This window comes from Synechococcus sp. W60.1 (assembly GCF_047461575.1).
Taxonomy (GTDB): domain Bacteria; phylum Cyanobacteriota; class Cyanobacteriia; order Thermostichales; family Thermostichaceae; genus Thermostichus.
The window spans coordinates 1-57,076 of the sequence record NZ_JANSHL010000003.1; the positions used below are offsets into that span (position 1 = coordinate 1).

Below are 57,076 nucleotides of genomic sequence, written 5' to 3' on the forward strand. Positions count from 1 at the left end.
GGATCCCGCCCAGCAACACGCCTCGCCCCCCCTGTTGTCGGGTGAGGTAATGGGCGCCAAACTGCACCGAGAGCCGCCCGGCAATCATGCTCATGGGCATCAACAAGGGCAGGGATCCATCCGCCCATTCCACCGTTTCATAGGCGAGGCAGGTGGCTCCCGACTGCAGCAGCGCCTGGGTCAGCTCGCGGCTGGCGGCCAAGTGCAAATAGGTGAACAGAATAAGGTCGGGATGGAGCAGAGGATACTCGGCAGGCAAGGGCTCCTTTACCTTCACCACCAGCTCCTGCCGGTAGATCTCCTCAGGAGTGACAGCCAGCTTGGCCCCCGCTTTTTGGTAGTCCTCATCCGTGAAGCCCGCCCCCTGGCCTGCTTGGGTTTCCACCCACACCTGATGCCCCTGTTCGGTTAAGGCCCGCACCGCCGCCGGTGTCAGCCCGACACGGAACTCTTGCTCTTTGATCTCTTTGGGCACGCCAATTCGCATAGGGATCCCCGTAGGGCTGCTTTCCAGTCTAGACAGACTCTCTCCCCGATGGGATCCCTGGCCTGAGCAGGAGAGCGAAAATTGTAAAGTTTTGTGCGCGATCTGTCGGGGCAAGCAATCGCCAGGCTAATTTTGTTAGCTCAAGATTTCAAGGGCAAACCTAGATCTCTTGCCATGATTGGCACGAAAACAAGACATAACAGCCTCAGAAAGCCCAATTTTCTTGCTTGCGCTTATCCCCAAGAGCAATGTTAATATCTATGTCACGAAGTCTCCGTACTCCCTCGCGAACGCACCTTGAAAACTGCATGGATTCAAGCTTTTCCGGGGGTAGGGTTGATCCCTACCTTTTCCCCGCAAGGGGACGGAAACATCCTGAGGGCTTCTCGTTGCGAGTATATTCGCAACGTTGCGTTGATCCCTACCTTTTCCCCGCAAGGGGACGGAAACTTTGTGAACATGATTTACCTCCCTTATCGGGGAATGAAGAAGTTGATCCCTACCTTTTCCCCGCAAGGGGACGGAAACGAAGGAGGACGGATTCCATTAAGATCAAAGAGAAACCCTGGTTGATCCCTACCTTTTCCCCGCAAGGGGACGGAAACAGCACCCTACTACAACGGTTGGGTCATACTGGAGGAGAAACGTTGATCCCTACCTTTTCCCCGCAAGGGGACGGAAACTTCGTTGGTCTCACGGAGTGAGTTGGTAACCAGCCGGGCTGTTGATCCCTACCTTTTCCCCGCAAGGGGACGGAAACGCGCTACACTTCATACGCGACTGTATGACCTACAGCAGTTGATCCCTACCTTTTCCCCGCAAGGGGACGGAAACCCCTCCCCCACCCAAGACACCCAGGTTTTCATACCTGGTTGATCCCTACCTTTTCCCCGCAAGGGGACGGAAACAGCAATTAGGAGAACCCATTTGCTCTGTACAATGGGTGTTGATCCCTACCTTTTCCCCGCAAGGGGACGGAAACTCAAATAAACCTGTTGGTTCTAATAATTTCCACAGAGCTGTTGATCCCTACCTTTTCCCCGCAAGGGGACGGAAACTCCTGGGTGTGTTGAGGGGGAGGTTAGCTTAACTCACACGCGTTGATCCCTACCTTTTCCCCGCAAGGGGACGGAAACCCACCTTAATCAAGCCCTTACAAACACACACCTAGTTAGTTGATCCCTACCTTTTCCCCGCAAGGGGACGGAAACCGACCCTGATCGTCCAACCCCGGTAGAACGGGGTTGCGCCAAGTTGATCCCTACCTTTTCCCCGCAAGGGGACGGAAACAAATATTCATCTCCGTACGGAGACTGACCCAGAAGTGATGCGTTGATCCCTACCTTTTCCCCGCAAGGGGACGGAAACCGTATAGGTAGAGGCGCCGGTCACCATGCTGGTAGGACTGCGTTGATCCCTACCTTTTCCCCGCAAGGGGACGGAAACTAGCAGCGAACTTTTTCAGTGAAGTTCGGGACGTATTGGGTTGATCCCTACCTTTTCCCCGCAAGGGGACGGAAACTAGTGGTGGTCTGCACCGAAGAATTTGAAGACGTTCATGTTGATCCCTACCTTTTCCCCGCAAGGGGACGGAAACGCCGCCAGGGATCCCCAGACCTCCCCTTGCTGCAAGACATCGTTGATCCCTACCTTTTCCCCGCAAGGGGACGGAAACAGAATAACTAACCTCCCCTCAAGCACCCAGGTATTTCACGTTGATCCCTACCTTTTCCCCGCAAGGGGACGGAAACTGCAATCCGCTCGCCAGTCTCCAGAGTAATCGCTCCACTGCGGAGTTGATCCCTACCTTTTCCCCGCAAGGGGACGGAAACCTTAACTGTCATCCGTACCTCCAATTAGGCAGTACTAAGTTGATCCCTACCTTTTCCCCGCAAGGGGACGGAAACGGTAGCCTGTGAGTTGTTAAACGACGACTAGTCCTCCCCCGTTGATCCCTACCTTTTCCCCGCAAGGGGACGGAAACGTTGCTTTTGGATTTTACGTCCAATTTGTTGTATTCAATCCCAGTTGATCCCTACCTTTTCCCCGCAAGGGGACGGAAACCCAGCTACGTGGGAACCGGAGTCGAAGGCACTGGCGACAACGTTGATCCCTACCTTTTCCCCGCAAGGGGACGGAAACCCTACTGGGTTGTCTACTTCTTCTCAGTTGGGAGGTACGTTGATCCCTACCTTTTCCCCGCAAGGGGACGGAAACAACTAACTGCCTAAAAATAAAAGGAGTGCCTGATGAAGGGTTGATCCCTACCTTTTCCCCGCAAGGGGACGGAAACTGTTCAAGCATAATCCAGTACGGATCGAACGTGCAGACGTTGATCCCTACCTTTTCCCCGCAAGGGGACGGAAACTTTCGGCTTTGTACTCGGCATCTAGCCGAGCTCGCCTTTCAGGTTGATCCCTACCTTTTCCCCGCAAGGGGACGGAAACTGTGGTAAGAACAGCTTCAACATATTCTCTATTGTTGTGTTGATCCCTACCTTTTCCCCGCAAGGGGACGGAAACTCCCGGATCCGCGGGTTCATCCGGGTCTGAATGCTGTCAAGTTGATCCCTACCTTTTCCCCGCAAGGGGACGGAAACCTGAGCTACGCGAGGCGAGAGGAGAGAGAAAGGAAAGTTGATCCCTGCCTTCTTCGAGACATCCTTGAGAACTGAGACTGGCGGATTCTAGGGTGGATCCCTAGCGCAGGAAACGGGCCAGCAGCACCAGTCCGATGCCGCCGAACAAGATGTTGAAGCTCCAGGCTGCCGCCCAAGGGGGAAGGGCTCCCACTTCTCCCAAGCTGCGAGACACGCTGAGCACCACGTAGTAGGCAAACACCAACAGGATCCCGAAGACGACGCCCCCGTAGCGTCCCACCCGCCGGGCAGTGCTGGATCCCAGGGGGAGCGAAATCAGCACGGCAAAAAAGCTGGCCAGGGGCAGGGAAAAGCGCATGTGGAACTCGGTGCGCAGAGCCTGAGTATTGAGATTGGAGCGGGCCAAACGGGAAATCCGCTCCGCCAGCTCCGGTAAGCTCAACTCGCTGGGGGGAACCGGCGGCTGCATTAGGGTAGCCAGATCCTGGGAAACTTGCAGCGGCTTGCGATGAAACGTTTGCTCGGCAATGCTGAGGCCGGTGGGGCCGTAAAGGTGGGTCGCTCCTTCGCTGAGGCTCCACTCCAGTCCGTTCCACACTGCCTGAGCGGCCAAGGTCACTTCCGCCAACTGGTATTTGCCCCCCGGCAAGGGATCCACCCGCAAAATCGTAACATCTTGCATCGTATTTAACCGGGGATCCACTTGGCGGATGAAGAACCAGAGGTTGTCTTCGGTTTTGAAAAAGACATCGTATTGCACCGGGGTGGTGGCCTGGGCCAGCAAAGCTTGCTGATCGATCTGGCGGATTTGCTGTTTACTGGCTGGCAGCAGCACGTTGCTAATGAAAAAAGCGCTCAAGCTCATGGCCAACCCCACCAGCAGCAGGGGTCGGAAAATCCGGCTAAACGGGATCCCGGCTGCCCGCATAGCGGTGATCTCACTGTTGCCGCTCAGCTTGCCCAAGGTGAGCATGGTGGCAAAGAAGGCGGCAATGGGCATACCCAGCACCACCATCTCCGGCAGATCCAAAACCAAAAGACGCAACACCGTTAGAGGCGGGACGGATCCCTCGACCAGCCGCTCGGCCAGGGTAAACAACCGGCCCACCAGCAGCAGCAGGGTTCCCCCGGCAATACCGGCCAGCACCGGGGTGAGCATCTGCCCAAATAGATAGCGCTCCAGCAGCCAGAACTTGGTGAGCAACCGTGCCATGTTTGAGAATCGAAGGGGATCGCCCTTCTCCCCAAGGGAGAGGCGAGTTGCAATAGCCGAAGAATCGGCGGCAAAAGCCCTGAACCAGGCTTATCGATTTATTCTCGCTCAAGGGCTTGGGGCAGGTGGGGGAAACGACTCCGTTTTGTCGGCAGGATCCGAACGCGGCAGAGGAGAGTTGAGGGGAGGTTCGGACTCGGGATCCAGCTCGGCCCCCCAGGCGGCCAGGTAGGCCCGTTGTTCGGGGGAAAGGCGGCGAGCCTGGCGGAAATCTGCCCCTGCCACGATAGCTCCGGTGTAGGCTCCGGTCTTAAAATCCGGCTTTTGCCCCGGCTGAGCGGGGGAAGCCGTCTGAGGGGATCCCACAAACAGCAAAGCGCGGTAAAGGTCTGCTCCCCGCAAATCGGCATCCCGCAAGTTGGCTCCGCACAGATTGGTGTGGCTGAGATCGCAGCCGCTCAGGTTGGCCCGCTCCAGGCTGGCTTCGCTGAAATCCACCGCCCGCAACAGGGTGCCATGCAGGTCGGCTCCCTCCAGCATCGTGCCCAGGTTGACCACTCGGATGCCGTTCACGCGATCCCGCTGGTAACCCCCTTTGCCGTCCAGAATGGGTCGGCCCAGGTGTTGATCCCGCCGCAGAGGGCTGAGCAGATTGGCAGTGGAGAGAAAGCGCAGGATCTTGGCTTTGCCGAAGCGATCCACCCCGTTCAACAAAGCAGCCGTGCGCCCGGCAGCAATGGCCCGCTCCAGGGGCCAATCGTCCAACTGCCCATCGGGAGACAAGACCAGGTTGGAAATGCCTTCAAAGTAGGCGTCGATGGTCTGCTGCTGGGTAATGATGTTCTGCTGAATGGTGAGATCGCGGGAGATAATGTACTGCCGCCAGGCGATGTAGGCGGCCAGGATGGCGATCAAGATCTGGCCTGTGGCCCCGAACACTTCTCCCAAAGCCCCAATTGCTTCCCAACTCAGGGATCCCAAGGCAGAAAACAGCCCGCTCCCGGCAATCCCTCCCATCAGGGCCAAGCTGAGGGCCACTCCCGCCCAGGCCAATTGAGGCCAAGTGGTCAGCCACTGCCAAAGACGGCGTCCGATCTGAGCCCAAAGCGATCGCCCCCACCAACCCGCCAGGCTCAGCCAAGCCAGCACCGCCCCCCAGCTCAAGACCGGCTGAGCCATCAGCTTTCCCAAGAGCAGCAAGAAGGCCGGGATCCCCAACAGCAGCAGATGAATCAGGGGTTGCCACGGTGAGACCGGAGACAGCAGGATCCCGGATTCAAGCAGCGACGGCTCTTGGGGCAGATGTTCGGGGACAAGGGTTTTGTAGGTCATGGCGCAAGAAAGGATGATACTCTAGGGCTAGTGTCAGATTTGCAAAAAAAGCCTGCGTTAGTCCGTATTTAGAGTTGGAGAATAGGGCAGGCCCCTGCCTGCTCAGTTTGGTAAGATGACCTCGGCTTTCCTTCTCTAGCCCAGCCTGGTGTGGGGATAACCACCATGATCTCTTCCTTATTGTCCTTACTGCCTATTGGTCTGCAGAAATCCGGCGAACACCAATCTACAGCAGTCCTGCCCGGCCTGCGGGCGCAGCGCCATCGTTCTGCAATGCTGACGCGGCTGGCAACCTCTCTGATGCTTGGCACCACCCTACTGCTGACAGCAAAGTTGGATCCTGGCTGGGCGCAAACTTCCCTGGACACCGGCATTACCGGTGAGCAGACCCTGCCTCAAGCTCCCCCGCTCCCGGACAATCGCCCGGCCATTTTCGTGGATGCAGCCAACGGCAGCGATACCCGTGGGGATGGATCCCGCAATAACCCCTTCAAGACGATTACTTATGCCATTCAGCGGGCTGAGGCTGGCAGCGTTATTCAGCTTTTTCCCGGGGTATATAGCGAGGAGAGCGGCGAAACCTTCCCTATCCGCCTGAAAGCCGGCCTCACCTTGCGTGGGGACGAGTCCACCTTGGGAGAGGGCTATCTCATCACCGGCGGCGGTACCTACATGAGCCCGACCCTAGGCCGACAAAATGTTGCTCTGCTGGCAGAAACCGGCGCAGAAGTGCGAGGAGTTACCCTGCGCAACCAAGGGCGGCGCGGCTATGCCCTCTGGGTCGAATCGGCCTCCCCGCGCATTCTCAACAACAGCTTTGTGGGCAGCATCCACGATGGGATCTTCATTGCCGGCGCTTCCAATCCCTGGGTGGAGGGCAACCGCTTCTATAAAAACGGGGCCAACGGCATTTCCGTCTTGGGCACCTCCCAGCCCACCATCATCAATAACCTGTTCCAAGAAACCGGCTTTGGCCTCACCATCGACCAGCGCTCGGCGCCTGTTGTGCGCAACAACCGCATTCTGCAGAACCGTACCGGCGTGATCGTCGGGGGCAGCTCCAGGCCCATCCTGCGCAACAATCTCATCGCCCAGAACTTGGAGACCGGCCTCACTGCCATCACCAACGCCCAGCCGGATCTGGGCACGGCCACGGATCCCGGCAACAACATCTTTGAGGGCAACGGCCAATACGACATCCACAACGCCACCCGCGGCCTGCGCATCAATGCCAACGGCAACCAACTGCGGGGCAAAGCCAAAGGGGATCTGGATCTATCCGGTCAAACCACCGTCGCCGCTCTCCCCGATAGCGCTCCCCGCCCCATTGCTCCTGGCACTTTGGCTCTGCCCAGTGCCCCGTCCCAGCCGGCTACTCCCAGGGATCCCCGGCCAGCGGCTGAGACCCCCTCCACCTTACCCGGTTGTGACGGTGCCCATCTACTGCCCCGGTTCCCCCCTCTCCGCCCCAAGGATCCGGAGGGCGCATCTTGCAAGATCCCTCCAGCCCTCAGGCAACTCCCCAGCCCCAACCTCCGGGGGAGCAGTTTGTGGCTGTCCCCTTCACGCCAGATGGCTCTACCGCACCTGCTCAGCCGGTTGGCCCTGCCCCCGCAGCTCCTGTTCCCAGGTCACCCTCGGCTCCCCTCACAGATATCACCACCCTTCTGCCCCCGCCGGCCCGTCGCCCGTCCACGGGGATCCCAACTACTCCCTCTGCTCCCACTACAACTCCAGTTGCCCCCCCTGTGGTTGCTGTGGGTAACGACTCCGTTTCGCCAACGCGAACGGCAACTCAATTTCGCGTGTTGGTGACCCCCAAAAGCAGCGATGACTTGAACCGATTGCGGCAGCTCATCCCCGAGGCGGTGGAAACGGTTTTCAACGGCAGAACAGTGTTGCAGGCTGGCCTCTACGACAGTCGCAGCCAGGCCCAGTCGGTGTTGGATCAGCTGTTGGATGCCGGCTTTGAGGCGGTTGCCGAGATGATTTTCCGCTAGCGACCCTCCACCCTACCGGCTTGCTTCTCCATGACGGTTAGGAGGAGGTTTTGGCCCCGGTTCTTTTGGCGGGAGAATCGACCGGCAAGTGTTTGCCAAGGGCGATGACAGCTCAGACACTCTCTAGTCCAACGGATCCAGTCGGTAGCGGCTGAGCCAGTGATCCAAATGCACTTCCTCCTCGTCCAGCAGTTGGGCGTTGATCAACCCCCGTTTGAAAGCAAGGCGGATGGCTCTGGCCCGCAAGCTGAAAGTGGTTCCCCACTCGTCGCTCTCAATTTGGTCGTTGCTCACCTCTAGTTTGTCGTAGAGGTTGCGCAGACGGTTGGTTACCCCTCGGCGAGACAAAAAGCGCCGTGCAGCAATGGCTTGGTCGGTGAGGCCGAGGGCAATGTCGATCAACACTTCGTACTCGGCGTCGCTGAGACCGGTAATTTTGTTTTGTGAACGGGAATCGACTCCGCGCACCTCTCGGTCGATCACACATTGCTCATCCTGCACCACTGCTTGGATAGCGCTGACCAATTTTTCATCGGTGCAATTTTTCAAAAGGTAGCCATAGACGGTTTGCGGAGGCACGATCTTGTGCAGTTCCTGCACATAGACTTCATCGGAAAATGCGACCAAAAAATGATGCGCGTGCTGGGGCACTCTGACCAAACCTGTCGTGCTACCTCGATCCCGGCCATCTCGGGCATGCGGATATCCATCAACACAAAGTTGGGGTGGTGCTGACGGTAGAGTTCCAACGCCTCTCTACCATTCGAGGCCATGTATACCGGGCCGAACTCAGGCAAATGTTGTGTTAGCAGGCTATGAACATGCTGACGGTAGAGAGCGTCATCTTCAGCAAGGAGGGTACTCACGGGCCTTTATCAGAATTACCGAATACTTTCTTTTCACTACCTAACTCTAAAGACACCCACAAGGGAAGACAAGGCACTATTGAGCAGTACTCAATGGAGCAAGGGATCCCCTCCACCGGCTATGAGTAGCAGCTCGGAAAAAGGATTTGGCCCCGCTCTGTCCTGTGGAGGTTGCGGTTTCCCCATAGCGCTCACGCAAACGGCCAATGAACTTCTCCACCGCAGACGTCGAAAACTTTTGATAAGCAGCAGTCTATGCTGTTTCTACGGCAGAGGCCAAAAATGCCTCAATCTCAGAGCGCTGGGGCAAGCTAGGTTGGGCTCCCGCACGGGTTACGGCCAAAGCAGCGGCGGCATTGGCAAAACGCAGGGCTTCCCTCAGGGATCTGCCGGCAGCCAAACAGGCAGCTAAGGCCCCACAAAACCCATCTCCGGCAGCGGTGGTATCCACCACTTCCACAGGATGAGCTGGCCAATGGCCACTTTCTTCCCCATCTGCCCAGACCAGCCCTGCCCCTCCCAAGGTAAGGATAACGGTTGGGATCCCGTGTTTCTGCAGTTCTTGAGCCACCTTTTGGGCTTGTTCCGGCGTCTCCACAGGGGATTGGGCAAGGGCAGCCGCTTCGGTTTCGTTGAGCACCAAGTAGCGAACCTGGCGCAACAGGGATCCCGGCAATGGCACGATGGGCGCAGGGTTGAGCAAAATCGGGATCCCTTGGGCAGAGGCTTGTTCTGCTGCAGCCTGCACAGTGGGCAGGGGGATTTCCAGCTGCAGCAGGAGCAGGGCCGCTGGGGTAAAGGGAGGCAAATGCTCCGGCAGATAGCGACCATTGGCTCCAGGGCTGACCACGATTCTGTTTTGCCCGCCGGGATCCACTGTGATCAAAGCTAGGCCGCTGGGCCCCTCCAACTGCCTCAGGTGGCGGGTATCCACGCCGTTGTGCTCCAGGTTCTCTTGGAGCAGACGCCCAAACTCATCGGATCCCACTGCTCCCCACATCTCTACTTGGGCTCCCGCCCGCGCCGCTGCCACCGCTTGATTGGCTCCCTTACCGCCAGGGTAGGTGGCGTAGTCGGATCCCAGCACCGTTTCCCCAGGGCCGGGATGATGGGGCACCTGCACCACCAAATCCATGTTCAAGCTACCCACCACTCGGATCGGGCCTGCCATCGGGCTTGTGGGGAAATCCTGTTGGAAAAGCAGAGATCTAGGTTGTGTTGATCTTTCATTTGAGCCAAAAGAGAGCACTGACGAGATAGAGAAAACTCAAGAAGTTCCTGGCCAATTTGTCAAAACGAGAAAATAGATGCCGGTACTGCTTTAACTTATGAAAAAAGCATTCGATTAAATGCCTCTCTTGATACAGATGCTTGTCATAATGCCGCTGCGTCTTTCTATTCCTTTTAGGCGGAATAACCGCTTGAGCTTCCCCTATCTTCTCAATCAACTTATCCGCATCATATCCTTTATCCCCAATTACTTTGGTATCCTTTCTCTGCCAGCCCTCTATCAATTCTTCCCCTTGAGTAATATCGCTCTTTTCTCCGCCAGTTATTCTCAATTCCAGCGGATTTCCCAACCCATCTACACTCACATGAATCTTGGTGCTGTATCCCCCTCGGCTTCTCCCCAAAGCTTGCTCCCCTTCGGCTTCTCCCCAAAGCTTGCTCCCCTTTTTTCCGGCAGCACAGGAGTGCGCTCGAACCATGGTTGAATCAATAATGAGATGCTCTAAATTAGGGTCGTCAATAAAATACTTGAACATCCGTTCCCACACTCCAAAACGACTCCACCGGTGAAATCTTTGATAGATGGTGTACCATTTGCCATATCCTTCTGGGAGGTAGCGCCAAGGAGCACCGGAACGGGCTATCCAAAGAACTGCTTCAATAAACTGTTTGCAGTTTGCTTCTTTCCCAATGTTAACTCTCTCTTCTGTCTGTAAAAAAGCCAATATCTTCTGCCATTTGTTTTCATCTAAAAAAACCAACTTCATCCTCTTTCCTCTATCTCTATAAATTATTCTCTCTATCCTAACATAAGATCAACACGACCTAGAGATCTTTGGTTTGGATCCCTGGGCAGCTATTGTATCAGCCGACGGTCTTGGCCAGGGATCCCCTTGAGCGCCCTACCACGCGGCAAGGGCTGATAGCAGTCGTGGTTTTTATTACCATCTATTTCAACTGACCGCGCTAGCGGGCCGGAGGCCTTAGCAGGAAGCAACCGGTCGTTTGTTTCACCTCAACGGTGAGATGAATGACTATGCGTTGTGGAACGGTTATCTGTAGGGATTGGTCGCCCTTCGACATATCGCCACTCTGCTGAAAACACAGGGCAAGAACCCGATTCCAAAGGTTGAGGATCCCGACTATCTTGGTGGGTGTTGACCCAGGAAGCAAGCTGATGTTGCTGACCACTACAGACGTGCTCCAAGGTAGAGAGGTTGAGCGTTACTTGGGCATTGTTACCGCCGAGGTAGTTTATGGCACCAATGTTCTACGGGACTTCCTTGCTACCCTCCGCAACATCATCGGGGGACGCACAAGAACCTATGAAGAAGTTTTCGAGAATGCCCAGAAAAAGGTTTTGGAAGAGTTGGAGCAGCGAGCCAAACGTTTGGGAGCAAATGGCATCCTAGGCGTTAGCATTCATACCAACATGAGCACGACGATGATCCTCGTTACCGCCGCCGGCACCGCCGTCAAGCTGCGCTAGAACCTTTAGGCCAGGCTTTCCATCAATGCCTCGTCGATCTCAAAGTTGGCGTAGACATTTTGCACATCATCCAAGTGGTCCAGCCGCTCCATGAGGGTCAGTACCAGCTTGGCTGTCTCGGGGTTCTCCACATGCACCTCCGTAGAGGGGATCCAGCGGATGGCCGCATCTTGCACTGGGTAGCCTTCTTTTTTGAGGTAGGTGGCCACCTGCTCCAGCAGGGTGTAATCGCAGTAGACTTCTGCGTCGGTTCCCTCTACCTTGAGATCCTCCCCGCCTGCTTCCGCCACCGCCAGCAACAGGGCTTCGGGATCCAACACCTCCTCCAGGCTGATCACCCCTTTTTGCCGGAACAGCCAGCTCACGCAGCCGGCTTCTCCCAAGCTACCGCCGGTTTTGCTGAAGGCTTCTCGCACCTCGGCAGCCGTGCGGTTGCGGTTGTCGGTCATGGCCTCGATCAACACAGCCACCCCACCGGGGCCGTAGCCCTCGTAGCGAACTTCTTCCAGGGGGCTGTCGTCGCTCCAGTTGCCGGCTCCCTTGGCAATGGCTCGTTCAATGTTTTCGCTGGGCATCCCCGCTGCTTTGGCTTTCTCCACTGCCGCCCGCAACTGAAAATTCCCATCCGGATCTGGCAAGCCGTTGCGAGCTGCCACGATGATGGCCCGCGAGAGTTTGGTAAAGAGGCTGCCCTTTTTGGCATCTACACGGGCCTTTTGCCGTTTAATGTTGGCCCACTTGCTGTGTCCTGCCATGCCGCCACACACCAGTCAAGCAATGAATTGGAGGGATCCCTCCATTTTTGAAGCCTAGATCACCTCAGCTCAGGACTCAACCCCACGGCAACTGGGAGGGTACCGGCCTGGTCACAAATTATAGTTAGTTATTTCAAACAGCAGTGAAACGGTTCGTTATGTCGATTCCTAACTCCCTCTCCCAGAGAGAAACTGGGGGTAAGGGCAGCGGCGCGGAGCGCTTGGGGAGTATCTCAATCTGGTTTGAAATGACTATAACGAGGGATCCTTCACAACCCAGACTCAGCTACCCAACAAACCCATCAGGGCTGAATCGGCTGCCGCTGGATCACATCCCCTTGGGGCGGAGGCGGAGGGGCTGGGGTTTCTTGAGGGGTAGGCGTTGCCTCTATGGGAGGAGTTTCCCCAGGAGGCGGGGGCAGAGGGGGCGCAGCTTCTCCAGGCACAGGCCCAGGTGTAGGCGTGGGGGTTGGGGATGGAGTTAGAAAGGGCGTCACCTGTCCCAACAGCTCGGCATAGAAAATCGCATCTTGCTCTGGCCCAAAGCGCCCCACTTCCCAACGGTGACGGGGCACAAACATTGTTTGCAGCAGCACTTCCCGGCTGACAAAAGCGGGAGTACCCGAGAAGACGTAGCCATCGACAATGACTCGATTCAAATCGGGCCGAGTTTGAAACACCCGATCCACCTCCCGCAGCATCTCCGTATCCAGCCGCCCCAGCAGAGTTTCCAGGGTGTCTTCAGGGCTGATCGGTACCCGCACCGAAAAGCGGTAATCTTCGCAACGATAGTCCCCACAGATCTTGACCAGCTCGTTACGCACCCGGATTTGTGCCCCAGGATCCAAATTGCGCCCTGGCACTAAGACTTCCTCCTGAGGTTGCTGTTCGACCGGCTGGGCCCATAGCTGGAGTTGACTTGCCCATCCTGCCCAAACTAGGGATCCGAAAAACAAGCCAAATCCCAAGCCTTTCAGGGGAAGGCTCCAACCCAGACTGCCCTGCTTAGAGCGGGGTGAAAAGGGGAAATCGCGATCCTGGATCGGGCTGTTCATAAGGCGTTGACCGATTCCTCAGCGATGGCTACCGCCAAATCTACCCGACATCGGCTAGGGAGGCACTAGGCAGGGAGAAAAATAGGGTATCGGCTCCGAATGGTTTCAAAATAGGGGCAGATAAATAGGGAAGCTTTGACAAACTCCCTGTCCTGGGCAGCAACGGATGTGCTGTGGCAGCGCATGGGTGTAGGATCTTAGGCTCTGGGTTCCCGCTCTGCAGGCAGGCCAGTGCTCTGCTGTGTGGGCAATGGATCCATGGATTGTTATTACCGTTGAGATCGCAAACCCAATTCTCTTCTTCTCACGTCTTCTCATGACCGCGGTTGTTCCTTCACCTTTGCGCTACGCCTACTACCCCGGCTGTGTGGCCCAGGGGGCCTGTCGTGAGCTGTATGACTCCACCGACCAGATTGCGCGGCATCTGGGCATTGAACTGGTGGAGCTGGAAGCCGCTTCCTGCTGTGGTTCGGGCACCTTCAAAGAAGAATCGGAGCTGCTGGAAGATACGGTGAATGCCCGCAACCTGGCTTTGGCAGAAGCGCTGGGGCTGCCGATGCTTACCCACTGCAGCACCTGTCAGGGAGTGCTGGGCCGCGTGAATGAAAAGTTGAAGGCTGCGAAAACCGCGAGTCCAGAGTACTTTCACCAGGTGCAGGCCCTGTGCCAGAAAGGAGGCTGCGAGAGCTGCTACCAGGGCACAGGCGATGTGCGCCATTTGCTGTGGGTGCTGGCTCATGACTACGGCCTGGAGCGATTGGCCCAACAGGTCAAACGGCCTCTCCTGGGACTGCGCTGCGCTGCCTTCTATGGGTGTTATCTGTTGCGGGCCTACGACATCTCCCGCTTTGATGTGGCGCGGGATCCCCATTTGATGGAGGATCTCTTCGAGCGTTTGGGGGCCACCCCCGTTTGGTATCGCGGGCGCACCCAGTGTTGCGGTTGGCCCATTTCCAGCTACGCCCCGCAGCAGTCTTTCTCGATGGCAGGCCGGCATCTTCTGGAGGCCATAGAGGCGGGAGCCGATTGTTTGGTTACCCCCTGTCCTCTATGTCACCTCAACTTGGACTCTCGGCAGCCGGAGGTGGAACAGGTGATCGGGCGCAAGCTGGGGATCCCGATCCTGCATTTGCCACAATTGGTGGGCCTGGCCCTGGGGATCCCAGCGGAAAACTTGGGACTGAACCGCCATGTAGTACAGGTGGAAAGAGCCCTGCAAAAAATAGGCCGCTAAATCCCACTTGATGGCTGGGGGATCCCTGGGCAAACATCAGGTGGGTTCTGCCTGGGAAGGATATGCTATTCTGCCCAGCAAGGTACCCGTCCTTGTTCAAAAACCGCAAAGATCCTCGTAAGCTTAGATCCACCTACTCCTGCTTAGCAGCTCCCTATGGTTGTCTCGGATCCCTTTGGCCTTGTTGTGCAAGAAGTGCAGCAGGGCGGGTACGCAGACCGAGTGAAAAAGCTGGTTTACTTTGCCTGCACCAGCACATGGGAAGGCGATGTCAGCAAGTTGAGCCAGATAGATCTGAAAGCCCTGCTGGAGCAGCTCTGCCGTGAGCACGCTACCCTTGATGCTTTGGGCCAACGCTTTCGAGAGGCCATCAGCCGCATCAACAAAAAAGCCGAGTATGCTCGCATCGCCAAGATGCTGCTAAGCAAGCTACAGCCCCTGTATCAACAGCCCCAAGCGGATCCCTCTAGCCCACTCATGCCCTCGCCCAAGGAGCCATCAGCTTGGGCCGCACCCTCGCCTATCTTGTCCTTGGAGTATGGAAGCCCACGACTGCAAAAGCAAGACTACGATCCCTTCGAGCTGCGGGCAGGGGTGATGCGGCAAACCAGCCCTTTGCGGGCCAAGCTGGTTCTGTTCACGGCTTTATACCACAAAGTAGAGCCTACTCTGCAGGGGTTGGCGGCCCTGCGGCGCTACAGCCTGGACGAGCTGCTCAGAGCCCTCTACGATGCCTGCGCCTCCCCCCAAGAACTGGAAGCCCAGCTGAAGGAGGCGGTGCAGCAGTTGCAGGAGCCGGATCAGGATGGCCAAGCCGCCAATGCTGTGCTGCAGATGCTGAAGCCTCTTTACGTTGACGTGCCCCCAGCGACCCTCCCCGGCGGAGGATTGGCTGCTGAGCCTCTCTCCGCCAATCTGGATTGGCTGAATACCGAAGATGCCGCTCGCGCGGGCGAGGCAGAGTCCCTGGCCAGCCCCATGACTTGGATTGACGCTGGGATCCCAGAAGATGAGGAAGAACCTGCAGATCCTCTGGCTTTTGCAACCTGGACAACACCACCCGGCCCCTCTTCTGACCTGCGACAGGAGATCCCAGAGTCCTGCCGCCAACTGCTCCATCACAGCGCCGGATCCTTGATGGTTGCCATCGAGAACACCCTAAGCGAGTTGGGCAACGCCCTGGACGAAGGTCTGCAGGATGAGGATCCCGCCCAATATCTGACGCTCAAACACCAGGTGCTGCGCGGCTTCTTGAGGGATGTCGAGGGATCCGCCGCAATGTTCATGGGGATCTTGAAAAAGCTAGAACAATCGGAGTGGCGCCTGGTGCAGCCCCTGCGCGTCAGCAATGCAAAACAGGCTCTGCCGGAGGCGGTTACCGAAATGCCCGCTGAGCTGGCGGATCCCTATGCTTCCCTAAGACAGGTGTTGGCCAGCAGCGAGCTGGCCCAGCAAAAGCCGCAGTTGGAGCAGGAGGTGATGCGTTTGGTGCGGCGCAGCGTCGGCTCTGTCAAAACTGCTATCGAACAGGCCCTGAGCGAGTTGGGCAAGGCGTTGGATGAGCAGTTCCAAACCTGCACCCTAGAGGAAGCCTTGGTTCTCAAGTACCAAACACTACGCGCCTTTTTGCAGGAAGTGGGGGAGATCTCCACCAAATTTGCTGCTTTCTTGGATCGCATGGAGGAGGCAGAGCGCCGTCTGTTCGGGCTGGTTTGAAGCTCAAACCCGCTGTTTGGGGATCCCGTTCAACACTCACGATCAGCCGCGCCGAGTGTTGGGGAAACGCCTTGATTTTCTTCTAGAATGGCCGCTAGTTTGGATCCCCTCTCACTTCTCTGAGCTCTCCCCTCTCTTCTATGGATGCCAAGGATCTGCTTCGGCTTTACCGGGCAGGACGGATCAACTTTGCCGGCGAGAACCTGGCCGCCCTTGACCTGAGCCGGGCCGATTTGATCGGGGTGGATCTCTCCCAAGCAGACCTGCACAGCGCCAACTTGATCTTCGCCTTCTTGGGGCGGGCCAAGCTGCAGAAGGCCAACCTCGTCGGGGCTAACCTTGGTGGGGCCAACCTCAGCCAGGCGGACTTGAGCGAGGCGGATCTCAGAGATGCCCAGTTGCACGGCGCCACCCTACAAGGAGCAGATTTGCATGGGGCCAACCTGACGCTGGCTCTGTTGATCGATGCCAACCTGCTGGATGCGGATCTGCGCTGGGCCAACCTCACCAGTGCCAACTTGGGAGGGGCTTGCCTGCGGGGGGCTAATCTCCGTTTCGATAGCCGCCGGGGAGCGGTATTGCGCAACGCCAATCTTAGCCGCGCCGATCTCAGCGGAGCCAACCTGTCGGGAGCGGATTTGACGCGGGCCGACCTGAGCGGGGCCAACCTAAAAGAGGCCAGTTTGATCAAGGCCAACTTGCAAGGGGCCAGCCTGCAGCAAGCCCGTTTGCAGGGAGCCATCCTGAGCGAGACCGACCTGAGGGGGGTTTCTTTTTTGGGGGCAGACCTGCAAGGGGTGCAGATGGCGCGGGCCAACTTGAAGGAGGCGATACTTCGCCAGGTGAATCTGACAGAGGCCAACTTGAGCGAGGCGGATCTGGCCGCAGCCGATCTTTCCGCCAGTTGTCTGTGCTCGGCCAAACTGGCGCGGGCAGATCTGAGTCGGGCCAATCTGGCCGGGGCCGATTTGCGGTGTGCCAACCTGGTGGATGCCTATTTGGGCCGCACCAACCTGGAAAATGCCGATCTCGGCGAGGCAATCCTAACCCGAGCCGATCTGAGCACAGCCAACCTCAGCGGGGCCAATTTGCGCGGGGCAACTCTGCCGGATGGACGGGTAGGCTGATTGGACAGACTCGCTACCGTATGAGGACGAGGATTCTTGTCCCTGAGTGAGACGGGGATCCGCCCCGGAAAAGGTGAGGTTTTCCCCTGCCCCAGAGGGGCCACAACCGCTACCCTACAAGGGAAGGATGGGTCAAAGAGATCCGTGAACAGCCGCCGATTTCTGTCCTTGATGGAAGCTTTGTGGGCCGATCTGCCCTTGCCGGAATGGTTGCCGGGGGCAGGAGAGCGCTCCTGGCAGCAGACGGTGGCAGCCCTGCTCCAGCTATGGCAAGAAGTTGGACAGTTTGGGGTGGTGATCGGTGGGCCGGTGTCTTGGTGGCCCCCCTGGGTGGTTCGGGATCCGCTGCCTCAACTGCCGTCGCCCATTGACGCTCCAGAACCGAACCTGAAGCTGCGGGAGCTGGCCCGTGAAGATCCCTGGCTGTTTACCCCCGACTTGTCCCCTGAGTCGATTCTGACCCCTGGCCAGACGGTGATCCCTCTCCTGCCGCGGGATCCCCTGGTGGAGGAGCCTTTTTTGCTGGTGCTCACCCCTGTTTTTTCGGCGGTGGCCGCCCAAGGGCATCACCCCCACACGCGGCAGAGGGGGATGATGGTGTCTTTTGAGCCGGAAGTGGTGCATCGGGCTTGGCAGATCCTAGAGCAGCGGGTTCAACAGGGTAGGCCGGATCGCTTGCCCTTCTGGCAGGAGCTGATCAAGCACCATCCCCTCATGGAGCCTCATGTGCGAGTGCTGGCCCGCTTCAGCAGCCTTCTTCTGCTGGGAAACCTGGCCGAGTCGGGATCCCCGCCCGCTCGCTTACCCCCCGCCAGAGCCGAGAACTCCCCTGCGCCCACAACCCGGCCAGAAGATTGGCAGAAGCGGCGGTCTCCTCCTTCCCATGGCCAGCCTGCCGGTCAAGGCCAACAGAACAGCCTTTCGGAGGCAGAACTGTTGCGGGCTCTCATCCACGAGATCCAGACGCCCCTCAGCACCATCCGCACCTTGGTTAGTCTCATCCTGAAGCGGCACGATCTGCCGTCGCGGGTACGGGAATACGTGGAGAAAATTGACCGCGAATGTACCGAGCAAATCAACCGCTTCGGGCTGTTTTTCCAGGCTACAGAAACGGTGATGCCCGCTGCTACCCCACAGGAGGGGCGTCGGCTTCAGCTAGAGCCCATTGCGCTGGTGGACTTGGTGCGGCAAAACCTGCCTCGCTGGCAGGAGCAGGTGGAACGGCGGGGATCCCAACTGGAGTTGGAGATTCCCGATGAGCTGCCGGATGTGGTCAGCGATCCCAAGGCGCTGGAAGCGGTGCTGTTTGGCATGGTCGACCGCATTGCCCGCAGCACGCCGGCTGGCAGCCACATTCGCGCCCAGTTGGTCAGCGCAGGGGAGCTGGTCAAACTTCAGTTTCAGGTCAACACACCTGAGGGCAGCGACGCCACTGTTGCCGCAGAGCCCAAATCCCCTCAGGCGATTGGGCAGTTGTTGGTCGTGCAGCCGGATACCGGTGCAGTGAGCCTCAGCCTTCCCGTCACCCAAACTCTGTTCCGCGCCTTGGGGGGCTACCTCACCGTGCGCCACCGCGCCCATCGGGGGGAAGTTCTCAACATCTACCTGCCCCGCCAGCTATAAGCCACCCAGTTGGGATCCCGATAGCGTCTCAGGATTGATATGGCGGATTGCAGGGGAGGTAGGGCTAGGATCGATCTGCCAGCGCCGGGAGAGTCTAGAGATTGGATCCATGCCGAGAGCCAGAAAAGTTGCTGAACACCATCCAGAGCCTGAACCCGTCTGCGGAGCCGGAGAACCCAAGGTTAAGGGGGTCACTCTTTCTGCCCAGCAGCTTTCCACTTTGCTTCACGAAATGCGCAATCCTCTCACCGCCCTGAGCACGCTGGCCAAGTTATTGCAAAAACGCTTGCCCCCCGAGGATCGCAACCACTGGATTGGCCTGAGCATTGAACAGGAGTGCAAGCATTTGCAGGAGCTGCTGGCGGAGTTCGAGCGTTTGGACGGGATCCCGGCCCCCCTCCAGCTTCAGCCCCTCTCCTTGGCCGACCTGCTGCGGGAGTGGATTCCCATCTATCAAGCCTTGGCCGAAACCCAGGGACACCACTTTCAAGCCGTTCTGCCCCCTTCCCTACCCCCTGTACAAGCCGATCCGCGTGCCCTGCGGCAGGTGCTTGATAACTTGATCGACAACGCTTGCAAGTACACCCCGCCCCCAGGTGAGATCCGGCTGAAGGTGGAGCTGGGTGAAGATCCCTCAACTGCTTCGCAATGGGAAGTGTTCGTTGCCGTCTGCGACAACGGCCCCGGCATCCACCCTGAGAACCTGGAGCGGATCTTCGATCCCTTTTTTCGGGCAGATCTTTCTAAGCCAGGGCAGGGGCTGGGGTTGGCCATTAGCCGCGACCTGGCCACCCGGATGGGCGGAGATCTCCAGGTGGAAAGCTCCCCCCAAGGCTCCTGTTTTCGCCTGAGATTGCCCACAGGTTAGTAGGAAGATTGTAGAGATATGGGATGGCAGGTGCCGCCAAACGCTTGAACGCTACCCAGGAGCTGCAGATGGCCTCTTCTCCCCCAGCCAAACCCGAACCCCCTGCTGCCAGTCCAGCAGCCCGCATTCTGCTAGTAGATGATGAACCCGGCTTACGGGAAGCGGTGCAAGCCTACCTCGAGGACAGCGGCTTTGAGGTGATCCCGGCGGCCAACGCCCAGCAGGCTCTGCAACTGCTCAGCACGGCCCAGCCTCAGTTGATCATCTCCGACATCATGATGCCGGGCATGGATGGCTATCAATTTTTGGCCCAACTGCGAAAACTCGAGCCCTACAGCCATCTGCCGGTGGTGTTCCTCACCGCCAAGGGGATGACCGCCGACCGCATCCAGGGTTACCGGGCCGGTGTCGATGCCTATTTGCCCAAGCCCTTCGATCCGGAGGAGCTGGTGGCCATTGTCTCCAATCTCATTGAGCGCTCCCGAGCAGCCAGTCCTTCTGAAGTGGTCGCCCGCGAGCTGGCCTCCATTCGGGCGCTTCTGGCAGAGCGAACTCTTCCCCCAACCGGTCCCTCTCAGCCCCCCGCCCCAACTCCCTTGCCCCCACCCATTAAGGTAGAGCTGACGCCGCGGGAACAACAGGTGTTGGAGAAGGTGGCAGAAGGGCTGATGAACAAGGAGATTGCCAAGCAGCTGCAAACCAGCGTGCGCAACGTGGAAAAATACGTCACCCGCCTGCTGAACAAGACGGGCACCAGCAGCCGCACCGAGCTGGTGCGCTATGCTCTCACCTATGGCTTGATTCGGCTGTAGCTCTCACCCCCAGCCCCTCTCCCCAAGGGAGAGGGGGGAAAGAGCTTACGGCTGTGGCTTGGGCGGCACGGTGACCAGCAGCTCCACCCCAAAGGCGTGATCCCCGGCAGGGTAGCTGGTAATCCCCAGCCCATCGATGCGGGTCAGCAGCTCACGGGCCTCCGGCTCCAAGCCTGCCAAACCACCCGGTAGTGTGTCCTCCAGCACTGTTCGGATCCCTTGCCAATTCAGCAAAAAGTAGCCGTAGTTGGGCTTGGGCAACTGATCGTAGAGGGTTTTCAGCGGCTCGGTTTGGGGAAGCAAATTGCCCTGGTGTTGGGCGAGGGTTTGCAGCGCCGCCGTGCTGCTGGTCACGATCAAATAGTTGCCTTCCCAGGCGCGGGTCAAAAGCGGGCGGTTAAACAAGGGATCCGCCCACGTCACCTGTCCACCCGCCTCCGTTACCCCTACTCCCGATTCTTGGGCCAGCCGATCCAACTGAGTCAGGGCCGCGTTGGCCTTGTCTTTTTGGCTGGTCTCGATCACCAGGGCTGCTCCCATGCCCTGCAACAGGGGATGGGCCTGGGCATCCGGTGCCACCAGCAAGGCCATCTCCCCATCCATCCAGGCCAGCAGATCTTTTTCCAAGTCCAAACGGGTATTGGCGCGAAACTCAGCCCGCAGCTCCTCTAACGACTCCTTGACCGGCGGATCTTTTTCCAGCTCAGGCATAACGGCTTGCCAGCGCTGGGCAATCTGCTGGGTGGTCAGCACCGCCAAGGCATTGCCGGGCAGCCGCTGAATGAGTTCGCCGCGAGCCGTTTGCCACCCCCCCTGCACCTGGGTTTTCGGATCGGTCTGGGTCAACATGCGCAGCCGCAGGCCCTGCTCCTGCCAGTGGGCAGCCATGGCCAAAGAGCGCAGGGGTTGCAGGGATCCCAGCGTCGCCGGATCCAGATCCTGCATCCAGTCTTGGAAAGATTCGGGATCCTCCTGCAAAGCCTGGAAGTTGAAGTAGGCAAAGGCCAGCGTGCCGCTCTTATACAGATCGCCAACAGCGGTGCGGAAACTTTCGGAGCGGCCAATCGGCTCTGCTTCGCCGCGATACACAGCAATCGCCTGCTGCATCACCCTTGGGTCGTTGGCCACTGCCACAAAGCGGTTGCCAAACTCAGCAGTTACCCACCGCTCGCCCGGCTCTCCGTTGGTTTGCACATAGAGGGTGACCCCCTGCTCCTGGCGCTGCTCGAAGTTGGCCCCTTCTGCTGCTGCCTGTTGCCGCACCTGGGCCAAGAATTGCCCAGACAAATCAGCGTTGCGGGTGCTGGCTCCAAACAGGATCCCAGGCACCGGCTCGGCAGCTCCGGGCACCAGATTGGGGATCACCACTGCCATCGTGAATTGCTCGCCAGCCCAAGCTTGCATCTCTTCCCGAGAGAACTCCTTGCTGGTTTCAGCCAAAGCTTCTGCCGTCCAGCTCTCCCACTGGGCCAAAAGGTCAGGGTGAGTGCGAAAAGATTCTTCCGGTTGGGTAGAAAAGGTCAGCACCAGGGGCGCCGACTGGGGAACCAGCGCGGTTTCCGGCAGAACATCGCCGGGCAACTGTACCTGTGGCCCTCTGAGTTGGCAGGATCCCAGGAGCCAAGAGCCCCCCACCGCCATCAACGTAAGGGAGAGAGGACGAAACCGGCACTGAAGTTGGGTCTTCATATCACACCTGCGACGAGCCGTCCTCTTGAGGATAGGCGATGGACTCAGAGCCTGTCTGTGATCGCAGCCTCATACATCGGAATATGTAGAAATTGTTACTTTGGCCGGGCGCGAGCGACCAACTCATCCACGTACTCGTTCCAGCGCAACCCTTCGTGAGCCTGGATCCAAACCACCTGCACCTGAGGGCACTGCTGCTTTAGTTGATACAGTTCCTGAACCAGATCCAAGTTTTCCACCGGCCCGGTGCGCCGCCGCCACCCCTGCGCTGCCCAGCGATCCATCCAGTCGTTGTAGGTCTGTACGCAAAGGTGGGAGTCGCTGTAGATGGTATCTACGCCGTTGCCCTGGGTGTGGCGGCAATATTGCAAGGCCCGGATGAGGCCGGTCAACTCCATGCGGTTGTTGGTGCTATCGGGATCCCCTCCCCAAAACTCTTCCACAACCCGATCATCTTGAACCACCACCACGGCCCATCCCCCTGGCCCCGGATTGGGAGAACATCCCCCGTCCGTGAAGATGCCGCTGCGGGGGCAGGCAGCCAGACGGCTGGGGCGCGCTCCTTTGCGGCTGCGCATCCGTGAAACCTTGGTCATGGTGCTCATCCGATGCTAACGGGAAGATTTGGGATCCCGGCTCGACAACAGACACTGCATCTTATTGCAGAAGGGCGTGCCGGCACCACTGTTTAGTGTATTCAGCTTCAGAAAAGCTTTGTTTCACACTATTAGCAGCATAAACCCCGTCAACATCAGCTTACGTGACACTGACGCACAAGGTTAAAAACAGTACGAACAAAAACCCCCAGAAAATCTGGGGGAGGAGTGGTGTGTTGAGGTGATGAATACTCGCATGATATCTCTCGAATTCGGTGAGTAGGCCAAACCGGCGAGAGATCCCTGCGTTTTTTTGCAGAAATCATTGCAGATACTGGAAAGCATCAGACACTAGAGACCAGCGCGTCAAAACTGAGCTTATTTCGTCTTGATCAGATATAGTGCTCAATCTCGAAGAAATATCTATTTAGACACCAAATATAGAGAAGCCAGTAATAACTTTTCTTATGCACCTACCGCCGACACTAGGGGTTGTGTCAAGCCCAAATGAGCATAGAGACGGGAAAAGTCAAAATTCGCTGACATTAGCTCTTGGATGCAGCGGACTTTCACCTCCTCGTGCAGGCGAATCTGCCCAAAAACCCGTTCGATGCGGTTGATGGTGGTGAAGGTGTCCAGATCCACCGAGAGGATCGGCACTTCCAGCTCTTCTGCTCGAGACCGAATGCGGGGATCCAGAGGGAGCTTGCCGGTCAAGATCAGGCAGAGGGTGGAAGTTTCTAGGGCGGCCAGTTGAATATCGGTGCGGTCTCCGCCGGTGATCACCGCCTTGTGATCCAGCTTACGGAAGTACTTCAAGGCCGAGTTGACGTTCATCGCCCCTACCGCAATGTCTTCAACCATCAGGTCCATCCGATCCGGACAGCAGAGCACCTCGGCATCCAGTTGCCGCACCAACTCCCCAACGCTGATGCTGCGCAAAATGCGATGGGAGGGCAAAATCCCCAGCACCGGGATCCCGTGTCCCTCCAAAAAAGGCCGAATGATCGTTTTTGCCGGTTGCATTTGGTCAGGTGGCACATCGTTCAGCAGCACGCCTGCCAAATGGGATCCCAGTTGACGATGGACAAAGAGAAGAGAATCAACAGCCAAGGAGGAATGGTAGCGACTGATCAGCAGTACCGGAGCATCCAGGGCTTGGGCCATCTTGGCCAGCGACAGGCCAAACAATTCCCCCTCGTAAAGATCGGCTGGGCCTTCCAGCAGCACCAAATCGGCAGGGGAGCGCTGGACAAACTCCAACAGAGGGGCAACCGGGCACTCTGGAGCTGGATCCCCGGGAGCTCGCTTCATTTGAGCCAGCAAAGCCTCTTCGTTGAGCCGGAGCAGCATCGGCGGCATTTGATCCATCGTCAGCCGCAGAGACTCCGCCACAAAGCGCATATCCGGATCGCCCTCTTCCAGCGAGCAATCTTCCCGCTCGCAAGAACCGATGGGCTTCCCATAGGTGACTTTTATCCCTTGCTGCTGCAGATGCTTGGCCAAACCCAAGATGGCAGCCGACTTACCGCTGAAGGGCTCAGTAGAACCAATTAAAAGGAACTTGGACACGGATGGCTCCCGGTAACGAGAGGGACGAAGGGATCCCTTACTCAGTCTAACGGAGGCTGCTCTCTCCTCAGTTCTGGACTAACCGATTAGGATCGACTCTTCAGGGTAGGTTACCAACGGGCGGGGCTGTTGTTGAGCCAAGGCCAAGACAATTGTCAATGCCCCCAACCGGCCCCAGAACATCACCAGCACAATGATCAGTTGGCCAAACCAGTTGAGCTCCCCGGTAAAGCCCGTCGAGAGGCCGCAGGTGGCAAAGGCGGAGATCACCTCAAACAACACCGGATCCAACCTACTGTTACTGTGGGTCAGCAAAATCAACCAAGCCGCCAACAATACCACAAACAGAGAAACCGTTAACACCGCTGCCGCCTTGCGCACCATGGAGGGATCCAAGCTGCGCCCGGCAATCTGAGCGCTGGGCAAACCGCGGGCATAGCCCCAGAGGGCCAACACCAACACCGCCAAGGTGCCGGTGGTTATGCCGCCCCCCATAGAAGCTGGGGCTGCCCCAATAAACATGAGAGCCATCAGCAGCAACTGGCTTGCCGGGGTCAAATCCTCAATGGGGATCCCGGCAAACCCAGCCGTTCGGGCAGAAACCGACTGAAAAAACGTCAGGCCCAAGCGGCGGGGCCAGCTTACCTCCAGCAGGGATCCGCCGGGCAAGCTCTCTCCCAAAAACAAGCCAATGCCGCCCGTGCAGAGCAAAACCACCACCACGCCCAGGGTAATCCGGGTGTGCAGAGAGGGGCGGTGGCCCCGTGGCCAGGTTAACAAATCCGACAAAACTGGGATGCCCAAACCGCCGATAAAAATCAGACCGGCCAAAATCGCCAGCGACAGACCGTCTGTAGGGATCCCTTCCCGGCCAAACAGGTCAAATCCTGCATTACAAAAGGCCGACACCGCGTGAAAAATAGCCAGAAAAACTGCCCGCCCCGGCCCATAGAGATCCCGCCAGTGCACCCAGAGCAGCAGAGCCCCCCCCAACTCAATGAGAGTGACCCCCAGCAGCACCCGCCGAGTCAATTCCAGGATCGCCCCCGGATCGATTAGACCCAGCGAATTGCACAGCGCCAAGCGATTGAGGAGGGAAATGCGCCGCCCGATCAATTGAAACACCACCACCGCCAACACCATGAAGCCCACCCCGCCAATCTGAATCAGGATCAGCAGCACAATCTGGCCCAACAGGGTGAGATCCTCCGCCGCCACAATCGTCGAGAGCCCCGTCACGCTCAGGGCCGACATGGCCGTAAACAGCGCCTCATTCCAGCTCAAGGGATCCCCGCGCCCGATCCCCGGCAACATGAGCACCAAAGTTCCCACCACTGCCAAGAGCCCCAACCCTACAACCAGGCGCAATGGCGGTGGCAGCGGGCGACGCCTGTCCCCCCCGAAAAACCACTGCAGACGATTCCCAAAGGCCCTAGAGGACTGAGACAATGCCGAGCCCGGTGTCGGCAGGTGGCGGGCGCGGGATGGCACCGGTGGAACCAAGCGCTCAGAGCCCTCCTCTCGCGGAAGCGGGACGGAGCCCTCTCTCATCGGAGCCCTCCCTACATTTCATTCAGCCGCGAGATGTTGGTATTGGCCCCCAGAACCACCAGCAAATCCCCCTTTTCCAGCAGGTAGTCTGCGGGGGGAGAGACCACCAGCGATTGCTTTCGCTTCACCACCAGCACCGTGATGCCGAAGCGGCGACGCAGATCCGACTCCGCCAGCGTATGGCCCACCAACGCCTCCGGCACCTGTAATTCCGTAATGCTGTAGCCCGGCTCCAGCTCTAGCTGATCTAGGATCCCCGGTGCTGTCAACACCTGAGCCAAACGGCGCCCTGCCTCTTGCTCCGGCAACACCACCCGATCTGCCCCCACTCGCAGGAGAATAGAGCGTTGCCGCTCGGTCGACGCCTTACAGACCACATTGCGCACCCCCAGACTTTTCAGGGCCACCGTCGTCAGCAAATTGCTCTCAAAATCGCTGCCAATGGCCACCACCACCGTGTCGAAGGAGAGGATATCCACCGCTCGCAGCGCATCTTCATCGCTGGAATCGAGTGCCACCACCTGCGTCAGCTGATCCGCCAGGCGCTGCACGATCTCACGGCTGCGGTCGATCCCCAAGACATTGTGCCCTCGCTCCATCAAGGTGAGAGCCAAGCTAGAACCAAAGCGCCCCAGACCAATTACCGCATATTCACGATCCACCCGCTGTCGTTCGCGCCAGCGGAACGCAGTCCCTGCCATAGGATCTCCTGCCCCCTCTTTCAAGAACAGATCATAAGTTCATCCAGCAGGGATCGGAAGGGCCGCGACTCTAGGCCGACTCAGGCTTGGGCAGCGTAGAGGGGTGAGGAATGAGCTCGCGGGTGGAACGGCGCTCCACCATCTCTGCGGTGATGCGGATGTGCTTTAGGTCGCGGCGGGAGGGTGCCTCGTACATCACATCCAGCATTAGCTCTTCCACAATGGCCCGCAGGGCGCGAGCCCCGGTCTTGCGGCGATAAGCCTCTTTGGCAATGGCAGCAATGGCGGCAGGTTCAAACTCCAGTTCCACCCCGTCCATGCGCAACAGCTTCTGCGCCTGCTTGAGAATGGCGTTTTTGGGCTGCGTCAGGATCGCCTCCAGCGCCTTCTCATCCAGCGGATCCAAAGTCGCCACTACCGGGAGCCGCCCCGTGAATTCGGGAATCATGCCGTACTTGATCAAGTCTTCAGGCTCCAAAGCCTTGAGGGCATTGGCCATACGTTGCTCGCGGCTAACCGACAATTGCTCCCCTGGCTTGATAAAGCCCATCGATTTCTTGCCAATGCGCTGCTCGATTACTTTTTCCAGGCCAACAAAAGCCCCCCCGCAAATGAAGAGGATGTTGGAAGTGTCGATTTGAATGCAGTCTTGATAGGGGTGCTTGCGCCCTCCCTGGGGAGGCACGTTGGCTATTGTCCCTTCCAGCATCTTCAACAAAGCCTGCTGCACCCCCTCGCCGGAGACATCGCGGGTAATGGAGGGGTTCTCGCTTTTGCGGGCAATTTTGTCGATTTCGTCGATGTAGATGATGCCGCGCTGGGCCTCTTCTACGTCCATGTCCGCCACCTGCAGCAGGCGCAACAGGATGTTTTCCACATCCTCGCCCACATAGCCAGCTTCCGTAAGGGTGGTAGCATCTGCAACCGCAAAAGGCACATCCAACATGCGAGCCAGGGTTTCCGCCAGCAGGGTTTTGCCGGAGCCAGTGGGGCCAATGATCAAAATGTTGGACTTCTGTAGCTCCACCTCATCCAGTTCCGAAACTCCGACGCTACCGGGGTTGGCCTTGGCAGCCAGACGCTTGTAGTGGTTGTAAACCGCCACCGACAAAACCTTCTTAGCTTTTTCTTGGCCAATCACATATTGGTCGAGATAGCGCATGATCTCCTGCGGCTTGGGCAACTGCGCCAAAGAAGGCAGGCTGCGGGAGGATTTTTTAGGAGCTTCACGCCGGCCGCCGGCAGGGGCGGCAGCAGGAGGAGTGTTGCCGTCGTAGAGTTCCTCATCCAAAATCTCGTTGCAGAGCTCCACACACTCGTCACAGATGTAGACCCCCGGCCCCGCAATCAACTTACGCACCTGATCCTGTGACTTGTTGCAGAAGGAGCACTTTAGATGGGAGTCATATTTGGCCATGGGATCCTCGTTGCTGCTTGCTCTTGGCTATCCTAATCCGGCAAAAGCCAGAAGAAAACTAAACCTTCCAATCCAGTCGCAAATTGGCTGCGAAAGCGTAAGGAGGCCGAAGTTGGTGGAATCTCACTGACCTACTAGTCTAGCATCTCCACTGGGCTCGTAGGGCTTGTTTCCGGATCCCCAAGGGGGCAGGGTGCCAAGAGATTCCCATGGGGATCAACTGGAAAGACTGGAGATATAGTCATTTCAAACTGGATTGAGACACTTCCCAAGCGCTCCGTGCCGCCTCCGCGACCACCCACTCTTCAAAAGGGAGCTGGAAGCAATGCAACGGAGGTGTTTCATTCTTGCTTCAAAGTGACCATAAGCTTCTCCAGCGCTCTGCGCTACCCGTGCAAACGCCACAGCCTCGGTTCTCCCCAAGTGTCTTACAAGGAGGAAAACTGGAAATGGAAGGGGTGAGCCGTTTCGCTGCTATCGGGAATGGTCATACATCCTTTGGACGGATTTATAGAAAAACCGCCCGACTTGACGCCGAGCGGAAGATGGTGTGAGGAGTGAACGGAAACATGCGTCTCCGCTGATCCCATCATAGTTGAACTTATCTGGCACTGGCAAAGGAATCCTTCAGTTAAGTTGGATACTTTTTGGAGGTGTGGCCGCGCCTTTTTGTAACCAAAAAGGGGAAGGAACTGTCCGTGTTTCGTTCGCTTCCCCCTATTGGCGTCCACTCCTCACTAGAGGTGAATCATAAATTATCCCTGCCGCTAAGACAACCCACCCTACCCAAGTTTTTCGGGGATCCACCCTGTCAAGGATGCAGATCACCGGATTCCACGGTGGGATCCAGCGCCAACAGCTCCGCTTCGGTCAGCAGGGGGATCCCCAGTTGTTGGGCTTGCTCCAGCTTGGAGCCGGGGTCAGAGCCCACCACCACGTAGTCGGTTTGGCGGCTGACGCTGGCGGTGACTTTGCCCCCCCGACTCTCAATCCAAGCCTTGGCCTGCTGGCGGGAGAGGGTGGGCAAGGTGCCGGTGATTACGAATTTTTTCCCGGCCAGGATCTGGGAGACGGCAGGGTTCTCCTGCTGAGGAAGAGCGGGGATCCCTAGCGCCTGCAACTCCTGCAACAGGCGACGATGGGCCGGCTCGGCAAACCAGGCCACCACCGCTTCCGCCACTTCCGCGCCTATCCCGTAGATCTGAGCAATAGTTTCTGCGCTGGCTTGGGCCAAAAGCTCAGGGGTGGGAAAATGGCCAGCCAAAATCTGGGCAGTGACCACCCCCACATGGGGGATCCCCAGCCCGTAGAGCACTCGTTCCCAGGGCTGTTGACGAGAGCGCTGAATGGCTTGCACCAGCTTTTGGCTGGAGCGGGATCCCATCCCCTCCAAACCCTGCAACTGCTCTGGGGTGAGGCGGTAGAGATCGGCTACGGTGCGCACTCCCAAGTTCTCCACCAATTGGGCTGCCCGCTTTTCCCCCAAGCCTTCGATATCCAAAGCATCACGGCTGGCCCAGTGCTGCAATTGGCCCCGCAGCTTGGCCGGGCACTCGGGGTTGGGGCAGCGGGTCACGGCTTCGCCAGGGGGACGAACCAAAGGGGTGTGGCATTCGGGGCACTGGCTGGGCAGGCTGTAGGGAACAGCGTCGGCAGGGCGCAATTCCTTCAGGATCCCGACCACCTCCGGGATGATCTCCCCGGCTTTCTCGATGACCACCGTATCGCCGATGCGGACATCCAGCTCCCGCAGGCGATCGGCATTGTGCAGGCTGGCGCGGCTGACAAGGGTGCCGGCCAAAGGAACCGGCTCCAGCTCTGCCACTGGAGTGACGGCGCCGGTACGGCCCACGCTGGCCACGATGGCGCGGATGCGGGTGGGGACTTCCTGGGCAGGGTATTTGAGGGCAATGGCCCAGCGGGGAAATTTTTGCGTAAAGCCGGCCTCCTCCTGCAGCCGCAAGGAGTTCAATTTCACCACCACCCCGTCGCTGGCGTAGGGGAGCTGGGCACCCCGCCATCGCTCATAAAATTGGATCACTTCTCCCAAGCCCCGACAGACCTGGGAGAGGGGGTTGACCGGAAATCCCAATTCCTTGAGCTGCTGCAGACACTGCCACTGGGTTTGCGGGGGATCCCCGGCGGGCCATCCTTCCGGCCAGTGGAGGGCGTAGGCGAAGAAGCTGAGCTTGCGGGCGGCCACAACGCGGCTATCCAACTGCCGCAGGGTACCGGCAGCACAGTTGCGCGGGTTAGCAAAGGGGGGATCCCCGGCGGAGCAACGCTCCCGGTTAATCCGCTCGAACTCGGCCAGGGCCAGATAGACTTCCCCCCGCACCTCCAAAACGGGAGGCGGATCTGCTGTCGCCAGCCGCAGGGGAATCGAACGAATGGCGCGCACGTTGGGGGTGATGTCCTCTCCGGCCTGTCCGTCCCCCCGAGTAGCACCCCGCTCCAAAAGACCCTCGATGTAGGTTAGGGCCAAGGCGGCGCCATCAATCTTCAGCTCACATACATATTCCAGCTCTCCCTCTGTCCTGCTGTCGGGAACAGGGGCACGGCCCAAAACTCGCAGCAGACGCTCTTGCCACTCCTCCAGTTCTTCTGGGTTGAAAGCGTTTTCCAAACTGTAGAGGGGGATGCGGTGGAAGACGGTGGGAAAATGCTCTGCAGGTTTTTCTCCCACCCGCTGAGTAGGGCTATCGGGGGTGACCAGTTCAGGGTAAGCCCGCTCCAGCTCTTGCAGCTCGCGGTAAAGGCGGTCGTAAACGCTGTCTTCCAGGATGGGAGCATCGTGGACATAGTAGGCAATGCTGGCCTTCTGCAGCAGGGTGCGCAGCTCGCGGGCGCGTTCTTCCAACTTGGGATCCATAACTCCTTGGGTGAGCAAGGTCTACCCCTAGGTTAGGGCTCCTGAGGAGCCAATAAGTAGGAGCCGATATTCTCCAAGCTGGGAGGATGTAGGAAGGGGATGGTCAAGATGGCCTGCTGGGAAAATGGCTGGGGGAGCTGGGCCAGAAGAGTCTGGCGACGACGGCGGAGGGCCTCTCCAAAGGGGGTAGAATCCTCTAACCACACTCGATTGAGAACGGCGTAGGGATGAGGGATCCCCAAAGCATCCAGTTCCGCCAAGAGACGCTCGGTTTCCGCCAGAACTGCTTGCTCGGGGTTAAAGACGGGGATAAAGGTAACAAACTGGGGATCCTGGAGCTGCTGCCGAAGCTGCCGCACCTGGGCCAAAAGCTCCCGCATCCGCTGCGCCCATTCCGACCTGCCCACCACATCCCGATATTTCAGCCACAGCTTCAGGGCCAAGCTCACCCAACCTTCCAGAGCCTGGGGCATCTGCAGAAACCGCAAGAGATGGCCTGTGGGAGCCGTGTCCAGCACCACCAGGTCGAACTGCCCGCTCGTCTCCTGTCGGAGAACACTCAACAGGGCCATCACCTCATCCAAGCCGGGTGGGGGCATCTGCAGCAGTTGCCGCCACGCCTGTGGGTCGTATTGGACTTCCACCCCTGCCGTCCCCTCCCCTGCCAAGATGGCCGCCACCTCCTCCAGATAATCCTGCCGGAATTGCTCCAGCACCGCCGCCGCATCGACCTCCTGCCCCAGCAGGTTGGGCAGCAGGGGAATGGGATCCTGACCCAGTTTCGTCTGAAACAGATCCCCCAACGAGTGGGCCGGATCGATGGAGACCAGCAAGAGCTGCTTGTCGGGATGGCGCTTGGCCAAGGTCCAAGCCAGGGCCCCGGCCACCGTCGTCTTGCCCACACCTCCTTTGCCCCCCACCAACACCAGTCGGATCCCTTGGGCCAAAAAGTCCGGTAGGGACGGGATCCCCTTGAAGGAAGGGAAGAGGGTGGAGAAGAGAGACTTTCTCTTCTCTTGGCTCTCTGCTTTTTGCTCTGGGATCCCTTCCAACTCCAGCAGCACCTCTGGCAAGGGGCGAAGCTGCTGAACCAGCTCATCCAGGGCCGCCAACCCAATTGGCTCCTGCAGTTGATAAGGACAGACCCAGATAGAGTATCCGGGCAGCTCCTCCTGTAGGGCTTTGAGCACACGCCGCTGTTCCTGTTGCCGCGCCGAGTAGAGAGGAGAGGGGAGAGCAGCGGGCAGCGAAGGTTGGCTGTTATTCTCTCTTGCAAGCAGCACCTGATTGACCAGAAGACCGCCGATGGGCACGCGGCGGTTTTGCAGTTGCTGACAAAAGCGGCGGGTTTCCGCCACGCTCAACTGCTCCGGGATCATCACCAGCCAAGCAGAGGTGCTCTCCGGATTGGTCAAGCGGGCTTTGCCCCCCTCAAGTTCCCCCTGCAACTGGGCCAAAAACGCATCCGCCTCATCCGGTCGATAGGTGCCTGTCAGGGCTTGGGCGATCTCCCGATGCTTGGCCTGAAAGGTGGCAAACACAGCCAGAAGATTATCTAAAAAGTCGGGCAGCTCCAACAGCCGCAGGGTGTGCCCGGTGGGGGCCGTATCCAGAATGACCGTATCCACCTCCTCCCTCGCCAGCAGCCGGTTGACCTCCAGAATGGCCATCAGCTCATCCACCCCCGGCCACGCCAAATCCCAGATCGGCAGCAGATCCTCTCGGCCAAACCAACTGCCCCGCTCGGCAATGAGCTCCAGGGCCGGCCCATAGGTTTGCCGAAAAGATTGCAACAAAATCTCCGCTTGCAAAGCCCGCACCTGCAAATTGGGGCGATCCGGCAGGGGTTGGGCCACATCCGTAACCGAGATTTGCAGCACGTCCCCCAACGAGTGGGCGGGATCCGTGGACATCAGGAGCAGACGGCGCTGGGGATCCACCTGGGCCAGTTGGCGAGCCAGCGCGCAGGTCAAGGTTGTTTTGCCCACTCCTCCCTTGCCGCTGAACAGCAAGAGGCGTTGGGAAGCCAAGAGCAGAGGATGGCAGGAATGCTCCTCACTGTTAACGCGACTGAGTTGCAAAGGGATCCCCTCCCACATAGGTCGCCCCTATTTTGGCCTGGATCCCTCTTGGGGATGCTCTAGGTCGTGTTGATCTTATGTTAGGATAGAGAGAATAATTTATAGAGGAAAGAGGATGAAGTTGGTTTTTTTAGATGAAAACAAATGGCAGAAGATATTAGCTTTTTTACAGACAGAAGAGAGAGTTAACATTGGGAAAGAAGCAAACTGCAAACAGTTTATTGAAGCAGTTCTTTGGATAGCCCGTTCCGGTGCTCCTTGGCGCTACCTCCCAGAAGGATATGGCAAATGGTACACCATCTATCAAAGATTTCACCGGTGGAGTCGTTTTGGAGTGTGGGAACGGATGTTCAAGTATTTTATTGACGACCCTAATTTAGAGCATCTCATTATTGATTCAACCATGGTTCGAGCGCACTCCTGTGCTGCCGGAAAAAAGGGGAGCAAGCTTTGGGGAGAAGCCGAGGCGGATACAGCACCAAGATTCATGTGAGTGTAGATGGGTTGGGAAATCCGCTGGAATTGAGAATAACTGGCGGAGAAAAGAGCGATATTACTCAAGGGGAAGAATTGATAGAGGGCTGGCAGAGAAAGGATACCAAAGTAATTGGGGATAAAGGATATGATGCGGATAAGTTGATTGAGAAGATAGGGGAAGCTCAAGCGGTTATTCCGCCTAAAAGGAATAGAAAGACGCAGCGGCATTATGACAAGCATCTGTATCAAGAGAGGCATTTAATCGAATGCTTTTTTCATAAGTTAAAGCAGTACCGGCATCTATGTTCTCGTTTTGACAAATTGGCCAGGAACTTCTTGAGTTTTCTCTATCTCGTCAGTGCTCTCTTTTGGCTCAAATGAAAGATCAACACAACCTAGAATGGGATTCATTTTCCTAAAGCTCCTGATTCCGTGCGACGCGGAAGAAATGCGAGCCAAAACCGCAGGCGGGCATCCTGACTGAGGGCATGGGTCTAGCCCAAGCCCATCACAGTTGCGGCACAGCGCCGGATTTGCACCGGACTTTCCCCTTTACATGCCCTGGCTGATCCCCAGGACAACCTGTCGGTACAGCTTTCTCTGCGATTGCTCCGAAAAAGCCGTGCTAGGCATCATACATCCCCTGCTCTGGAGTTCCTATCCTGCCAGGGGGGATGTCATCCCCAGGGGTGAACGGGATCCCAACGGCAATCCCAGGGCTTCGGATGGGCCACATCCCACCAACTTAGAAAACCTGGGCCAGACTTCTTCTTTGCTTTGTAAGCAGTTAAAGAGTAGCCCACTACTATTCCAGATCCTGAGGCCCAGGGATCCCTTAGCCTTTTAGAGAACAGAGATACGCTGAGACTTCACAAGACCCACAGCTTTTGGGAAAGCAAGATGGGGACGCTGGCCTAGCCGTCATGGGCGGGATCCGCTATGAATTAGTACCCAACCGGATAGAAAAGAGGGGCTTTTTCGATTTCTGGCAAAGCCGTTGCCTGGTGGGCTGGATCCGGCTCAACTTGGCTGGGAGAGGCAATCGGCACCTCGATCATCCGATCCGGTACCAGCGGCACCATTTCGGAGCGGTCGGCGATTTCCCGGAGAGAATTGGCAATGGATTCTTGAGTCAGCAGAAACTGTCGTTCGTTGCGCTGCATCTGCTGCCACACCTGGTAACGCTGGCTCCACCGGCTTTGGGTATGCACAGTCCAACTGTAAAGGCTTAACACTGAAACCCCAGAGAGGATAGCCATCCCTGTGGAGATCTGCTTCCACCAAGCTAGGTGTTCTGCCCAAGCCGAATGTTGGCTGCGAGGATGGGCTGATTTCAACTTCAAATCCAAAGGTTGGGTGCGGCTGGCCTGAACTGTACCGGAGAGGGGTCGGCTCAGAGCAGAAGGCTGTCTGTGGCGACGAGGGCTTTTGGGACGATCAAGACCTGCGTTCAAAGGCTGGCTAACCATAGGGCTTAACCTCACACACACCAAGGGATCCGACGGTGCAGGACTGCCGGTTCCGCTTCACCCTAGTTCCCCGCGCCCCCCAACAGCAACCCCCTTCTCCCGATTCCCGGCCTCAGCAGGACAGCTGTCCGCTTCACGGTAGCCGATCTCTTGAGAGCGGGAGAACCAACCTAAACCTACATCTGACTGCTGCGGGCAGCCACTCGCAGTTTGGCAGAGCGGGCCCGTGGATTGCGTTGCCGTTCCAGTTCGGAAGGGGACAAGGGCTTGGGGGTGAGCACCTGCCAACGGGGATCCCTGCGGAAGGCCCATTTCACCAAGCGATCTTCAAGGCTATGGAAGCTGATCACGGCCAACCTGCCGCCGGGTTTCAACCAAGTGGGGGCTTGGGCCAGCAAGGTTTCTAAAGCCTCCAGTTCTCGGTTCACGGCAATGCGCAACGCCTGAAAGACCCGGGTGGCCGGGTGAATGCGGCCTCGCCGAGCTGCCGGAGGTACTGCCTGCCAAACCACCTGGGCCAACTGGGTAGTTGTGGCGAGGGGACGAGCCTGCTCGATGTGATGGGCAATGCGGCGGGCAAATCGCTCTTCGCCGTAACGGGTGAAAATCTCGATCAACTCTTCGACCGGGCGATGATTAACCCAATCGGCAGCGGTTTCCTGAGCGGCACTGGGATCCATGCGCATGTCCAGCGGCCCCTCCCCGCGAAAGCTAAATCCCCGCTCAGGACAGTCCAGTTGCGGAGAACTCACCCCCAAGTCGGCCACGATGCCATCGAAAGGGATCCCCTGCCCCTGCTCATCCCGAAAGCCATGCTGCTGCAGATCGAAATCGGCAAAATTGAGGTGCCACAGTTGGATGCGGCTGCCGGGGATCCCTTCTGCTGCAAAACGCGCTTGCGCCGCCTGCAGAGCCGCCGGATCCCGATCCAACCCCACCACTCGAGCAGCTCCCCCCCGCAGCAGCGCCAAGCTGTGTCCACCCCCTCCCAACGTCACATCCAAAAAAATACCGCCCCCCTGGGGTTGCAGGTAGGCCATCACCTCCTCGGTCAAAACGGAATCGTGTTGATACACCTCGCCAAGCACGGTCTGCGGGGGTTCTATTTCTGCTGCTACAAAGTTCAGTATCTGCAAAAAAAAGGCCGAGGCCAGGCCCCGACCGAGGAATCCATGTTGTTAAGGTGATCCTCTGGGAAAAGAGGGGTTGCCGTCAAAAGACAGGCTGTCTTGGGATCCCCGGCAAAATCTCTGGGGCGCGAGTCCCGCTCTGAGTATGATGAGACTGCTGCCGCTTTTGCCCAGTCTGCCATCAGAGTTGCTGTGTTGACTCACTCTTCTGCTACTGATATCTTGACCCTCTCGCCGGCCAAGGGCCTGCGCGGCCAAGTGAGCATCCCCGGCGACAAATCCATTTCCCACCGCGCCCTGATGCTGGGATCCCTGGCCGAAGGAGAAACCAACATCCAAGGGCTGTTGCTGGGAGAGGATCCCCGCAGTACGGCAGCCTGCTTTCGGGCGCTGGGGGCAGATATTTCGGAGCTTAACAGCGAGTGTGTTCGCATTCGGGGGGTTGGCCTGGGCCGGCTGCAAGAACCGGCGGACGTGTTGGATGCCGGCAACTCCGGCACCACCCTGCGACTGATGCTGGGGATCCTGGCTGGCCAGGCCGGGCGCTTTTTTGCCGTCACCGGGGATCGATCCCTGCGCTCGCGGCCCATGGGGCGGGTGGTAGAACCGCTGCGGCAGATGGGGGCCAGCATTTGGGGACGGGCCGGTGGGACGTTGGCACCTTTGGCCGTACAAGGGGGATCCCTCAAGGGCATTCACTACCGCTCCCCGGTGGCTTCGGCGCAGGTGAAATCCTGCCTCTTGCTGGCGGGCCTGCTGGCAGAAGGCACCACCCAAGTCACCGAGCCGGCTCTCTCTCGGGACCACTCGGAACGGATGTTGCGGGCCTTCGGGGCCAACATTCAGGTGGATCCGGAAACAAAAACCGTGGCCGTGGTGGGGGGATCCCGCCTGGTGGGCCAGAGAGTTCAGGTGCCGGGGGATATCAGCTCGGCAGCCTTTTGGCTGGTGGCCGCCTCCATTGTGCCCGAGAGCGAATTGCTGCTAAGGGATGTGGGCCTCAACCCCACCCGTACCGGTGCGCTGCAGGTGTTGCAGGAGATGGGGGCCGATATTCAAATTGAAAACTGCCGGGAAATGGCCGGCGAGCCCCTGGGAGATCTGCGGGTGCGTTCGGCCCGCTTGCGCGGCTGCACCATCGCCGGCGATCTCATCCCCACCCTGATCGACGAGATCCCAGTTTTGGCGGTGGCGGCGGCCTTTGCCGAGGGGATCACCGTGATTCGCGATGCCGCAGAGCTGCGGGTGAAAGAAAGCGACCGTCTGGCTGCCATAGCCCAAGAGTTGAGCCGCATGGGAGCCCAGGTCACTGAATATCCTGATGGCCTGGAAATCAAGGGAGGGATCCCTCTTCACGGGGCCGAGGTCGACAGCCACGAGGATCACCGCATCGCCATGAGTCTGATGGTGGCAGCTCTAGGAGCGCAGGGATCCACCCTCCTCAGGGGAGCCGACTGTGCCCGCATCTCCTACCCCGACTTCATTCCCACCCTGCAACGATTGACTGCTTCCCCCCTGGAGTCTTGAGAGGGCCCATCTTTAACTTTGCCGCCTCTGCTCCTATGTCGACCTGCCCCAGCCCGCCCGGCCCTATCGCCATCGAACATCTCTGCTTCCGGGTTCCTCCCGGTGGGCAAGCAGCCTTTCTTGAGCAAGACGAGCGGGTTTGGGGATCCGCCCTGCGCCGGCATCCGGGTTTTCTGGGCAAAGAAGTTTGGCTGGATCAAGAGGATCCCGAACTTGTCCACCTCATCCTCCGCTGGGCCAGCCGTGCTGACTGGAAGGCCTTTCCCTCCGAGCAAGTGGAGGCATTGGATCGGCAAATGCGGCCTTTTTATGTGCGCTTGGAACAGGCCAAAGAATACCAGCTCTGGCAGCCCGGCCCTTCTGCAGGGACAGGAAAGCAGGATTAAGGGATCCCTTCAGTCTCAAAACCTACCTCAGAGCCCACCGAGTCAGCCCTGGGGGATCCTGCCACCCGCTCCTGCTCCACCAGCTCCCGCAAACTGGGCATGGTCACGGCCAAAGCTCCTTCTCGCCGCTGCAGCCCCGCTTCAAAACTCTCAGGGGTGACAATGCCGCCGGAAATGAGCATCTTAAAAGCATCTTCCACCGGCATGAACACTTCCACCACCTGGTCTTCCGGCACAATGGCGTACCAGCCCGTCGTTGGATTGGGGGTGGTGGGCACAAACAGGCCAAGGGAGCGCTGCGGCCCATCGGGCCGAATGGGAGTTTGAATGGTGCCCGTCACAAAGGCCAGCGCCCAAGCTCCTGGTCGGGGATATTCCACCAGCACCACCCGCCGAAAGCGCTGATTGTTGGGGGCAAACAAAACACTGACCAATTGCTTCAAGGTCTTGTACACCAGCCCCGCCACCGGAATCGCATGGAGCAACTGTTCGCTGAGATTGAGCAGCCACTGGCCGACAATGTTGCGGGCCATGAAGCCAATCAACAGGATGAGCACAATCGGCGTCAACAGGCCCACCGCCAGATCGATGAGGTTGATCAAGATCGGGTGCAAACCCTGGATGGGATTGAACTGCTTGGGAATGCTGGTCAGAAAGCCAATGCTCCAGGTGGCCACCTCCACCGTCAGCCAAATGGTAGTTGCCAGAGGGATCACCACCAGCAACCCCGCCACGAAGTAGTTCTTAAGATGCTGTTTCCATTGTGAAACCATGGTGAGGTCGTCCCGTCGAGTCAACCGAGTGGATGCATCGAACCCTTGCAAGTGAAGCTTGCAGATGGCAATCATGATACCTGCCTTCTGCGTTGCCCTCATGGGGGGCAGCCGCAACTTGCCGGCAAAAGAAATCGGGCTGCCAAAAAGCGCAGAGCCCCAAACTTTCATCAGGCCGATAATGCTATCTTAGGTCGATATAAAATTTTGTAAAGGCAGGGATCCCGTCCCGAGGCGTTGTGGCCAAGCCCCTGGATGGTTTGTGTTTCTGCTGGGTGTTGCGTGGGAGGCCCTATGTCAGAGTCAGATTGGCTAGAGCATACCTGTCAGGTGGAGGTGCCTGTTCCCATTGAGCAGGTATGGGATTTGTGGGCCAACCTCACCCTCATGCCCCGTTGGATGAAGTGGATCCGCTCGGTGGAATTGCTGGATCAGGAGCTGTCCCGGTGGACACTGGATACCCGCGGCCTCACCTTCAGTTGGATCTCCCGCACCCACACGGTGGTGAAACACCAACACATCGGCTGGAGTTCGGTGGAGGGGCTGCCCAATCGGGGCGCGCTGCGCTTTTACGACCGCAAAGGCAGTACCATTGTGAAGCTGTCGGTGGCCTACAAGATCCCGGGGATCCTCGGCAAAATCTTGGATGGCCTGTTTGTGGGCAAAGTGGTGGAGAGCACCATCCAGGCAGATCTGGAGCGCTTCAAAGCCTATGCCCTAGAGCAGGCGGGGCCAGCCGCCGACAATGCCTCGGCCAGCTAGTCTCCGTTCGTCAGGCCCAAGTGTTTCGCCGACCTTCCCCATCGTCAACCCTCGCCACTGCAAAGGCCGCTTCATGTCAGATCCCTCTCCTGAGCCTGTCATTGCCCTCTCTCGTCAGCCGGTGGACAACCGCAACATTCGCTTCTCTCTGGAGCGGGGCGAGCTGGATCTGGATCAACTTCTCCTGCTGTTGAACCGCAATGCCTTTTGGGCGCAGAATCGCCAGCGGCAGGAGATGGAGCGGGCCGTTGCCCACAGCCATCCGGTGGTCAGCGCCTGGGATGGGGAGCGCCTGATTGGCTTTGGCCGCGCCACTTCCGATGGGGTTTACCGAGCCGTCCTCTGGGATATCGTGGTTGATCACGATTACCGACGTCAGGGCATTGGCCGCAAGTTGGTGGAAACCCTGATCAGCCATCCCCACCTGCAGTCGGTGGAGCGCATCTACCTGTTCACAACCCATCAGCGCGGCTTTTACGAGCGGATCGGCTTTGTGGAAAACCCCAGCACCACCTTGGTCTTGCACGGGCGCCCTCTGGAGTTTTTGATCCCGTCTACTGAACAGGCGCAGGCTTGACCGACAGGGATCCCAAGAGAGTGAGAGTATCTTGAACGACAGTGGGTTGGTTCGGCCTCGGCAGGAGAACGCGCTAGCCTGAAAAGCAAAAAGGGTGAGAGGGGGTACTCATGGCCAATCGCCTCGCCACAAGTTCCAGCCTTTACTTGCGCAAGCACGCCGAGAACCCGGTGGATTGGTGGCCTTGGATCCCAGAGGCTCTGGAGAAAGCCCGGGCCGAGGATAGGCCGATTTTTCTGTCCATCGGCTATTCCAGTTGCCACTGGTGTACGGTCATGGAGGGCGAGGCCTTCTCCAACCCTGAAATTGCCGCCTTTTTGAATGCCCATTTTTTGCCTATCAAGGTGGATCGCGAGGAGCGGCCGGATCTCGACAGCATCTACATGCAGGCGTTGCAGCTCATGAGCGGGCAGGGGGGGTGGCCCCTCAATGTTTTCCTCACGCCCGATGACCTGGTGCCCTTTTACGCCGGCACCTATTTTCCTGTAGAGCCCCGCTTTGGCCGCCCGGGGTTTCTGGCCTTGCTGCAGCGCATCCTGCAGTTTTACCGGCAGGAAAAGGAAAAAATAGAGGAGATGAAAGGCCAGATTTTGACGGCTCTGACCACCCTCAGCGACCTGGTGCCGGAAGACCACATTCCCGCCGACCTGCTGCGCTCTGGGATCCCTAAGATCCAGCCTTTGCTCGCCAATGCCGGGGCGGTGCAGCAATTTCCCATGATGCCCTACGCTCAGTTGGTATTGCGTTCGGCCCGCTTCGACCCACCAGAAGGGATCCCCGGCTCGCAGAGCGCTCTGGAACGGGCCAAAGAGCGAGGCATGGCCTTGGTGCTGGGAGGGATCTTCGACCATGTGGCCGGAGGATTTCACCGCTACACCGTGGATCCCACCTGGACGGTGCCCCACTTTGAAAAGATGCTCTACGACAACGGGCAGATCCTAGAGTTTCTCTCCGATCTGTGGGCGCACGGTATCCAAGATCCGGCCATCGAGCGGGCGGTGCGGCTGACGGTGGAGTGGGTGGCGCGGGAGATGACCGCCCCTGCCGGATACTTCTACGCCGCTCAAGATGCCGACAGCTTTGCCCGAGCAGAGGATCGGGAGCCGGAAGAGGGAGAGTTCTACGTCTGGCGCTGGCAGGAGCTGCAGGATCTCTTGGGGGAAGAAACCTTCCGCGCCTTGCAGCAGGCGTTTGACCTATCGCCGGGGGGCAACTTCCCCGATCGGCCCGGCTGCATCGTCTTGCAGCGCAAACAGGGAGGAGCGTTGCCGCCAGAAGTTGAAGCCGCCTTGACCACCCATCTGTTTCAGGCACGCTATGGCTCTGCGGAGCGACGAGTTCCCTTCCCTCCGGCAGTGGATGCCCAATCGGCCCGTCTGCAATCCTGGCCGGGGCGAATCCCACCTGTCACCGACACCAAGATGATCGTCTCTTGGAACGCCTTGATGATCTCCGGCCTGGCGCGGGCCTATCAAGTGTTCGGCAACGCAGACTATCTGCAATTCGCTCTGCGGGCTGCCCAATTCATCCTCAGCCAGCAGCGCCACCCTGAGACCGGATCCCTGTTGCGCCTGAACTACGATGGCACAGCTCAGGTGCCCGCCAAATCGGAAGATTACGCCCTGCTGATCAAGGCCCTGTTGGACTTGCAGCAAGCCTGCCTGCCTCTGGTGGGGGATCCCACCCCTCAAGACTGGTTACAGGCTGCCCTCCAGCTCCAGCAGGAGATGGATACGCAACTGTGGGATCCGGCCAGGGGGGGATACTTTGTCAGCGATGCCCAGAGTGCCCCTGAGCTGTTGGTGCGAGAGAAGGAGTTCCAGGACAACGCTACCCCTGCAGCCAATGGGGTGGCCATTGCCAACCTGGTGCGCCTTGCCGCCCTCACTGGAGATCTGGACTACCTGGAGCGGGCAGAGCAGGCCTTGAAAACCTTTGCCCACATCATGAGCACCCAGCCGCGCACCTGCCCCAGCCTTTTTGCCGGACTGGATTGGTACAGCAATTGGGTGAAAGTCACCCTGGAGGCCGATTCCATTCCCGCCTTTCAGCAACGATCTTGGCCCACCACCGTCTTTGCTCTCCCCACCGAAGCCGAACCTCTGCCGGAAGGAGCTCTAGGGCTGGTGTGCTGGGGCAACAAATGCCTGGCCCCTGCCAGTTCTCTCGAGCAAATCCAGTCGCAAATCGGCAAAGGCCAAAATCGAGCTTACTGACCTTTGCCCAACTTTTGCTCAGGGCAGCAGGGATCCCTTTGCCAAGGTTACTGCTGGGGCTCCGCAGGCTTTTCCACCCCAAAAAACTCAATGCGGTAACTTTGGATGCGGGTGCCCGTTTGTTGCTCCACTTGGGCCAGCAGTTCAGGCGGCAGCTCCACGTCCACATCCAAGATGCGGTTGCTATCCAGACAGTTCACGTGGCTGTGAGGATGGGTGCGGTTGCCGTAGCGGCGCCCATCGGCACGATCCAAGCACTCGACAATGTTGTGGCTGGCCAAAGCTTCCAGGTTTTGATAAACGGACGTGTGGCCAATCGGTTTGCCCTGCTGATTTAGGCGATCGTAAATCTCGCGGGCGGAGAGGTGCTCGCCACACTGCCACAGCAGCTCCAGGATATAACGGCGCTGTCGGCTCAAACGCAGATTGCACTCCCGGCACCGTTCCAAAGCAGCTTCCAAAGAATCCAAGGGGCGAGGCATGGAAAACCTCAAGTCATACCGAGTCTGAGATAGGTAGTTGCTCATCTCTACCAAGGTAGCATTTGTGCGTCAACAGTTGTTCAAAAAACACCCCGAACTCTACAAGCGCTGCCGCGCATAGCCATCTTCGAGCCGAGTCCAGGCCGTGCGCAGATGGAAGAGCCCAACATCAGCCTTTTGATTTTCTACAATACCGCTGGAGTGTTGGGGGCAAAGATCATGCAGCGGCGCAAGGTAATTCTGGGTTTGTTGGGGTTGGCCAGCAGCAGTGGATTGGCAGGAGCCTATTGGGCCAGTCGGCAGCAGCCCTCTCATCTAGCTCCAGGGATGGGATCCCCTAGAGCCGCTCTCCCCTCTCCTACCCCCCAGCCCACCCCCACCGTCGTCCCCCATCCAGATGCCCCCCATGGCCTCTACATCCCCCCCCGCCGAGATCTGCGCCTCTTGGTCATCAGTGACATGAACGGCATCTACGGCTCGGTGGAATACGACCCAGAGGTGGATCGGGGCATCGGCCTCATCCCCTATCTTCAGCCGGATATTGTTTTGGGAGGAGGAGATATGGTGGCCGGTCAGGATCCCCGCCTGTCGGAGGAGCGCATTCGCGCCATGTGGGCAGCCTTCGACCGGCATGTGGCTGGCCCAATCCGTGCGGCCAAACTTCCCTACGGCTTTACCTTGGGCAATCACGATGCTTCCTGTGCCCGCACCACGCGGGGCGGCTTTCTCTTTCAAAAAGAACGGGATCTGGCCCGCGAGTTTTGGAACGATCCGGCCCACGACCCAGGTTTGAACTTTGTGGATCGGGGGGACTTTCCCTTCTACTACACCTTTGAAAAAGACGATGTGTTTTACCTAGTCTGGGATGCCACCTGCAATTACATCCCGCCCGAACAAATGGCCTGGGCGGAAGCGGCTCTGGCCAGCGAACGGGCTCAGAAGGCCAAGTTGCGCATTGTCATCGGCCATCTGCCCCTCTACGCCATCACTGTCGGGCGCGACGATCCGGGAGAAGTGCTGCTGGAGGCGGATGCCAAACGGGCTTTGCTGGAGAAGTACCGCGTCCACACCTACATCAGCGGCCACGACCACGGCTACTACCCTGGCCACAAAGGGCAACTGCAACTGCTTCACTGCGGCATTCTCGGCTCTGGCCCTCGTCCCCTCTTGGGCAGCCCTCTGCCCCCCCGCAAGACCCTCACCCTTATCGACGTGGATTTCGAGAGCCCAGATGTTACCTATTACACTACCTATCACATGCGGGATCTGAGCGTGATCGACCAAGCAGAGCTGCCCCGTTTCATCACTGGGCACAATGGCTTGGTGCTGCGCCGCGACGTCAATTGGGACAACCTCACCCCCCAAGAAATCGCCACCTGCCAAGCTCGTATTGGATCCCTTTGTCGGGATTAACGTCTCCGTCTTGGCAAAAGATTGATGAGCCGTTTGTAGATGCTCTCGCGAGGGTTCTGCACACTTCGCGAGCAGCCCAGGCTTTTCAACAGATGATTCAAAGCAGCTTTTTCCAGCAACACCAGCCATAGCCGGTGCAACTGTGTCTCTCGCATAACGGATCCCAGTGATTGATTTCAGCGAAACTGTGGAGAGCTTGTGAAGAAAGTGGTAACTGTACCACCGGCCTATACCTCACAGACTTGCCACAAATGCTTGCCCATTCATCCCGACTCTGGTAAGTCGTACCGGGATGGGAAGGGATTTAAGTGCGGGCATTGTGGTTGGGAAGGGGATGCTGATTTTAACGGTGCAAATGTGATTGCGCTTTTGGGGGCTGCTGTAAACCAGCCTAGAGGTCAAGCCTACGGCTCGCTTCGCGAACGTGGTTGGCTTGCCAACTACAGGGCTACCGAAAGCCTGCCCTGTACTGCGAAGCAGTCAGGGTCGGGTAGTTTACATGACCTATTTCCGAGAGCTGGACAAATCTTGGTACCTGACTCAAGCGGGCTTGGCGGAGTACCTCGATACCCTCAGCGAACTCACGGAACGCTTGGAAGGTTTGCAGTCTTTTGCCAATCTCTGTGAACAGGCCAATCAGAAGGATCCGTATCAACTGATCCCTTCTGAACCGGAAGGTCTGTATTTGCTTGCCTTCGAGTGAGATGCTGCCAAACTGGTTGATTGTCGCGCCTTTCCCCTGCCATCGAATCCATCAGCAGCCGCAGCGCAAAACTCCTGCTACCCTGGTTGAATGATGGTTTCGTTCCTGGTTGAGGTAGAGGGGAATTTGACAGATGAGCAGGTGCGGGAGGGATTCCACGCCCTCTCTGACCCGATTCGCCTGCGTGTGCTGCAACTGCTGCAGGGGCGTGAGTTGTGTGTTTGTGATCTCTGCGAGGAGCTGAAGGTGAGCCAATCCAAGCTCTCGTTTCATCTCAAAACCCTGCGGGATGCGAAATTGGTCAATGCTCGCCAGCAGGGGCGCTGGATTTACTACAGCCTCAACCCACCCGGTTTTCAGCTCCTGCAGCATTTTTTGGATAGATTGGGGCAAGCTGGCCCTGTCAAGGCCGCAGTTCCCTGTGTGGAAGACCTCTAAGGCGCGCAGGGATCCCAAAATGTCCCTAGAAAAACTGTCGGATCCCGCCCTTGTACATTCCGAAGACGGGCTTGCTGCAACACAAGAAATTACAGATGTGAATGGTGTTCCCTGCTGGCAACCCCAGGGATCCCGGCGGGTCAACTCGGAGAAAATGAGGATCCCATCTCCTAAAATCCATCAAAGTTCCCTGACACCAGCTCCCCTGTTGCTTAGTTAGGATTGATACAAGAGAGGTGGGAACAACATGATACGTGAACAGCGAGAAGAGTTGGAACGCATCCACCGAGCACACCTGTGGAATCGCCTCAAGGAGCGGGTGAAACGCGCCCAGTTGAATCCATCTCTGCTGGCTTTGCTGGCACGAGAGGCTTTTGAGTTGGGCTTCCCCCTTCCCTCTTTATCTGACCAACCCCAGGTCAATTCCCCTGCTGAGCAGCCCCAAGATGGAAGTAATCATCGCCGCACAAGGCCTCCGGCCCGCTGGCGCGAACGGTGAGTCCACCCTCTCTTCTGGCCGAGAAAGCGGGCAGCCACGATCATAGGAGAATTTCTCTCCAGAGACTCTCAAAGCAGCTAGTCTAGGCAATGATTTTGAATAAATCAGAGCCCATGATGAACACCGCCGAAGCCCTTCAGATTCTCAACCTTCCGCCGGACGCAACCGAGCGGCAGATCCGGGGGCGACTGTTTCAGGAATACCAAACCCTCAGTACTGCCCTCGCAGAACTGGAGGACGAGCGACAAAGACCCTTGCTAGAGGCGCAACTGGCGCGGCTGAATGAGGCGCGGGATGTATTGCTTAGCGGGGGATCCCAGGCTGAGAAGGGTTTGTCTTGGGTCAGCCCAGAGGACTTGCCCCCCCAGGTGATTGTGCTGCTTTACCAAGCCAACGGGCAGGAGGGAATCTGCACGCGCCAGGTTGGGGGTCAAGATATCGTCATTGCTTTCGAGAGCTCGTTTGCGGCAAGAAAATATGCGCAGCGGTTGGCTCAACAGGGACTGCCCAAGCCCGTGGCAGAACGGTTTGACACGCAGGAGATCGTCGATTTTTGCCGCAGCGGAGGGTATGGGTTGATGGTGGTTCCGGCCAGCGAAACGCTGGAGCCCCTACAAGAAAGCACGGAAGCTGCCCGTGATTGGCAGGGCAGGTCTTGATGCTGTTTGGCCTCGATCCACTTGCGTTAAGGGTGCCCTCGATGATTAGTGTGGAACCGATCTCTGTGGACGAGTTTCGCCAGCTCATGGCCGCCGATCTGGACGCTTGCTGCGAGGCCTTTGATTTGCGGGCGGAGTACCTGCGTCTGCAGCAACAGCGGCTACGCTCCTGGGGCATGCTGGCCTTTGGTTTGATAGCAATAGCCTTGGTCATCTTCTTGGGGATGCGGGATCCCGGCTCTTGGGTGTCCTATACCGCGGCTGCCGGGATCCTGCTGCTGCTCGTGCTGGGGATCCTGAGAGTCAGCCTGCGCTTGGGAAAAAGCCTGCATCGCATCCGCCAGCGTTGGCAGGAGGCCCACCTGCTCAACAGCACCCCTGAGATGATGAAGTTTGCCACCGATCTGGCCCGCAAGGTAAAAGACTACAACCACTGGGTCAACGAGCTTCGGCAATCGCTGCAGGGGGGGCAGCATTGGCGAGATTTTCGGCAACTCAGTGAGGCCGAGCAGAAGTACATCCAATCGCTGTTTTTACAAGTGCGGGCCCAACTGGTGATGGCCCTACAGGTGTGCCGAGCTTTGATCGAGGATCCACAAGCCTCTGTGGCTCAGTATCTCAACCAAATGGTTGCCCGGGATCAGCAACTGTTGGAGCAATTTACCGCCAAAAACTTGACTGGCAACCGCTACGCAACCCTGGCTCGTGAGCTGTCCGGCCTGGAGGCAGATCTACAAGCTCAGCTCAGAACCTTGGGCTCTCGATGATACCCTGTTGGAGGTGTCCAGCAGCGTATTCATGGGCAGTAGAGGCACTCGAAAATTGTACGGCCTGTTGCTTGCCGGCGGACTGGGCTTGCTGGGATGCGGGGATCCGAATGTACCCCTGACCCAACCCCCTCCCGATGCTTTTCGGGTCAGCACCCCACGGCCACCGCGCCTGGATCTCTATCCCACCCCATCACCAACACCAACTCCTACCCCGACACCACCCCCCAGCTTGCTGGAGCTCACAGCCCGTTGGTTGGGGATCCCTTGGCCGCCCCAAGAGACCAGCCTGGTGAGATTGAGCGCCCGTTTCCTGGAGCTCCCCCTACCTCCCAAGCCCCGCCGCTCCGCCAGCCCCTCACCTCAGCCTTCCCCCAGTTCGGAAAGAGAAGAGAGAAAGCAGCAAGGCCGCGAAACCTAGTCCGCACCCCTGGCCTCTGGAGATCTAGGCGCCCGCAGTCACCGGCTCCGTTTCTCGAACGCGCAGCTTTTCACAGGGGATGGTATCCGCCAGAATAGAGCTGGCCATCATGCCCGTGTGAATCTCTAGCTTGGCTCCAGGCACCGCTTCAAAGAGCAGCCGCTGGCCTGGAAAGACCACCCGCTCAAAGTACCAGTTTTCGATATTCGTGATGCGAACCACCTGAATGGAGCTGGTCGCATTGATGTAGCTACAGGTTATTCGCTCTGCTCGTTTTTTATCGGGGATTGCATCGAGTGTTTGCATAATTCAGATTACCAGCCCACGTTGCTCAGCCTACCATCTACCCTAACACCGTCTGGGGATCACTGCGGTAGTCTGCGATACGGCGATCCCAACTGGCAGAAATCAATCCTGGAAAAACATAGTCATTCATAGTCATTCCAAACTAGATTGAAACACTTCCCAAGCGTTCCGCGCCGCTTACAGAGGGAGTCATCCTTCACCACCAGCCCCTCTCCTTTGGGAGAGGAGAGTTAGGAAGCAATGCCACGGAAAGGTCTCATTCCTGTTTAAAATGACTGTAACTTCTGTATCTTACCTTACCGTTTCGATGTCCAGAAGGGTTCTGCAATTCAAGGCAGATTTGAGGTAGGATTTCTCCCCAAGTTGGGGTAATTTCTCATAGAAAATCTCCACAGAGTAGTAGTCAGGATTACATTTTTCCGTTCCCTTGGAGTTTGGGGATCAGGGCTCTTGGATCCTCGATCCCGTCGTCGGCTGCGGCGAGGATTGGCCGGGATCCCAGTTCAGGCCCTCCACCCGCAGCTCCAGAGCCCCCGACTGGCGCACCGGATTGTATTGCAGGCTGAAGCCATAGGTGCGGCGGTCATAGCCCAGGCGATAGACGACATCCACCTGCTGGCCTGACTGCAAATCTACCGTCGTCTCTGCCCCCACCCGCAGCGGGCCGTACAGTTGTTGCAAAAAGCCCAGGACGAGCTGTTCCCGCGTGGTGATGCGGTCAAACAAAAATGGCGAGGCTCCGGCCAGAAAACCGTTGGAGTAGGTCACCCTCAGGTTGGTGTAGTCGAAGGTATCGGCCACGAAAGCCCCGATCACCGCATCAATGCCAATACTGCCGGCAGTATAGCTCTGGGCTCGGCCATTGGAGTAAAAAGACTGGCTGCTGCTCACACCGGTGCTGAGCCAGATCCCTTGCTCGATGGGTAGAGCGGAAAAGCGGGGTGGGGGATCCGCCGCCGTCTTGGGAGGGCTCCAGAGGGGAAAGGAGCGATTCAAGGTTGCCCCCAGTTGCAGGCGGGAGAGCTGAATGCGGTCGGTGGTGTTGGCTAAGGCCAACTCCGGATCCGTGTCGATTTCATCCGGCTGCCCCAAGGCATCAATGTAGTCGACGGCTATGCGGTAGCTGAGATCCAAGCCGGTATTCCCTAGGCGCAGGGTAGGTGAGCGGTAGCTGGCACCGAGGCGGTTTTCCACAATTTGAAACCCCAGGCGACCGCTGAAGAAGCGTTCCCGATAGGCGTAGGTGTAGGCGACTTCTCCGCCATCGCCGGTGGTGATGCGGTGTTCGACCTGGGCTCGCAAGCGCTGAGCAAACTCCTGGAAGACGATCCCCCGCAGCTCGGCAAACAGCGAGGTTTGAGCGTTGGCTTCCGGTTGCCGCCAACGAAAATCGGCCCGCAGCCCGATCCCATCCAAAAGGCCCTGCTCACTGCCCCAAAGACGTTGTGGATACAGTTGCGGGGAGAGCACCAAGCTCACATTGGGATCCCGCAGCAGCTCGAAGTTGGGTTGCAGGATCAGGCCCCGTCGCAATTCTTGTCGGTCGAAATCGTCGTAGAAGATGCTGACCGGAGGCTGACGGTTTAATGAGTCGAAGCGCAACCGAATGGGCAGAGGCAGAAACAAGACCTGGTCGAAGGCCAGTTGGCCGGCCTCGGCAATCAAAAGGCTGGAGCCATCGGCTTGCAGGGTGGAAGTCACCCGTGGGCTACGAATCTCCAACTCCGGCGGATCCAGCGGGTCGTTGGTCAGCCGCACCTGTTCTCCTTCCCAGGTGTTGGCATCGAAGCGAATGCGAACGGCACGAAAGCGCACCAACCGCTCTGGCGCCAAAGCGGCTGCCGGGGATCCACTGGCCTGCAACTGGCCAATATCCACCTGCCCGAAGGCCTCTTCCAAAAACCCCCGCTCCTGCTCAAAGTCGTATTCCAGCCGGGATCCCTGAATGCGCTGCCGATCCAGTTGAATAGAAACATTGCCCTCGGCCACAGCCCGCCGCTGTCGCAGCTCAATGCGCAGGCGATCCGCCCGCAACACAGAGCGGCCCAGCCGCATCTCCACATTGCCTTCCGCCTGGAAAACTTCCGCCCGTTGATCGAAGGTTTGCCGGTCAGAACGCAGCCGTAACGTTCGGTCGGCAACGGCGCTGAGGTCAGTCGTATCCATGGGCTGAGCGCCCCCCTTCTTCTGGGACTCCACCTGAGCCGCAGTAGGGCCGGCAACTGCCAACCCCAGCACCCCCAAGCAGAGCCAGAGCAACCGCAACCCTCTCATAATCACCCGGCGCAAAACTTCAACACAGATCCCCTACGGCTTCCCCAGCCCGCTAGCTTGTGGCCAACTGGGAAAGGTTGAGGACTCGGTTGAGCTTGCCGCTGCGGTAGCCCTCCAAATCGAGACTGACATAGAGATAGCCGAAGGATTGCAGGGCCTTGACCAGCGCTTCCAGATTGGTTTTCTGCACAAACTCCACGATCTGATCCGGAGGAAGTTCGATGCGGGCGGTGTCCTTCTCCGAGCGCACCCTGACCTGCCGCCAACCCAAGCTGCGCAAGTAGCGCTCTGCCGCTCCCACCCGACGTAGCTTCTCGGCGGTGATCGCCTCTCCATACGGAAAGCGGGAGCTGAGGCAGGGTTGGGCCGGTTTATCCCACCAAGACAGCCCCAGGTGGCGAGACAATTGCCGCACCTCCAGCTTGCTCATCCCCACCTCCGCCAAAGGGGAACGCACGCCGCGCTCCCGAGCTGCCTGTGTCCCCGGTCGGTAATCGGCCAGATCGTCGGCATTGAGACCATCCACCACATGGTTATATCCCTGGGCTTGGGCCAACAGGCGCAAGGTATCGTGCAAGTGACTTTTGCAGAAGTAACACCGGTTAACAGGGTTGGCAGCGTAGCTCGGATCCTCCAGCTCGTGGGTTTCGACAATCTGATGGCGGATCCCGATTTGCCGAGCCTGCTGAATTGCCTCCTCCAAATCTTCCGGCAGCAGCGAAGGAGAAGCAGCGGTGACGGCCAGGGCCCGCTCCCCCAACTGATCGCAGGCCAACTTGGCCACCAGGCTGCTATCAACCCCCCCAGAGTAGGCCACCAAGACCTGCTCCATCTCGGCGAAGATCTGGACAAGCTGCTGGAACTTGCGCTGCAGGACGGGATCCCACTCCAGCAGGAGGTTGGCCGTTGTTCCTCCCTCTCCCGGGGGGAGAAGGTCGAGACGAGAAGCGGTTGGGTCTTGGGTTGTGTTCATGAAGCCAGGAGATGCCAAACGTTTGGAGAACCAAGCAAGGGCACCGTCTCGCCACCGCCGGCAGGAGAAAAGCCGGTTGCTATCAGGGGCAGGGATCCCCCCTCTTTCTATTCTTTCCCAGAGATCCCCGACTTTCCAACGCTTCTCCCCAGCATGGGATGCGGGATCCCTCAAGGAAAAGTAGACAATTGGGCAATCTATCCGTAGTCCGCTGACCTGCTGTCGCGATTGTGCTATGCCTCCGGCACCCTACCGGGAACCGCACCGCTTCGCGATACGCTGAATGAAATGGGTTGCAGTGGCCCCTTATAATTTTTTCTGGGTTCTCTGCCACAATTGACCTCACAGCTTTTTCCGGCGACACTTGCTACAGCCAATGCAGAGATCTCTCTTGGCTATGGGGATCCCACCCATTTTGTAGAACTTCATGAAGTCAGAAAAAGCTGTACCCCTCTCCTAGCGCACTATGGCTTTGCAACTTGAACCCGCTAGCCCGCCAGAAGTGGCCGTCTATCAGCCCTATTACGCCGTTGCCCGCCGACAGTACCTAGCCCTCGCGGTGGGCCTCTACAAAAAAGCCAGCCTGGAAGGGCAGAGGGCCATCGAGGGGGAAGAGCCTGTCCGCTTCTTGGCCAGTTGGCACATGTCCCCGTTGCCCTCGGATCTGACGGTGGTTCAGGTGATCTTTGCTCAGGATGCAGATCTCACCTATCAGCTCTCCATCGCCAACTACGAGTTTGTGGATTATCTGATTGATGTCGTCTCTTTGGTGCAGCGCGGACAACAGCCGGATTTCTCCACCGCCTTTTACAAGAAACTGATGCGATATGAAGATTGATCTGGGTTGCTCAGCCACCATCACTCTCTACGACACCACACTGCGGGATGGGGCCCAGCGAGAGGGTCTATCGCTGTCGGTGCAAGACAAGTTACAGATTGCCAAGCTGCTGGATCGGCTGGGGATCCCGTTTATTGAAGGGGGCTGGCCAGGAGCCAATCCCAAGGATGTGCAGTTTTTCTGGCAGATGCGGGAAGAGCCCCTAGAGCAAGCCGAGCTGGTGGCTTTTTGTTCTACCCGCAAGCCGGGGCGGCGGGCGGCAGACGATCCCATGCTGCAGGCCATTTTGGCGGCGGGCACCCGCTATATAACCGTCTTCGGCAAGTCTTGGGATCTCCACGTCACCGAGGGCCTGGGCACCACGCTGCAGGAAAACCTGGCCATGATCCGCGACACCATTGCCTATCTGCGATCCCAGGGGCGGCGGGTCATCTACGATGCCGAGCACTGGTTCGACGCCTACCGCCACAACCCCGACTATGCCCTGCAAACCCTAGCGGCAGCGGCGGCGGCGGGGGCGGAGTGGCTGGTTCTCTGCGATACCAACGGCGGATCCCTGCCCCACGAGATTGCGGCGATCACGGCAGCTGTCTTGGCAGAATCCCATCACCTGCAGCACTTGCCCCTAGGGATCCACACCCACAACGACTCCGGCACTGCTGTGGCCAATGCCCTGGCGGCGGTGCAGGCAGGGGCGCGCATGGTGCAGGGCACCATCAACGGCTATGGGGAACGCTGCGGCAATGCCGACCTGTGCAGCGTCATTCCCAACTTGCAACTGAAGCTGGGCTATCGCTGTCTGCCGCAAGAGAAGCTGCAACACCTGACGGAGATCTCCCGCTCCATCAGCGAGGTGGTCAATTTGGCCCCGGATGACCATGCTCCGTTTGTGGGCCTATCGGCCTTTGCCCACAAGGGCGGGATCCACGTCAGCGCCGTTCAGAAAAACCCCCTCACCTACGAGCACATCGCCCCGGAGCAAGTGGGCAACTGTCGCCGCATTGTGGTCTCGGAACAGGCGGGGCTGAGCAACATCCTCCACAAAATGGCCGGATTCGGGATCCGGCTGGAGAAGTCGGATCCACAGGCGCGCTTGATTTTGGAGCGGCTGAAAACTTTGGAGCTGCAGGGCTATCAGTTTGAGGCTGCTGAGGCCAGCTTTGAGCTGTTGGTGCGGGGCTTGCTGGGACAACGCTCCCATCCTTTTGAGGTGTCTGCAGCTTCAACGTGACGACCACCACCGCGCTCAGATGGAGAACATGCAGGAGATGGATCCCAGTGGCGAGGCAACGGATGTGCAATCGTTGGCAGCGGTGAAAATCGCGGTGCAGGGGCAGACTCGGGTGACGGCGGCGGAAGGCAATGGGCCGGTGGCCGCTCTGGATGGGGCGTTGCGCAAGGCGCTGCTGGAGTTCTATCCCCAACTGGAAGCGATTCACCTGTCCGACTACAAGGTGCGCATTTTGGACGGGCGGGCCGGCACCTCGGCCAAAACGCGGGTGCTGGTGGAGTTCAGCGACGGTCACCGCCGCTGGACCACGGTGGGGGTTTCCACCAACATCATCGAGGCCTCCTGTCGGGCTTTGGTGGAGGGCTTTGAGTATAGCCTGCTGCCGCCCAGCTCCCCCTTGCCCGCTTCTGCAGAGCACCGTTCTAACGACTCCGTCCGAGTAGCGCAAACGGCAATGACCGCACCAGCGGCCTCTTCTTGACTATGGCCTACAGCTCGATGAGGATCATCGGCCTGACGGGCGGAGTGGGCACGGGCAAATCCACGGTCGCCCGCATCTTGGAGCAGCACGGGATCCCAGTAGCCGATGCAGATCAAATGGCCCGCCAGGCTTTGGCATTGGGATCCCCCATTCGCGAGCGGGTACTGGAACGCTATGGGAAGGCCATCCAAACACCCTCCGGGGATCTGGATCGCCGGCGGTTGGGCCAGATCGTGTTTGCAGATGCCGCTGAGCGGGCTTGGCTAGAGGCCCAAATCCACCCTTTCGTTAGAGCTCAACTGCAAGATTTTCTGTCCGTGTTGGCGGAGCAGAGCTCTAAAGTCCATGGGGTGCCGCTTGAGGAAGAGCCTGCCTCCCAAAAGCGTAGCGGGGTAGGATTTTTTTCTGGGCAGGGATCCCAAACCGTTTGTCTGATGATCCCGTTGCTGTTTGAAGCCCACATGGAAAATTGGGCCAGCGAGATTTGGGTGGTGACTTGCACCCCAGAGCAGCAGCGGCAACGCCTTGCCCGCCGGGATCCCCTGACGCCGGAAGAAATCGAAGCTCGCATTGCCAGCCAGTGGCCTTTGGCGGAAAAAGTGCGCCGTGCCGATGTGGTGCTGGACAACTCCGGATCCCTGGCCGAGCTGGAAGCCCAGGTGAAGCAGGCTTTGGCGTTAGAGAGGCCATTTGCCTCACCTCGGCAGGCCGGATACAGTGACGGGTAGGGTCTGGTGGGACGGATCCCTTGGTATCCATGTACGGATGGGTTGAGGGAGAAACGATGCAGGAAGCAGGCTGCGTTGGCGAGACGGAGTTTGCTCAAGCTCTGGCCGCGCGGGAGCGGGAAATCCAGCTTTTGCGAGAGCGCAATCGCATCTTGCAGGGCCAGATAGACCTTCTGGAGCTGCGCCAGGAAAAGCAACACCGGCAAATTCGCAGCTATGAGGCGGAGATCGAGCAGCTTTACCAAGAGAAGCAGTTGCTGGAGCAGATGATCCAGGAGTTGCCGGAGCTCTACCGGCGCAAGCTGCAGGCCCGCCTTCAGCCCATTCGCGAGCGCATCGCCGCCATCCAGGCCGAGAATCGCCAGCTTAGGAAGGAGTTGTACCAGCTCAGCTACCGCGTGCAGCACATGGATCAGCTTGACTCGCCCGGCTGGAGAGTGCAACTGCCCCAGCTTCCCTCTCTGCGTCGCCGGGATCCCAAGTCCCCTGGCCCGCCGCCGGTCACGTTAGCAGAGGGGAGCACAAAAGCTCTGCCGGTCTCCCCCCCTGGTGTCCAGCCCTGCTCTTGATGGGCAGGGAGGGATCCCTTCATCGAGGAGCCAGAATGAGAAGAGAGAAGCGAGAAGAGAGAAGTGAGGCTCTTTCCTCTTTTCTCTCTCCTCTTTGCTCTCTGCTCTCTCCTCTTCCGGTTGGGGCGCTGCTGGCAAGGACTCCGTCCCACTATCGCGACCGGAGATCTCGGAAATGGCTGCTGCCGGCAAGTACGAACCCCTTCATCTGAAATATCGCCCGCAGCGCTTTGCCGATGTGGTCGGCCAAGGAGCGGTGGTGCAAACGCTGGCCAATGCCATCCGGCTGGGGCGGGTGGCGCCTGCCTATTTGTTCTGCGGGCCGCGGGGCACGGGAAAAACCTCCAGCGCCCGCATCTTGGCCAAGTCTTTGAATTGTGAACAGGGGCCGACGCCGGATCCCTGCCAGGCGTGCAGCCAATGCCGCGCCATCACTGCGGGAGCCTCCCTGGATGTTCTCGAGATTGACGCGGCCAGCAACACCGGCGTAGACAACATCCGCGAGCTGATCGAGCGGGCCCAGTTTGCCCCGGTGAACAGCCGCTACAAAGTCTATGTCATCGACGAGTGCCACATGCTCAGCAATGCGGCCTTCAACGCCTTGCTGAAAACTCTTGAAGAGCCGCCCCCCCGCGTGGTATTTGTCCTGGCCACCACTGACCCGCAGCGGGTTTTGCCCACCATTGTTTCCCGCTGTCAGCGGTTTGACTTCCGCCGCATCCCCCTCGACGACATGGTGGCCCACCTGGGCAAGATCGCCGCCCAAGAAGGGATCCCTATCACGCCGAAGGCGCTGCAACTGGTGGCCCAACTTTCCCAAGGGGGCCTGAGGGACGCCGAACGCCTGCTGGACCAGCTCAGCCTCTTGGAAGGATCCATCACCCCGGAGGCGGTTTGGGACTTGGTGGGCGGGATCCCGGAACAGCAGCTTTTGGCTCTGATGGATGCGCTGCTGGCTCAGGATGTGCAGGCGGTGCTCAGCCAAACTCGACAATTGTTGGAGCGGGGCAAAGAGCCCTTAGCCCTGTTGCAGAACTTGGTGGCCCTTTACCGGGATCTGCTGCTGGTCAAGACAGCCCCCCAGCAACGGGAGTTGGTGGCTGTAACGGACTCCACCTGGGCAGCCCTGCAGCAACGGGCCCCTCGCTACTCGGTGGAGATGCTGCTGGCAGCCCAGAGCCATCTGCGCCAGTGTGAGCCGCAAATTCGCCAAAGCGGACAGCCCCAACTGTGGTTGGAAATTGCCCTGGTGGATCTGCTGGGCCAGCTTCGCCCAAGCATGGTGGCCGAGGATTCAGCGGAACGGAGTCCTTTCCCAGCCCTTGACCTATCTCCTGCACCCCAGAGAACTCCCCCGGACGGGACAGCCCCTCCGGCCCCTGCTGCGACCATCAGCCCATCAAGCCCATCAACTGTTGGTGAGATAGATGAATTAACTGTTGGGCCTTCAGCCTCCCCTGCTGTTGCGTCGAGCCAGAAGGCAGATCGCGCTACTCGGACGGAGTCCTCGGAGCAGCCCAGAGAACCGGCAAGGGACGCCGCCACAGTCAAGCTGCTGCGCCCCCACTGGGACGAGTTCCTCAAGCGCCTCTCTCCCCTCACCAAGGCTCTGATGGGATCCGGCCACCTGCACCAAGAGACTCCTGAAGCAATTACCCTCGCCTTTCCCAGCAAGGGTCTGGTGGAAAAAGTGCGCAGCAAAGAAGCCGAACTGCGGTCGGTGCTCCACAACCTGCTGCAGCGCCCTGTGCAGCTCAACTTGATTGTGCAGCGCTCCAGCGGGCCGCATGTTTCCATTCGCGTCAGCGGTGCGGAGTCCTCGGCACTGCTCAGCCGAGAAACAGACCTGCCCCCCGCCCCCGTGGCCCCGGATCCTGTCACCACGCCGGGGTTGCAGAGCGATAGCACCAACAGTCGTGCTTCCTCAAGGGAGCCCAGAGCAGAACCTCAGAGCCACGGCCTTGCCCGGCGACAGCAACATTCCCCTTCTGACTCCAGCCCACCTTCGCCAGAGCCTGAGCGGGACAATCCTATGGGTGGCCCCAAGGTGGCCGGCTTGGCAACCCAAGGACTTTCTCCCGCCGGTGCGAAC

50 protein-coding genes, 2 pseudogenes, 1 CRISPR repeat array and 1 riboswitch (1 of these 54 cut by a window edge) are annotated in these 57,076 nt (G+C 58.5%); of the genes and pseudogenes, 28 read left to right on the top strand and 24 right to left on the bottom strand.

The genetic code is table 11. The features are described 5' to 3' along the window. The 3 genes from NW805_RS03925 to NW805_RS03935 all read right to left on the bottom strand — a co-directional run. Positions 1 to 487: alanine dehydrogenase (locus tag NW805_RS03925; protein ID WP_414421709.1), on the bottom strand; the 487-nt coding region annotated here is incomplete at its 3' end. Positions 488 to 822: 335 nt separating this feature from the next. Then, positions 823 to 3,086: direct repeats of the CRISPR family, unit length 37 nt; unit sequence GTTGATCCCTACCTTTTCCCCGCAAGGGGACGGAAAC. A 100-nt stretch (positions 3,087 to 3,186) separates the two neighbouring features. Beyond that, a complete protein-coding gene (locus NW805_RS03930; protein ID WP_414421710.1) occupies positions 3,187 to 4,299 on the bottom strand; it encodes an LptF/LptG family permease in 1,113 nt (370 codons plus the stop codon). Between the two features lie 108 nt (positions 4,300 to 4,407). Further along, the gene (locus NW805_RS03935; RefSeq protein WP_414421711.1) at positions 4,408 to 5,631 is read right to left on the bottom strand and encodes a pentapeptide repeat-containing protein; all 1,224 of its coding nucleotides are present in this window, start codon (positions 5,629 to 5,631) and stop codon (positions 4,408 to 4,410) included. A gap of 165 nt (positions 5,632 to 5,796) precedes the next feature. Between NW805_RS03935 and NW805_RS03940 the strand changes: the two genes are divergently transcribed. Then, positions 5,797 to 7,446: a DUF1565 domain-containing protein gene (locus tag NW805_RS03940; RefSeq protein ID WP_414421712.1), complete on the top strand. Its 1,650-nt coding sequence runs from the start codon at positions 5,797 to 5,799 to the stop codon at positions 7,444 to 7,446. Beyond that, positions 7,437 to 7,631 carry a hypothetical protein gene (locus NW805_RS03945; RefSeq protein ID WP_414421713.1) on the top strand — a complete coding sequence of 65 codons (195 nt, stop codon included), beginning with the start codon at positions 7,437 to 7,439 and terminating at the stop codon, positions 7,629 to 7,631. Before NW805_RS03940 ends, NW805_RS03945 begins: the two co-directional genes overlap by 10 nt. Before the next feature lie 123 nt (positions 7,632 to 7,754). Here the strand turns inward: NW805_RS03945 and NW805_RS03950 are convergent, their stop codons facing one another. The 4 genes from NW805_RS03950 to NW805_RS03965 all read right to left on the bottom strand — a co-directional run bounded on the left by NW805_RS03950 (position 7,755) and on the right by NW805_RS03965 (position 10,494). After that, positions 7,755 to 8,282, bottom strand: a complete 528-nt coding sequence (locus tag NW805_RS03950) for a LuxR C-terminal-related transcriptional regulator (RefSeq protein WP_414421714.1) — start codon at positions 8,280 to 8,282, stop codon at positions 7,755 to 7,757. Beyond that, entirely contained in the window at positions 8,177 to 8,497 is a 321-nt protein-coding gene (locus NW805_RS03955; protein WP_414421715.1) for a response regulator transcription factor, read from the bottom strand. The genes NW805_RS03950 and NW805_RS03955 overlap by 106 nt, the downstream gene beginning before the upstream one ends. A 253-nt stretch (positions 8,498 to 8,750) precedes the next feature. After that, on the bottom strand, positions 8,751 to 9,668 hold the full coding sequence (gene rbsK / locus NW805_RS03960) for a ribokinase (protein ID WP_414421716.1): 918 nt from the start codon (positions 9,666 to 9,668) through the stop codon (positions 8,751 to 8,753). A gap of 55 nt (positions 9,669 to 9,723) precedes the next feature. Further along, a complete protein-coding gene (locus NW805_RS03965) occupies positions 9,724 to 10,494 on the bottom strand; it encodes an IS5 family transposase (protein ID WP_414421717.1) in 771 nt (256 codons plus the stop codon). Positions 10,495 to 10,904: 410 nt separating this feature from the next. Here NW805_RS03965 and NW805_RS03970 point away from each other — a divergent pair, with 410 nt between their 5' ends. Beyond that, the gene (locus tag NW805_RS03970; protein ID WP_011432974.1) at positions 10,905 to 11,216 is read left to right on the top strand and encodes a YbjQ family protein; all 312 of its coding nucleotides are present in this window, start codon (positions 10,905 to 10,907) and stop codon (positions 11,214 to 11,216) included. A gap of 5 nt (positions 11,217 to 11,221) precedes the next feature. Here NW805_RS03970 and NW805_RS03975 read toward each other — a convergent pair whose 3' ends face one another. Then, entirely contained in the window at positions 11,222 to 11,971 is a 750-nt protein-coding gene (locus tag NW805_RS03975; RefSeq protein WP_414421718.1) for a YebC/PmpR family DNA-binding transcriptional regulator, read from the bottom strand. 302 nt (positions 11,972 to 12,273) lie between these two features. After that, on the bottom strand, positions 12,274 to 13,026 hold the full coding sequence (locus NW805_RS03980; protein ID WP_414421719.1) for a hypothetical protein: 753 nt from the start codon (positions 13,024 to 13,026) through the stop codon (positions 12,274 to 12,276). A gap of 316 nt (positions 13,027 to 13,342) precedes the next feature. On the opposite strand from NW805_RS03980, the gene NW805_RS03985 reads away from it, so the two are divergent. From NW805_RS03985 to NW805_RS04010, 6 genes are all read left to right on the top strand, one after another. Next, entirely contained in the window at positions 13,343 to 14,260 is a 918-nt protein-coding gene (locus NW805_RS03985) for a CoB--CoM heterodisulfide reductase iron-sulfur subunit B family protein (RefSeq protein ID WP_414421720.1), read from the top strand. Between the two features lie 156 nt (positions 14,261 to 14,416). Then, entirely contained in the window at positions 14,417 to 15,976 is a 1,560-nt protein-coding gene (locus NW805_RS03990) for a hypothetical protein (protein WP_414421721.1), read from the top strand. 140 nt (positions 15,977 to 16,116) lie between these two features. Beyond that, positions 16,117 to 17,103: a pentapeptide repeat-containing protein gene (locus tag NW805_RS03995; protein ID WP_414421722.1), complete on the top strand. Its 987-nt coding sequence runs from the start codon at positions 16,117 to 16,119 to the stop codon at positions 17,101 to 17,103. Between the two features lie 144 nt (positions 17,104 to 17,247). Next, positions 17,248 to 18,726 carry a sensor histidine kinase gene (locus tag NW805_RS04000; protein WP_414421723.1) on the top strand — a complete coding sequence of 493 codons (1,479 nt, stop codon included), beginning with the start codon at positions 17,248 to 17,250 and terminating at the stop codon, positions 18,724 to 18,726. Positions 18,727 to 18,835: 109 nt separating this feature from the next. Continuing rightward, a complete protein-coding gene (locus NW805_RS04005) occupies positions 18,836 to 19,594 on the top strand; it encodes a sensor histidine kinase (RefSeq protein ID WP_414343700.1) in 759 nt (252 codons plus the stop codon). A 68-nt stretch (positions 19,595 to 19,662) separates the two neighbouring features. Next, positions 19,663 to 20,406 (top strand): response regulator, encoded by a 744-nt coding sequence (locus tag NW805_RS04010; protein WP_414421898.1) that lies wholly within the window; start codon positions 19,663 to 19,665, stop codon positions 20,404 to 20,406. A 45-nt stretch (positions 20,407 to 20,451) separates the two neighbouring features. Here NW805_RS04010 and NW805_RS04015 read toward each other — a convergent pair whose 3' ends face one another. The 8 genes from NW805_RS04015 to NW805_RS04050 all read right to left on the bottom strand — a co-directional run bounded on the left by NW805_RS04015 (position 20,452) and on the right by NW805_RS04050 (position 32,885). Further along, entirely contained in the window at positions 20,452 to 22,095 is a 1,644-nt protein-coding gene (locus NW805_RS04015) for a DUF3352 domain-containing protein (RefSeq protein WP_414421724.1), read from the bottom strand. A 95-nt stretch (positions 22,096 to 22,190) separates the two neighbouring features. After that, the gene (locus NW805_RS04020) at positions 22,191 to 22,691 is read right to left on the bottom strand and encodes a ribonuclease H family protein (RefSeq protein ID WP_414329436.1); all 501 of its coding nucleotides are present in this window, start codon (positions 22,689 to 22,691) and stop codon (positions 22,191 to 22,193) included. A gap of 465 nt (positions 22,692 to 23,156) precedes the next feature. Then, on the bottom strand, positions 23,157 to 24,263 hold the full coding sequence (locus NW805_RS04025; protein WP_414421725.1) for a phosphotransacetylase family protein: 1,107 nt from the start codon (positions 24,261 to 24,263) through the stop codon (positions 23,157 to 23,159). 78 nt (positions 24,264 to 24,341) lie between these two features. Beyond that, positions 24,342 to 25,766 carry a TrkH family potassium uptake protein gene (locus NW805_RS04030; protein ID WP_414382015.1) on the bottom strand — a complete coding sequence of 475 codons (1,425 nt, stop codon included), beginning with the start codon at positions 25,764 to 25,766 and terminating at the stop codon, positions 24,342 to 24,344. 59 nt (positions 25,767 to 25,825) lie between these two features. Further along, positions 25,826 to 26,515, bottom strand: coding sequence for a potassium channel family protein (locus NW805_RS04035; protein WP_414329043.1), 690 nt, complete (start codon positions 26,513 to 26,515; stop codon positions 25,826 to 25,828). 70 nt (positions 26,516 to 26,585) lie between these two features. Next, positions 26,586 to 27,932: an ATP-dependent protease ATP-binding subunit ClpX gene (gene clpX, locus NW805_RS04040; protein ID WP_414343692.1), complete on the bottom strand. Its 1,347-nt coding sequence runs from the start codon at positions 27,930 to 27,932 to the stop codon at positions 26,586 to 26,588. Between the two features lie 811 nt (positions 27,933 to 28,743). Further along, positions 28,744 to 30,804 (bottom strand): NAD-dependent DNA ligase LigA, encoded by a 2,061-nt coding sequence (ligA, locus tag NW805_RS04045; protein ID WP_414421726.1) that lies wholly within the window; start codon positions 30,802 to 30,804, stop codon positions 28,744 to 28,746. Positions 30,805 to 30,836: 32 nt separating this feature from the next. Beyond that, positions 30,837 to 32,885, bottom strand: a complete 2,049-nt coding sequence (locus tag NW805_RS04050; protein WP_414421727.1) for an ArsA family ATPase — start codon at positions 32,883 to 32,885, stop codon at positions 30,837 to 30,839. Between the two features lie 115 nt (positions 32,886 to 33,000). On the opposite strand from NW805_RS04050, the gene NW805_RS04055 reads away from it, so the two are divergent. Further along, a protein-coding gene (locus NW805_RS04055) for an IS5-like element ISSoc13 family transposase (RefSeq protein ID WP_414421728.1) occupies positions 33,001 to 33,743 on the top strand; the annotation gives its coding sequence in 2 pieces (ribosomal slippage) (positions 33,001 to 33,319 and positions 33,319 to 33,743; 744 coding nt in all). 67 nt (positions 33,744 to 33,810) lie between these two features. Further along, positions 33,811 to 33,963, bottom strand: a riboswitch (cobalamin riboswitch). A 343-nt stretch (positions 33,964 to 34,306) separates the two neighbouring features. On the opposite strand, the gene NW805_RS04060 is transcribed toward NW805_RS04055, so the two are convergent. Both NW805_RS04060 and rsmH read right to left on the bottom strand, forming a co-directional pair. After that, positions 34,307 to 34,831, bottom strand: a complete 525-nt coding sequence (locus tag NW805_RS04060; protein WP_414421729.1) for a hypothetical protein — start codon at positions 34,829 to 34,831, stop codon at positions 34,307 to 34,309. Positions 34,832 to 35,007: 176 nt separating this feature from the next. Beyond that, positions 35,008 to 35,919, bottom strand: coding sequence for a 16S rRNA (cytosine(1402)-N(4))-methyltransferase RsmH (rsmH, locus tag NW805_RS04065; protein ID WP_414421730.1), 912 nt, complete (start codon positions 35,917 to 35,919; stop codon positions 35,008 to 35,010). Between the two features lie 234 nt (positions 35,920 to 36,153). Here rsmH and aroA point away from each other — a divergent pair, with 234 nt between their 5' ends. After that, the gene (gene aroA, locus NW805_RS04070; protein WP_414421899.1) at positions 36,154 to 37,488 is read left to right on the top strand and encodes a 3-phosphoshikimate 1-carboxyvinyltransferase; all 1,335 of its coding nucleotides are present in this window, start codon (positions 36,154 to 36,156) and stop codon (positions 37,486 to 37,488) included. Between the two features lie 35 nt (positions 37,489 to 37,523). Then, positions 37,524 to 37,874, top strand: a complete 351-nt coding sequence (locus tag NW805_RS04075; RefSeq protein WP_011432948.1) for a TIGR03792 family protein — start codon at positions 37,524 to 37,526, stop codon at positions 37,872 to 37,874. Here NW805_RS04075 and NW805_RS04080 read toward each other — a convergent pair. Further along, entirely contained in the window at positions 37,871 to 38,722 is an 852-nt protein-coding gene (locus NW805_RS04080; protein ID WP_049749634.1) for a DUF502 domain-containing protein, read from the bottom strand. The genes NW805_RS04075 and NW805_RS04080 overlap by 4 nt on opposite strands. A 219-nt stretch (positions 38,723 to 38,941) precedes the next feature. On the opposite strand from NW805_RS04080, the gene NW805_RS04085 reads away from it, so the two are divergent. From NW805_RS04085 to NW805_RS04095, 3 genes are all read left to right on the top strand, one after another. Continuing rightward, on the top strand, positions 38,942 to 39,409 hold the full coding sequence (locus NW805_RS04085; RefSeq protein WP_011432946.1) for an SRPBCC family protein: 468 nt from the start codon (positions 38,942 to 38,944) through the stop codon (positions 39,407 to 39,409). Between the two features lie 73 nt (positions 39,410 to 39,482). Then, the gene (locus NW805_RS04090) at positions 39,483 to 39,986 is read left to right on the top strand and encodes a GNAT family N-acetyltransferase (RefSeq protein WP_414421731.1); all 504 of its coding nucleotides are present in this window, start codon (positions 39,483 to 39,485) and stop codon (positions 39,984 to 39,986) included. Positions 39,987 to 40,096: 110 nt separating this feature from the next. Then, on the top strand, positions 40,097 to 42,202 hold the full coding sequence (locus NW805_RS04095; RefSeq protein WP_414421732.1) for a thioredoxin domain-containing protein: 2,106 nt from the start codon (positions 40,097 to 40,099) through the stop codon (positions 42,200 to 42,202). 47 nt (positions 42,203 to 42,249) lie between these two features. Here NW805_RS04095 and NW805_RS04100 read toward each other — a convergent pair whose 3' ends face one another. Further along, positions 42,250 to 42,684 carry a Fur family transcriptional regulator gene (locus NW805_RS04100; protein WP_414331897.1) on the bottom strand — a complete coding sequence of 145 codons (435 nt, stop codon included), beginning with the start codon at positions 42,682 to 42,684 and terminating at the stop codon, positions 42,250 to 42,252. A gap of 153 nt (positions 42,685 to 42,837) precedes the next feature. Between NW805_RS04100 and NW805_RS04105 the strand changes: the two genes are divergently transcribed. The 8 genes and pseudogenes from NW805_RS04105 to NW805_RS04140 all read left to right on the top strand — a co-directional run bounded on the left by NW805_RS04105 (position 42,838) and on the right by NW805_RS04140 (position 47,584). Next, complete coding sequence (locus NW805_RS04105; protein WP_238376945.1) at positions 42,838 to 44,097, top strand: metallophosphoesterase family protein; 1,260 nt, start codon at positions 42,838 to 42,840, stop codon at positions 44,095 to 44,097. A gap of 207 nt (positions 44,098 to 44,304) precedes the next feature. Next, a pseudogene (locus NW805_RS04110) lies at positions 44,305 to 44,556 on the top strand (zinc ribbon domain-containing protein); the annotation flags it as partial. 40 nt (positions 44,557 to 44,596) lie between these two features. Beyond that, positions 44,597 to 44,800 (top strand): hypothetical protein, encoded by a 204-nt coding sequence (locus NW805_RS04115; protein ID WP_414408983.1) that lies wholly within the window; start codon positions 44,597 to 44,599, stop codon positions 44,798 to 44,800. Positions 44,801 to 44,893: 93 nt separating this feature from the next. Next, positions 44,894 to 45,238, top strand: a complete 345-nt coding sequence (locus NW805_RS04120) for an ArsR/SmtB family transcription factor (protein WP_414330075.1) — start codon at positions 44,894 to 44,896, stop codon at positions 45,236 to 45,238. A 247-nt stretch (positions 45,239 to 45,485) separates the two neighbouring features. Further along, the gene (locus NW805_RS04125; RefSeq protein WP_414381985.1) at positions 45,486 to 45,737 is read left to right on the top strand and encodes a hypothetical protein; all 252 of its coding nucleotides are present in this window, start codon (positions 45,486 to 45,488) and stop codon (positions 45,735 to 45,737) included. An 89-nt stretch (positions 45,738 to 45,826) separates the two neighbouring features. Beyond that, positions 45,827 to 46,396 carry a DUF3110 domain-containing protein gene (locus NW805_RS04130; RefSeq protein WP_414343197.1) on the top strand — a complete coding sequence of 190 codons (570 nt, stop codon included), beginning with the start codon at positions 45,827 to 45,829 and terminating at the stop codon, positions 46,394 to 46,396. Positions 46,397 to 46,437: 41 nt separating this feature from the next. Further along, positions 46,438 to 47,163 carry a hypothetical protein gene (locus tag NW805_RS04135; protein WP_414421733.1) on the top strand — a complete coding sequence of 242 codons (726 nt, stop codon included), beginning with the start codon at positions 46,438 to 46,440 and terminating at the stop codon, positions 47,161 to 47,163. A gap of 31 nt (positions 47,164 to 47,194) precedes the next feature. After that, complete coding sequence (locus NW805_RS04140) at positions 47,195 to 47,584, top strand: hypothetical protein (protein ID WP_414421734.1); 390 nt, start codon at positions 47,195 to 47,197, stop codon at positions 47,582 to 47,584. A 24-nt stretch (positions 47,585 to 47,608) separates the two neighbouring features. Here NW805_RS04140 and NW805_RS04145 read toward each other — a convergent pair whose 3' ends face one another. The 3 genes from NW805_RS04145 to larE all read right to left on the bottom strand — a co-directional run bounded on the left by NW805_RS04145 (position 47,609) and on the right by larE (position 51,137). Next, positions 47,609 to 47,890, bottom strand: coding sequence for a DUF1830 domain-containing protein (locus tag NW805_RS04145; RefSeq protein ID WP_414331305.1), 282 nt, complete (start codon positions 47,888 to 47,890; stop codon positions 47,609 to 47,611). A 441-nt stretch (positions 47,891 to 48,331) separates the two neighbouring features. Then, positions 48,332 to 50,164: a DUF3769 domain-containing protein gene (locus NW805_RS04150; protein WP_414421735.1), complete on the bottom strand. Its 1,833-nt coding sequence runs from the start codon at positions 50,162 to 50,164 to the stop codon at positions 48,332 to 48,334. Between the two features lie 52 nt (positions 50,165 to 50,216). Beyond that, complete coding sequence (gene larE, locus NW805_RS04155; RefSeq protein WP_414421736.1) at positions 50,217 to 51,137, bottom strand: ATP-dependent sacrificial sulfur transferase LarE; 921 nt, start codon at positions 51,135 to 51,137, stop codon at positions 50,217 to 50,219. Positions 51,138 to 51,603: 466 nt separating this feature from the next. Between larE and ebsA the strand changes: the two genes are divergently transcribed. The 5 genes and pseudogenes from ebsA to NW805_RS04180 all read left to right on the top strand — a co-directional run. Then, a complete protein-coding gene (ebsA, locus tag NW805_RS04160; protein ID WP_414332026.1) occupies positions 51,604 to 51,975 on the top strand; it encodes a type IV pilus biogenesis protein EbsA in 372 nt (123 codons plus the stop codon). Then, a pseudogene (cimA, locus tag NW805_RS04165) lies at positions 51,965 to 53,687 on the top strand (citramalate synthase). The gene ebsA and the pseudogene cimA overlap by 11 nt, the downstream one beginning before the upstream one ends. 17 nt (positions 53,688 to 53,704) lie before the next feature. Next, entirely contained in the window at positions 53,705 to 54,415 is a 711-nt protein-coding gene (coaE, locus tag NW805_RS04170; protein WP_414421900.1) for a dephospho-CoA kinase, read from the top strand. Between the two features lie 29 nt (positions 54,416 to 54,444). Continuing rightward, positions 54,445 to 54,984, top strand: a complete 540-nt coding sequence (locus tag NW805_RS04175; RefSeq protein ID WP_414421737.1) for a hypothetical protein — start codon at positions 54,445 to 54,447, stop codon at positions 54,982 to 54,984. Positions 54,985 to 55,159: 175 nt separating this feature from the next. Continuing rightward, positions 55,160 to 57,076, top strand: the 5' portion of a protein-coding gene (locus tag NW805_RS04180) for a DNA polymerase III subunit gamma/tau (protein WP_414421738.1). It continues 423 nt past the right edge of the window; the window shows 1,917 of its 2,340 coding nt (coding positions 1-1,917); its start codon is at positions 55,160 to 55,162; the stop codon falls past the right edge of the window.

Excerpts from the sequence above, each read along its gene's own strand:
- NW805_RS03995 (WP_414421722.1), top strand. The coding sequence starts at position 16,117 with ATGGATGCCAAGGATCTGCTTCGGCTTTACCGGGCAGGACGGATCAAC.
- NW805_RS04100 (WP_414331897.1), bottom strand. The coding sequence starts at position 42,684 with ATGCCTCGCCCCTTGGATTCTTTGGAAGCTGCTTTGGAACGGTGCCGG.
- clpX (WP_414343692.1), bottom strand. The coding sequence starts at position 27,932 with ATGGCCAAATATGACTCCCATCTAAAGTGCTCCTTCTGCAACAAGTCA.
- NW805_RS04105 (WP_238376945.1), top strand. The coding sequence starts at position 42,838 with ATGGAAGAGCCCAACATCAGCCTTTTGATTTTCTACAATACCGCTGGA.
- NW805_RS04080 (WP_049749634.1), bottom strand. The coding sequence starts at position 38,722 with ATGATTGCCATCTGCAAGCTTCACTTGCAAGGGTTCGATGCATCCACT.
- NW805_RS04175 (WP_414421737.1), top strand. The coding sequence starts at position 54,445 with ATGTACGGATGGGTTGAGGGAGAAACGATGCAGGAAGCAGGCTGCGTT.
- NW805_RS03985 (WP_414421720.1), top strand. The coding sequence starts at position 13,343 with ATGACCGCGGTTGTTCCTTCACCTTTGCGCTACGCCTACTACCCCGGC.
- ebsA (WP_414332026.1), top strand. The coding sequence starts at position 51,604 with ATGGCTTTGCAACTTGAACCCGCTAGCCCGCCAGAAGTGGCCGTCTAT.
- NW805_RS04135 (WP_414421733.1), top strand. The coding sequence starts at position 46,438 with ATGATTAGTGTGGAACCGATCTCTGTGGACGAGTTTCGCCAGCTCATG.
- NW805_RS04140 (WP_414421734.1), top strand. The coding sequence starts at position 47,195 with ATGGGCAGTAGAGGCACTCGAAAATTGTACGGCCTGTTGCTTGCCGGC.
- NW805_RS04130 (WP_414343197.1), top strand. The coding sequence starts at position 45,827 with ATGATTTTGAATAAATCAGAGCCCATGATGAACACCGCCGAAGCCCTT.
- NW805_RS03940 (WP_414421712.1), top strand. The coding sequence starts at position 5,797 with ATGATCTCTTCCTTATTGTCCTTACTGCCTATTGGTCTGCAGAAATCC.
- NW805_RS04060 (WP_414421729.1), bottom strand. The coding sequence starts at position 34,831 with ATGGTTAGCCAGCCTTTGAACGCAGGTCTTGATCGTCCCAAAAGCCCT.
- NW805_RS04035 (WP_414329043.1), bottom strand. The coding sequence starts at position 26,515 with ATGGCAGGGACTGCGTTCCGCTGGCGCGAACGACAGCGGGTGGATCGT.
- NW805_RS04115 (WP_414408983.1), top strand. The coding sequence starts at position 44,597 with ATGACCTATTTCCGAGAGCTGGACAAATCTTGGTACCTGACTCAAGCG.
- coaE (WP_414421900.1), top strand. The coding sequence starts at position 53,705 with ATGAGGATCATCGGCCTGACGGGCGGAGTGGGCACGGGCAAATCCACG.
- NW805_RS04010 (WP_414421898.1), top strand. The coding sequence starts at position 19,663 with ATGGCCTCTTCTCCCCCAGCCAAACCCGAACCCCCTGCTGCCAGTCCA.
- NW805_RS04075 (WP_011432948.1), top strand. The coding sequence starts at position 37,524 with ATGTCGACCTGCCCCAGCCCGCCCGGCCCTATCGCCATCGAACATCTC.
- NW805_RS03975 (WP_414421718.1), bottom strand. The coding sequence starts at position 11,971 with ATGGCAGGACACAGCAAGTGGGCCAACATTAAACGGCAAAAGGCCCGT.
- ligA (WP_414421726.1), bottom strand. The coding sequence starts at position 30,804 with ATGGATCCCAAGTTGGAAGAACGCGCCCGCGAGCTGCGCACCCTGCTG.
- NW805_RS04095 (WP_414421732.1), top strand. The coding sequence starts at position 40,097 with ATGGCCAATCGCCTCGCCACAAGTTCCAGCCTTTACTTGCGCAAGCAC.
- NW805_RS04090 (WP_414421731.1), top strand. The coding sequence starts at position 39,483 with ATGTCAGATCCCTCTCCTGAGCCTGTCATTGCCCTCTCTCGTCAGCCG.
- NW805_RS04020 (WP_414329436.1), bottom strand. The coding sequence starts at position 22,691 with ATGACCAAGGTTTCACGGATGCGCAGCCGCAAAGGAGCGCGCCCCAGC.
- NW805_RS03980 (WP_414421719.1), bottom strand. The coding sequence starts at position 13,026 with ATGAACAGCCCGATCCAGGATCGCGATTTCCCCTTTTCACCCCGCTCT.
- NW805_RS04150 (WP_414421735.1), bottom strand. The coding sequence starts at position 50,164 with ATGAGAGGGTTGCGGTTGCTCTGGCTCTGCTTGGGGGTGCTGGGGTTG.
- NW805_RS03965 (WP_414421717.1), bottom strand. The coding sequence starts at position 10,494 with ATGAAGTTGGTTTTTTTAGATGAAAACAAATGGCAGAAGATATTGGCT.
- NW805_RS03935 (WP_414421711.1), bottom strand. The coding sequence starts at position 5,631 with ATGACCTACAAAACCCTTGTCCCCGAACATCTGCCCCAAGAGCCGTCG.
- NW805_RS04085 (WP_011432946.1), top strand. The coding sequence starts at position 38,942 with ATGTCAGAGTCAGATTGGCTAGAGCATACCTGTCAGGTGGAGGTGCCT.
- larE (WP_414421736.1), bottom strand. The coding sequence starts at position 51,137 with ATGAACACAACCCAAGACCCAACCGCTTCTCGTCTCGACCTTCTCCCC.
- rbsK (WP_414421716.1), bottom strand. The coding sequence starts at position 9,668 with ATGGCAGGCCCGATCCGAGTGGTGGGTAGCTTGAACATGGATTTGGTG.
- NW805_RS03990 (WP_414421721.1), top strand. The coding sequence starts at position 14,417 with ATGGTTGTCTCGGATCCCTTTGGCCTTGTTGTGCAAGAAGTGCAGCAG.
- NW805_RS04125 (WP_414381985.1), top strand. The coding sequence starts at position 45,486 with ATGATACGTGAACAGCGAGAAGAGTTGGAACGCATCCACCGAGCACAC.
- NW805_RS04015 (WP_414421724.1), bottom strand. The coding sequence starts at position 22,095 with ATGAAGACCCAACTTCAGTGCCGGTTTCGTCCTCTCTCCCTTACGTTG.
- NW805_RS04145 (WP_414331305.1), bottom strand. The coding sequence starts at position 47,890 with ATGCAAACACTCGATGCAATCCCCGATAAAAAACGAGCAGAGCGAATA.
- NW805_RS03970 (WP_011432974.1), top strand. The coding sequence starts at position 10,905 with ATGTTGCTGACCACTACAGACGTGCTCCAAGGTAGAGAGGTTGAGCGT.
- NW805_RS04005 (WP_414343700.1), top strand. The coding sequence starts at position 18,836 with ATGCCGAGAGCCAGAAAAGTTGCTGAACACCATCCAGAGCCTGAACCC.
- NW805_RS04120 (WP_414330075.1), top strand. The coding sequence starts at position 44,894 with ATGGTTTCGTTCCTGGTTGAGGTAGAGGGGAATTTGACAGATGAGCAG.
- NW805_RS03930 (WP_414421710.1), bottom strand. The coding sequence starts at position 4,299 with ATGGCACGGTTGCTCACCAAGTTCTGGCTGCTGGAGCGCTATCTATTT.